Raw genomic sequence first — 54496 nt, forward strand, 5'->3', positions numbered from 1 at the left:
CGCGTGGGGTGTCGTATCTGCTGCACCGGCTTGGCTGGTCACCGCAGGTCCCCGCGCACAGAGCCGTCGAACGCGATGAGCAGGCAGTGGCCAGGTGGCGGACGGAGCAGTGGTCACGGGCAAGAGGACGGCCCAGCTCCTGGGCGCGTGGATCGTCTTCGAGGACGAGGCCGGGCAGGACCTGAAGCCCGGCAAGGGCCGCACGTGGTCAAGGCGGGGCAGGACGCCGCTGGTCAAAGTGGTGGGCAAGGGTTCAGGACGGGTCTTGATGGCCGGCATGATCTGCGTCCGGCCGGGCCGCGAGACCCGTCTGATCTACCGGACGCAGACGTACCGGGGCCGTACCGGCGAGAAGAAGGGCTTCCGGGCCCGCGAATTCGCGGACCTGTTGACCTCTGCTCGTCGGCAGCTCGGCGATGTCCCGCTGATCGTGGTCTGGGACAACGCCAGCACCCATCACGCCAAGCCCTTGCGGGAGTTCTGCGAGCGCAACAGCGACTGGCTGACCATCGTCAAGCTTCCGCCCTACGCGCCCGACCTCAACCCCGTCGAAGGCGTCTGGGCCCACCTGAAGAAGTCCCTGGCCAACCTCGCACCCCGCTCGATCGAAGACCTCACCCCGCTCGTGAAGAACCGCTTACGCAGCATCCAACGCCGCCCCGGAGTACTCGACGGCTTCATCGCCGGAACCGGACTGGCACTGGAGCCTCCGTAACGCTGTCACCCCACCGTTTCAACCTCAGCGTCAGCGTTGCCGTCAAACGCCCAGGAGCCCCCGGCCGAGTACCGACTCGGCCGGGGGCTCCCAATGCGCGTCCGAACGAACTCAGAAATCCCCGGCAACGCCCTCTCTGAGGCACCGGGGACGTCGGCGCCTACGACAGGTTGTGCCAGGCGTGCCTACAAGTTCCTCGGCACTCCGTTTCCCTTCGCCGCGTGTCAGCCACAGCGAACGTGGACAAGAGGACGCGGAAGGACTTCACGTACTCACCGGGGGGCAGATTTATAATCTTTCCCATTTGTTCGAGAATCGGTTCTCGAACAATCAACACTGCCGGGGTCATGGTCGGCTTGACGCCTGATCGCAGCAGCCCATCACGGGCGTCGTTCACTGTCGCATGGGCCTGCATGGAGTAACGAACAACCTCGTGCAGCACCGCCCTCTGCTCAACCTGCTCTAGCAAAGAGAACCAGGCCACAGCGTCCTCCAGGCTACGGAGTCCTTGGGCAACCTCGTTGATGATCCGCTCTGATGCTCGCAAGTGCTCACCTGCTCTGTGGCTCAAATACAACGTACGGCCTGCTTGGGTCCAGCTCCGCATAGTCTGGGCGGTTCGGATTGTAGTTCTGCCAGAAGTCTCTACCGCGCCCACTCCCTTCACCGTCACCCGTACCTCGCGGCAGCGAATTCTTGACGCTGTGACGAGTTCTGGACGGACCCGACAGGATGTAATCCCAGTCCGATGTCGGGTTGGGTGTTCCGTTCGCACGACTCCCGACCACAATGATTGGCTGCCCTGCTTTATCAGCGGCATTCTGAATTCGCCTGGCATCATTCGGGCTGATACCGGCTTCCGATGCCGTCCTAAGGCCAGGGCCACACAACCCACCGGAATTGTGCACCAGTACGGGCGTAGTCCCCGCCAGCACATAGTACGTGTGGAGGTCATCGACCGTGAGGATGTAAGTGCGGGCGTGCCTGGTGAAGGGGTGGTTGGCGGTGACGATGACAGTGGTGCCGTCGTCACTGAGCAGGGTCATGCCGGGGGTAAGGGATCCGGCTTCGACCCAGTCGTGCTCGGACGGAGACCAGAAGGGATGTTCGTGGGTCGCCGTGAGGTGCTCGGTGCCGTCCTTGGTGGCTATGGAGAGCTTGTTGAAGTACTTGTCACCGTCGGTGACGATGAGGCGTGTGACCTTCTTCCGTGCGGTCCTGCCGGTTTCCGGGTCGGTCGCCAACACCTTGTCGCCGACCTTGATGTCCTCGATGTCTTTCGTGCTACCGTCCGCCATCTCGACAGCAGTTCCGGCCAGGAAGCACTTGCAGCCGTATTTTCCATCACCGAATCCCAGGGCGATGAGCTCCAGCGCCTCTCGCATGGTGCCGGTGACGAACTCCTCCATACGCGCCTCATGCGCGCATTGCTCGGCATGGTGGAGACAGTACGTAGCTGCGAGCTTCTTCGCGCCGGCTACGTCGTCGGTCTTTTGTAGATAGTCGTACGCGACTTGGCAGCCAGTCCTGCCGTAGCAGGCCATCGAGAGCCTGTGGCCCTCACCTATCGGCGTGTTCCAGTAATCCCCGTTGGCTTGACCGGTGTAGGCATACAAGTAGCTGGACAGCTTTTTGGCGTCATCGGTCTGCACTCCGAGGTTGAGGAGTCTTTGCTCGGCGGACCTGGTATTCCTGTTGCTGCTGCTGCTGTTGCTGCTATTGCTGCTGCTGTTATTTCCGCCGCCGCAGTTCTTGCCGGTGGCCTGGCATCTGGGCGTCTCTCCCCAGCTGGCCGGGTCGAGTCCCGTGGGGTCGCTGAAGTTCGTCGGGTTGTTGAGGGAGTAGGTGTAGGCGTTGAGGCTTTGAGGGTCGTACGGCTTGTGCAGCGGGTCCCTGCTCAGGAAGCGGCCGGAGTCCTGGTCGTATTCGCGGGCACCCAGGTGGGTCAGGCCGGTGGTCGTGTCGTCGATGCCTACGCCCAGGTAGCCCCGTTTGTTGGGCCAGGACGAGGGCTTGGGGCCACGGAGTTCGCCGTAGGGCTTGTAGGCGCGGCGCGTTACGGGCTGGGTGTCGGACAGTTCGACTGTCGTGTTCGCCGTGCCCAGCTGGTCGGCGATCAGGACGTTGAGCTTGTGGCCGGTAGTCGAGCCGTTGGCCGTGGTGCGGACGACCGTGGGGGCGCCCGTCTGGGTGTAGGAGCGGGACGCGCGGGTGATCGTGCCGGTGGCGTTCGTCGTCAGTTCCGTCTCGCCCAGGTACAGGGTCGAGCCCGAGGACGAGTTCTCCAGCAGGCGGTTGCCGTCGGCGTCGTAGACGTACGTCGTCTTCTTGCCGTCGGCCGTGAGGGAGTCGAGCTTGTTGTCTGGCGACCAGGTCAGTTTCTGCGTCGTGTCGGACAGGTCCCGGACCGTCGTGTTGCCCGTCGCGTCGTACGTGTAAGAGCTGGCCTCGCCGGGCGGGGTCGAGCTGGTGGACGTCACCGTGTGCGGTTGGGCCGTGTACGCCGGAGTCGTGCTCGTCGCGGCCACCGTCTTGCCGTAGCCGTAGGTGAAGGTGGCGTCCGTCGTGTCGTGGTCGGTCATCGTCGCGCGGTTGCCGAGCCAGTCGTACGTGAACGACTGCTCGTAGGCGGTCGCGCCCGTGGACAGGGTGGTCGTGTCCGGGGCCGCCGCCGAGAGCGTCGATGTCAGGGCGGTGTCGGGACTTGTGGTGTCCGTGGCCGCGTCCGCGGCGTCGGTGACCGGGCCGGAGGAGGTCGCGTAGTCCGTGCGGTAGCCCCACGTCTTGCCGTTGGACGCCTTGCAGCCCGTGCCCTTGCCGCCTGGTGTGACAGCCGATGTCCAGGCGTGCACCAGTTCGCCGAGGACGTCGTACGTGAAGCACTGGGTGTCCCACGTGTCGCCCGTCGCCTCGCTCAGCCGGCGCGCGTTCGAGGTGATCGTGCCGGTCGCGTCGTAGGAGTAGTAACTGTCGGCGATGCGGTGCGGGCCTGCCGTCTCGCGGTCGGTGACGGTGCGCTGGAGGCGGCCGGTGTGCGGGTCGACGAAGTTGGTCGTCCACACGCGGTAGGGCTGGGATCCGGAGACCGTGCGCAGCGGCTCGCCGTAGGGCGAGTAGGTGACGTCGGCCGTGTACCAGGTCAGGCCCGAGGTCGATTCCGGCAGGCCGTCGGTGGTGTAGCGGGTGACGACCTTCTCCCGCGCCAGTCCGCCCGCCCCGGGCAGGGTGACCGTCTGCGGCTGCCCGTCGGCGTGTACGTGTAGGAGTAGGTGTACGTGTAGGAGTAGGTGTACGTGCCCGCCAGGCCTGTCGTCATCGAGTTGGACGGGATGACCGTCTCGCTGCCGGTGGGGTGGTATTCGGCGTCGTAGCCGGTGACGCGGGTGACGTAGTCGCCGTTGTCCGTGTGCCGGATCGAGGAGTACGGCTCGCCGATGCCTCCGGGTGCGTCGCTTCAACTCGCCTTCGGGCACCGGCCAGGTGACGCGCAAGGCCGGCGCGGCCACCAGCGTGGCCGCGACCATCGGCGACGCGAAGCCCCCTTCCGCCGGGCCCAACGTGTTGTACGTCCGGACTGTCGACAGCGCGGGCAACGTCTCGCAGCCGGCCAAGTACTTCTTCTACGTCACGCCCCGAGACCAGGCCGACGCCCCCGGCGACTTCACCGGCGACAGGATGGCGGACCTCATGGTCGTCACCGAAGCCGGCAACCTCACCATGTATCCCTCCCGGGCCAACAAGGACGACCTGGCCAGGGGAACCGGCGACCTCGACTACTCGATGCCCGGCGCCTACCGGGCCAACCCGGACAAGGACCCGGCGGGAGACGATCTGCCGCCGTACGTCGCCGCTCCGTCAGGACACTTCAAGGGTGCCCTGATCACCCACAACGGCGACATCTACGGCGGTGACGGCCTGCAGGACCTCGTCGTCCGCCTCGACGGCAGGCTCTGGGTCTACCCGGGGGACGGCTATGGTGCGGTCAACATCGACAAACGCCACGAGATCCTGCTGCCCGACGGAGCACCCGACCCCGCGGACATGACCCGGATCATCAGCGCGGGGGACGCGACCGGTGACGGCCGCACCGACTTCTTCGCCACCGTCAGGAACGGCGGCGACGATGAGCTGTGGATGCTGACCGGCTATCACGGCGCGACCATCGACCAGGCGATCCGGTTGTCCGCCTCCGCCTGGAAGGACCGCGATCTCGTCACCGCCCAGGACATCACCGGTGACGGTGTCACCGACCTCCTCTACCGCACCGACGTCAGCGGGAGACTTCTGCTGCGCAAGGGCATCGCCGCATCCAGCGGTGGAGTCAATCCCGACTCGCTCGCTTCCGCAGCCAACTCCGCAGGCGGGGTCGACATCGAATACGGCGCATCGGGCTGGGACAGCGACAACATTCCGCTGTTGATCGGTACGCCCAGCGTCAACGGAGACTCGGTCCCCGACATCTGGGCTGTTCGCTCCGACGGATCTGTCCGGTTCTACACAGGCAGCAAGACCGCCCTCACCGGTTCGGGAACAGAGGTCATCGCCGCAAAGGACTACTGGAAGACCCGGATCGCCATCGGGTGAGGTGGCAATGCCATGCCCGCCCCGGTCCCGCGGGAGCTGCGCGGACCGGGGCGGGCCGCGTCGATGGCTGCCTCCTCACCGCCACCTCTTCCTCCGCTCCGGGGGCACATACGAAGTCGTCGCGCTGTCCGCGCCGGTGCCAACATGGTCGAGTCGCGGCGAAAGGAGCGCATCGGTTGTCCGGACGGCCGGCTCGACCCGCTCACCGCGTCGCTGCCCGCACTCCTTGAAATGGCCCAGCTGGCCGCCCGACAGGCCGACGGCACCGCTTCCCGCTACCTGGTAAGGAACCCGCCATGCCCACCCCGCCCCCCTTCCCCCTGGAGCCCACCCCGATCCACGTGCCCGACGAGGCCCTCGCCGACCTGCGCGCGCGGCTCGCGCTGACCCGCCCACCGCTGGACGAGGGGAACGAGGACTGGTCCTACGGCGTCCCGGACGGCTATCTGCGTGAGCTGGTCGCCTACTGGCAAGACGGCTTCGACTGGCGCAAGGCCGAGGCCGCCGTCAACGCCTACGAGCAGTACCAGGTGAGCGTCGCCGGCGTCCCGGTGCACTTCATGCGCAAGGCCGGCCGCGGCCCCCGCCCGGTGCCGTTGATCCTCAGCCACGGCTGGCCGTGGACGTTCTGGCACTGGTCGAAGGTGATCGACCCGCTGGCCGACCCGGCGGCGTTCGGCGGTGACCCCGCCGACGCGTTCGACGTCATCGTGCCGTCCCTGCCCGGGTTCGGCTTCCCCGGCCCGCTCACCGGCTTTCCGGACGTCAACTTCTGGAAGGTCGCCGATCTTTGGCACATTCTGATGACCGAGACCCTCGGATATGAGAAATACGCCGCCGGGGGCTGCGACATCGGCGGGATCGTCTCCAGCCAGCTCGGCCACAAGTACGCCGACGAGCTGTACGGCATCCACATCGGCTCCGGGCTGCCGCTCGACTTCTTCAACGGCCCCCGCGCCTGGGACTTCGCCCGGAACCGGCCCCTCACCGACGACCAGCCCGCCGACGTACGGGCCCGCATCGTCGAGCTGGACCACCGCTGGGCGCCCCACCTCGCCGTACACATGCTCGACGGCGCCACCCTGGCCCACGGGCTGAGCGACTCGCCCGCCGGACTGCTCGCCTGGCTGGTGGAGCGCTGGAACGCCTGGAGCGACAACGGCGGCGACGTCGAGTCCGTCTTCACCAAGGACGATCTGCTCACCCACGCCACGATCTTCTGGGTGAACAACTCCATCGCCACGTCGATGCGTTACTACGCCAACGCCAACCGCTACCCCTGGTCCCCCGCCCACGACCGCACCCCGGTCGTGCAGGCCCCGGTCGGGCTCACCTTCGTCACGTACGAGAACCCGCCCGGCATCCACACCACCGACGAGCGCGTCCGGGCGTTCGAGACCGGTCCGCAGGCCGCCTGGTTCAACCACGTCAACGTCAACGCCCATGCGAAGGGAGGCCACTTCATCCCCTGGGAGAACCCGGACGCCTGGGTGGACGACCTGCGCCGCACCTTCCGCGGGCGCAGGCCCTGAACCACCCGCACGAGCGGACGCTCACCGTGTCCCGACGTCGTGAGCGGTGCCGGCGGCGACGGCCTGGAGTTTGTCCGGGTTGGCCACGTTGTGGATGGCGGTGATACGGCCGTCGGCGTCGAAGTCGAGGGTGACGGTGGCGATCACGCGCCCCTGCCCGCTGAACACCATGCCCGGACCGCCGTTGATCTCGACGAGTTCGGCCTTCATGTCGGCGGGCTGGACGCCCTGGTAGGTGGCGGTGCCGACGGCCGCGAACCAGGCGGCCACCTTGGCCGCGCCCACGACCGGGCGCAGGGCCTGGCGGACCTTGCCGCCGCCGTCGGTCCACAGGGTGACGTCCGGGGACAGCAGTTCCATCAGGGCGTTGACGTCACCGCCGCTCGCCGCGGCGAAGAACCGCTCGGTGGCCTGACGTTGCCGCGACCGGTCGGCGGTGAAGCGCGGCCGCCGGGCCCGCACGTGCTCGCGGGCCCGGTGCGCGGCCTGCCGCACCGCGGCTTCGGAACGCTCCACCGTCTCCGCTATCTCGGCGTGGCTGAAGTCGAAGACCTCCTTGAGGACGAACACCGCGCGTTCGAGCGGGCTCAGCGTCTCCAGCACCACCAGCAGGGCCATCGACACCGACTCGGCGTCCGTGACGGCCTCGGCGGCGTCCCCGCCGGTGAGGATGGGCTCCGGCAGCCACGGCCCCACGTAGGTCTCCCGCTTGTGCCGGGCGGAGCGCAGCCGTTCCAGCGCCAGGTTCGACACGATGCGCGTCAGGTACGCCTTGGGGTCGGCCACCTGCGAGCGGTCCGCGGCGGACCATTTGATCCAGGCGTCCTGGACCGCGTCCTCGGCGTCGGCCGCGGTGCCGAGGAGGCGGTAGGCCACGGAGAACAGCAGCCTCCGGTGCTCGTGGAAGACCTGCTGGCCGGGGTGGGTGGACGGGTGGGTCACCGGGCCTCCCGGACCCGGGTGAAGCGGCCCCCGCGGGGCCAGAACGCGCCCGAGGCGGGCATCTTCTTCATACGGCCGTAGGTCGGCCAGGGGGAGGCGGTCACCGTCTCCTTGTACCGGACGGCCATGCGTCCGGTCAGGCAGATCCGGCGCGGGCTGTCGTCGGGGCGGGTGAACTGCACCACCGCGTCGCCCCGGCCCAGGCTCACCGGCGTGTGGTAGTAGCCGAAGCGGAACGGCTTGGGCTGCTTGCCCCTGAGCACACGGTCGATCGACAGCGCGGCGTGCACCCCGGTCGGCATGCCGCCCTGGCAGGTGCCGTGCATGGTGCCGTAGGCCTGGCGGATCGCGGCCGCGTCACCGATCGCGTACACGTCCGGGTGGGACACCGAGCGCAGCGCGGCGTCCGTGACGATGCGTCCGCGCTCGTCGACGGTCAGCCCGGCGGCGGTCGCCAGCGGCGACACCCGTGTGCCGCTCGTCCACAGGACCGCGTCGGCGGCGATGCTCTCCCCGCCTGCCAGTTCGACCGCGTCGGGCAGCACCTTCACCACCTCGGCCCCGGTGCGCACGTGGACGCCCAGCCGGTCGAGCGCGGTGCGCACGTATGCCTTGGCCCTGGGGTTCATGGACGCGCCGGGCTCGGTTCGGCCCAGCAGTACGACGTTCAGCTCCGGGTGCCGCTCGGCGATCTCCGCGGCGGACTCGATGCCGGTCAGCCCGCTGCCGCAGACCACCACCGTGCCGCTGCCGAGCCGGCCCAGCCGGTCGGCCAGCAACTCGGCGTCCTGGGCACCGCTCAGGGTGTACGTGTGGTCCTCGGCACCCGGCACCGCCGACGTGTCGGCCCCACTGCCCAGCCCGTACACCAGTGAGTCGTAGTGCAGCACCCGGTCGTCGTCGATCCGCACGGTGCCGGCGTCCGCGTCCACCCCCGTCACCCAGCCGCGCACGAACCGCGCCCCCGTGCCCTCCAGCATCTCCGTGATGCTCAACTCGGCCGGCTCCCGGCCGGTCGCCGTCATGTGCAGCCGCATGCGCTCGGTGAACCGCTCCGTCGCGTTCACCACGGTCACCTGCACGCCCTCGCGCCGCCCGGTCCGGGCCGCGAGCTGGACGGCCGCGGCCATACCCGCGTATCCGGCCCCCAGGATCACCACGCGGTGCGTGTCCGCCGTGCCGGTCTCCTGCTGTGCGCTCATCGTCGCGTCCTCCTCCACTCGCTGCCGACGCACACCAGATGGAAGATGGCCGACCGACCGTGACATGACGTCGATGTGATGCGCGACACAGTCCGGATCGCGGCGGGGGGCCGGCGTCCCGTCATTCCCACCCGCGCGCGAAGGCGGTGGCGTCTAGGGTCACCCCATGAGCAACTCCACCGCCGCCGCCGTCCTCACCACCCCCGACCTGGACGAGGCCCTGCGCGTGGTGCGCACGCTGCTGGGGATGACGGACCTCACCCGCGCCGAGGTGGACTTCGAGGCGAAGATCCGGTCCCGTGAGGGTCTGGTCGAGGTGTTGCGGGTGCTGCCCGGACTGAACTGGTGGGCACGGGAGGGGGCGGAGGCGGGGTCGGCGGAGAACGGTGACGACCCGGCGGAATGTCTGCCCGTCTCCGTGCACGACTGGTGCCACCCACTGGAACTCGCCGAACCGTTCGTCCGCGCGCTGCGCCCCCAGGACTCCGCCGCCGTGCGCTGGGACCTGGACGCATGGCCCGAGGTGCCGGAGGCGGGGCTCGAATCGATCTCCCAGAAGTACGCGTACCTCACGCTGTCGGTGCACTCGAGGGACCTTTACCAGTGCGAGCCCGCCGCGGACCACACCGTTCACGTGCATGTGCGCGGGGAGCGCGACCTGGACCGCGTCCACTGGCTCGCCGCGCGGGCCGGGGGGCGGTTCGACGGGCGCACGGAACTCGCCCCGCTGTGACATCGCCTGGTCCGGGCGGGTGACCCGGGCGGTCCGGCCTCCCCGGACCGCGGCTGCGGCAACTTAATCTGATGGCATGTCAGATGAACAGTCGTACGAGCTGCTCGGATTCGACAACGTGCTCTTCCCCGTCGGGGACCTCGGCGAGGCCGTGGAGTTCTACGAGCGGGCCGGGTTCGTCGTGGGGTTCCGGTTCGACGAGGCCGGGATCGCCCTGCTCAAGGTGGGGGGCGAGACCCCCGGGATCCTGCTGCGGGTGGAGCACGGGCTGGGGCACCGGCCGCCGTCCTGGCCCTCGCCCCGGCTGTGGCTGGAGGTGCCGGACGCGCGCACGGCGGTCAGGAAGCTCGCCGACGCCGGGATCAAGCCGCTCGACGAGCCCTTCTCCGTGGCCACGGGGTGGACGGTGGAGATCGCCGACCCCTGGGGGAACGTCCTCGGTTTCACGGACTACACCAAGCGTCCGGAGCTCGGCCGGCGGCCCTGATCCGCGGACGCGGGGCGCCCGAGGCAGTCGTTAGGCTCTTGTCCGTGTCCGCGAAGAACGAAGTCAGCAAGTCCGAGCAGACCCGCGCGCTCATCCTCGAGACGGCGATGCGGCTGTTCCAGGAGCGCGGCTACGACAAGACGACCATGCGGGCCATCGCCAAGGAGGCCGGGGTCTCCGTCGGCAACGCGTACTACTACTTCGAGGGCAAGGAACACCTGATCCAGGGCTTCTACGACCGGATCGCCGCCGAGCACCGGGTGGCGGTCCGGGAGGTCCTGGAGCGGGAGACCGACCTGGAGGCGCGGCTCGCGGGGGTGCTGCGGGCCTGGCTGGACATCGCCACCCCGTACCACGAGTTCGCCGTGCAGTTCTTCAAGAACGCCGCCGACCCCGACAGCCCGCTCAGCCCCTTCTCCCCCGAGTCCGAGCACGCCCGCCTGGAGGCCGTCAGCGTCCACCGGGAGGTGCTGGCGGGTACCAGGACCAAGGTCCCGGAGGAGCTGCGGGACATCCTGCCCGAGCTGATGTGGCTCTCCCAGATGGGGCTCGTCCTGTACTGGATCTTCGACCGGACCGAGGGGCGCGAGCGCAGCTACCGGCTGGCCGAGCGGGGGGCCCGGCTCACCGCGCGGGGGGTGTACCTGGCTCGGTTCCGGGTGCTGCGGCCGCTCGTGCGTGAGGTGCACGAGCTGTTCACGGACTTCCTGCCGGGGATGACGAGGGTTCTGCCGGATCCGGCGGGGCGAGGGCGGCAGGGCGGGTGATCACTTTCGGGTGAACGGGCGCGAAGGGGACATCCGGCGCCCGGCCTGCCTACGATGATGCTCTCGACACCAGCCCCTAGGAGGCACGCGATGTCCGCTGCATCCGTCGAGCAGCCCTTCGACGACGAGCCGTTCTCGCTCACGGCCCTCGCCGACGAGATCATGGAGCGCCATCCGGGCTACCGCGTCGAGATCATCGGAGGCCACCTCCTCGTGACCCCATCCCCGGATGCCCCCCACGCCCGAGCCCTGACCGGCCTCATGATCCCGTTCATCGCAGCGGGCCTGCACGGCGGCGAAACCGAGGTGCTCCAGAACGTCGGCCTCTGGCTGCCCACCGACGCCGAGGACTACGCCATCCCCGACCTCGTGGTCGTCGACGCCGACATCGACGACCACTACGTCGAGAACAACGCGTACGACCCGGTGTGCTTCCGTCTCGTCCTGGAGGTCACCTCCGGAAACTGGAAGGACGACCTGAAGACCAAGGTCGCCGCCTACGCGGAGGCCGAGGTGCCGGTCTACGTCGTCGTCGACCGCAAGCACCAGCGTCTCCACGTACTCGCGGAACCGGCCGGGGGCACGTACCAGTACCACCGGCCGCACGCCCCCGGCGAGCTCGTCACCCTCCCCGACTCCATCGGCGCCAAGGTGACCCTCGACGTCGACCAGATCCTCATGGCCGGGCAGAAAAAGGCTAACTGACCGCGTCCACCTCCCCCTCGGCCACCTCCACGTCGTACACCAGCGGCCCGTCCCCCACGACCACCTGCCGCGCCTTCGAGCCGTACGAGCCCGCCGTCACCGCCAGCAGATAGGCCCCCGGCTCCGGCACCGACACGATGTACGAGCCGTCCGCCAGCGACGTCACCCCGTCCAGCCGGCGCCCGCCCTTCGTCAGCAGCGTCACGGAAGCATCCCCGACCGGCTCGCCGTCGGCCGTGCGGACGTAGCCGTGGACCACCGAGGCCGGGCCCTCCTCCGTGGCCGGAGCCGGCTCCGACTCCTCCTTCGGCTCCACCGCCAGATGCGGCAGCCGCCGCTCCAGCCACACCGGCAGCCACCAGTTGGACTTGCCCAGCAGATGCATCGCGGCCGGCACCAGTGCCGTACGCAGGATGAACGCGTCCAGTGCGACCGCCGCCGCCAGGCCCACGCCCGCCGTTGCCGCGCCCGAGTTGCCGCTGAGTACGAAGGCCACGAAGACACAGACCATGATGAGCGCCGCGGAGTTGATCACGCGGCTGGTCTCCGCAAGGCCGACCCGTACCGCACGCGCGTTGTCCTTGGTGTGCACCCATTCCTCGTGCATCCGGCTGACCAGGAACACCTGGTAGTCCATGGACAGGCCGAACAGCAGGGACAGCATGATGACCGGCAGGAAGGCGTTGATCGGACCGGCCCTGCCGAGGCCGAGCAGGCCGATGCCCCAGCCCCACTGGAAGATCGCGACGAGGACGCCGAAGGAGGCCGCCGCGGCGATCAGGTTCATCAGTGCGGCCGTCAGCGGCACCACCAGGGAACGGAAGGCGACCAGCAGGAGCAGGAAACCCAGGGCGATGATCGTGGCGATGAAGTACGGCAGCCGGTCGCCGGTGACGGTCGCGAAATCCTTGGATATCGCGGTGACCCCGCCGACATGCGCCTGTACCTTCGCCGCTGGGATCACCTTGTCCCGCAGGGTGTCGATCAGGTCGTCGGTCTCCTTCGACTGCGGTGACGTCGTCGGGACCACCTGCACGACCGTCACGCCGCCGCGGGCGGGCACCGCGCCGACCTGGGCGACGCCCTTGGTCGCCTGGACGTCCTTCACCAGGGTGGCCGTGTCACCGCTGGAGACGACCACCTGCAGCGGGCCGTTGAAGCCCGGCCCGAAGCCCTCGGCGAGCAGGTCGTAGGCCTTGCGGGTCGTGGTGGACGCGTCGTCGTTGCCCTGGTCCGTCGCCCCGAGGCGCAGGGACAGCACCGGCAGGGCGAGGACGGCCATGACGACCAGGGCGAGCGCGGCGATCCTGCGGGGGCGCTTCTGGACGCCCGCCGACCAGCGGGCCGAGAGACTGCTCGCCCGCTCCTGCTCCGGGCCCCGCTCGGCGAGTCGACGGCGCTGGCGGCGGCTGAGCACGCGCGGGCCGAGGAAGCCCAGCAGAGCGGGGAGCAGGGTGGTGGCCGCGAGGACGCTCAGCACGACCGTCAGCGAGGTGCCGATGACCACGCCGTCCAGGAAGCGCAGGTTCGTCACCAGCATGCCGGCGAGCGCGATGCACACCGTGCCGCCCGCGAACAGCACCGCCCGGCCGGAGGTGTTGAGGGCGGTGACCGCCGACTCCTCCGGGTCCACGCCCCGCAGGATGCCCCGCCGCTGCCGGGTGACGATGAACAGGGCGTAGTCGATGCCGACGCCGAGGCCGATCAGGGAGGACAGCAGCGGCGCCAGATCGGGGATGTCGGTGGTGTGGCTGAGCAACTGGACACCGAACAGGCCCATGCCGACGCCGAAGATCGCGATGCCGATCGGCAGCAGCATGGCGAGGAACGAGCCGAAGGCCAGGAACAGCACGACGGCCGCGGCGAGGAGACCGACCATCTCCGCCAGGCCCTGCGGCGGCTCCTCCACCCGCTGGACGGCCTGCCCGCCCAGCTCGACCTCCAGGCCCTTGCTCTTGGCACCCTGTGCGGTGTCGACGACGTCCTGGACGAGGTCCTTGGGCACGGCGTTCGCCTGCTCGGCGAACGTGATCCGGGCGTAGGCGATCCGCCCGTCCCGGCTGATCTGCGCCGCCCCCCGGTCGCCGCTGTAGGGGCCGGCGACCTCGCCGACGCCCTTCATCTTCGCGATCTTCTCCAGCGCGGGCTGGATCCGGGACTTCACGGCCGCGTCGCGCACCGATCCGCCGTCGGCCTTCCACACCACCGTGTCGGTGTCACCCGCACCGGCCGGGAAGGCCTTCTCCAAAAGGTCGTACGCGCGCTTGGAGTCCGTGTTCGGGAGGGAGAAGACGTTCGCGTAGTCCGTGCCCGCCGTCGACGCCGCGAATCCCAGGCCGAACAGCGCCCCCACCCACAACAACAGGACCACCAGCCGATGCCGGTAGCACCATCGTGCCCATGCCGTCACGCTCAACGCTCCTTGATTCGTCCGTACTTCACCGGTCGGTCCCCCGGGTCCTGGCACCAGCATCGGCAACCCCGCACGCGCGGGACACGCGGCGCGGTCGACTCTCAAGGAACTCCAAAGCGCGATCCGGACACGTGGTCGACGACCTCACCCGATACTGGGGGCATGACCGCTCCAGGAACCGTGCTGGTCGTGGAGGACGAGGAGAGCATCGCGGACGTCCTCGCCATCGCCCTGCGCTACCACCGCTTCGAGGTGATGACCGCGGGCACCGTCCGCGAGGCCCGCACGCTCGCCGGGCGCACCCGGCCGGACGCCGCCCTGCTCGACGTCATGCTTCCGGACGGGGACGGCCGTGCCCTGGGCCGTGAACTGCGCGCCCGGCAGCCTGATCTGGCGCTGGTGTTCCTCACCGCGCGTGACGCGCCGGCCGAGATCGTCGGCGCCCTCGGCTTCGGCGACGACTACATCACCAAGCCGTTCGACATCGACGTGGTCGTCGCCCGGATCGGCGCGGTGCTGCGCCGCACCCGCCCCTCCGACGTGATCCCCGAGCGCCCGCCGCTCAGATACGGCGACCTGGAGCTGGACGAGACGGCGTACTCCGTGCACCGCGCGGGCCGCACGGTGGAACTGACCCCGACCGAGTACGCGCTGCTGCGGTTCCTGGTCCGCAACGGCGGGCGGATCGTACCGAAGGAACAACTGCTGCGCCACGTCTGGCAGTACGAGCACGCCCCGTCCGAATCCACCGTCGTGGAGACCTACATAAGTTATCTGCGGCGCAAGCTCGAGCCCCTGGGGCCGCCGGTCATCACCACCCGCCGCGGTGTCGGATACGGGCTGGCGTGAGGCACCACCGCAGGCACGGCGTGCACTCGCTGCGCGGGAAGCTGACCCTGGCCAACGTCGGGCTGCTCGCCGTCGGCATCGTGGTGGCCACCGCGGTGAGCCTGATGGGGATGCGGCACTACCTGGTCGGCCAGGTCGACACCGAGATGCTCAAGATGCGCCAGTCGCTGGGCGGTTCGCGGCTCACCCTGCACCAGGTCGACTCGATCGGCGGGCTGGACGTGATCCGTGACCGGATGGCGCCGACGTACGCGCAGGGGCAGCCCACGCCGGACTCGATCTTCGCCGCGGTCGACGGCCGGGGCAGGGCCCTCGCGCTCTTCGGCGTCGAGCCCACCGACGCCCAGCGCTCCCTCGCCGCCGCCGTCGACGGCCCCCGCGACCTCGCGGCCGATCGCGCCCCGCGCGACGTCACCGTGCACGGCGCCGCCTATCGCGCCACCGCCGTCCGCCTCGCCGACGGCTCCTACATCCTGCTCGCCCAGTCCACCGAGGCCCTGCACCAGGGCATAGCGAAAGCCCTCAGGCTCGACCTCGCCGTCGGCACGCTGCTGCTCGCCCTGCTGTGCTGCCTGACCATGTTCGCCGTCCGGCGCCGGCTGCGGCCGCTGGAGGACATGGTGGAGACCTCCACCGCCATCGCCGAGGGCGACCTCACCCGGCGCGTACCCTCCAGCTGTCATCCGACCCAGGAGGTCGAGCAGCTGCGGCTGGCCCTCAACTCCATGCTGCACCAGGTGGAGTCGGCGTACCGCACCCGTGAGCACACCGCGGCCCAGCTGCGCCGTTTCGTCGCCGACGCCTCGCACGAGCTGCGCACCCCGCTCGCGGCGATCCGCGGCTACCTCCAGCTCTACGACAAGGGCATGCTGAACGAGCCGGGCGAGCGGAAACGGGCCTGGGACCGGATGAACGCCGAGGCCGACCGGATGGGTCGGCTCGTCGACGAACTGCTCACCCTGGCCCGCCTCGACCAGCGGCCCGAACTGCGCCTGCGGAACGTGGACCTGAGCCGGCTGGTGCGGGAGGCCGCCGAGGACCTCAGGGTGCAGCAGCCGGACCGGCCGGTCACCGTGGCCGCCGACGGCGCGCTGCTGGTGCGCGCCGACGAGTCGGGCCTGCGGCAGGTGCTGGGCAACTTGCTGGCCAACGTCCGCACGCACACGCCGGCCGACGTGCCGGTGCGGCTGTGCGTGGGGCGTTCGCACGGGGTGGTGCGGCTGTGCGTCGCCGACGAGGGTCCGGGGCTGGCCGAGGAGGACGCGGCCCGGGTCTTCGACCGGTTCTTCCGGGCGGGCGGCGGCGCGGGCAGCGGGCTGGGCCTGGCCATCGTGCAGGGCGTGGTGCACGCGCACGGCGGCGAGGTGGCCGTGCGGACGGCGCCCGGCGAGGGGCTGGAGGTGACGGTGACCCTGCCGGAGCGCGCCCGTGCGGTCGTGGACCGCCCCACGGAGTAGCGGACCGTCAGATCCACTCCAGGCGCCACAGCCGGTACACACCGGTGCCGTCGTCGAGGTACTGGCCGCCGCCGACGTCCTCGCTGCTGACGACGTACTCCTTGCGCTGCCACAGCGGGATCAGCGGCACGTCGCGCGCCACGTCCTCCTGCAGGGAGCGGAAGTCCTGTGTGACCCGGCTGCGGTCGGCGTACTGCTGGCTGTCGATGATCAGGTTGTCGACGAGCTTGTTGCTGTAGCCGGTGTTCATCGTGGAGCCGGTGCCGACGAGTTGGGCGCCGAAGGTGTCCGGGTCGGGGTAGTCGGCGACCCAGCCGACCGCCCAGGCGTCCAGCTTGCCGGTCGCCCACCGCTTCTGGAAGTCGGTCCACTCGTAACCCTTGACGTCCACCTTGAACAGGCCGCTCGCTTCGAGCTGCTGCTTCAGCTCGGCGGCCTCCTCGGCACCGGAGCCCCGGCCCCTGCCGTAGCCGAAGGTGAAGTGCACCGGGAGGGAGACACCGGCTTCGGTGAGCAGCTGCCTCGCCTTCCTGGCGCTCGGCTCGGGGTAGGCGTCGGCGAACGACGTGGTGTGGCCGTTGAGGCCCGCCGGGACCAGCGAGTACAGCGGGTCGACGGTGCCGTCGTACACGGTCTCGGCCAGCTGTTCGCGGTTGACCAGCCAGGCCATGGCCCGCCGGACGCTGACGTCGTGCAGCGGGGAACTCCGGCGGGTGTTGAGGTAGAGGTTGCGGGTCTCCGAGCTGTCGGACTCCGTGACGCGCTGGTTCGGGTCGCTGGCGGACAGCCCGGACAGCACCTTCGGCGGCAGGTTCCGGGTGACGACGTCGATCCGCTTGTCCTTCCAGGCGGCGTCCAGTTTCGCGGAGTCGCCGTAGTAGCGCAGTTCGACGGGGCGGCCGGTGTCGTCCAGGTCGCCCTTGTAGGCGGAGTTCGGCTCCAGGGTGGCCTGCTCGCCCTTGGTGTACGAGGTCAGCCGGTACGGGCCGGTGCCGTCGACATCGTTGCCGGAGCGCAGGCTGTCCGCGGGGTACTTCTCCCGGTCGACGATCGAACCCGCCCCCGACGCCACCTTGAACGGGAAGGTGGCGTCGGGTGAGGAGAGGTGGAAGGTGACGGTGTCGCCGGCGGCGGTCACCGAGTCCAGGGTGGAGAACAGGGACGCCGGACCGACGTCCGACTTGATCTTCTTGACCCGGTCGAAGGAGTACTTCACGTCCTCCGCGGTCATCGCCCGTCCGCTCGGGAAGGTGATCCCGGCCCGGAGCTCGCACGTGTAGGTCTTCAGTCCGCTGCCCACGAAGGCGCAGCTCTTCGCCGCGTCCGGCACCGGTGTGGCGCCGCCCGGCTCGTAGGACAGCAGTGACTGGAAGACGTTGCTGAACAACGCCCACGAGCCGGCGTCGTAGGCACCGGCCGGGTCCAGTGACGTGACGGCGTCCGTCGTGCCGACCGTGATGGTCCTGTCGTCGTCCCCCTGTGACGGCAACAGTTGCCAGCCGCCGACGCCCACGGCTGCGACTACCAGAGACATCGCGAGAATCCGCATGCGAACCGATCGCATGGTGGTGCCCTCCCCAGGCCCTACCCGAGCCCTACCCAGGCCCTGCACACAAACGCCACCCCCTAGTGGCGCGGCTCACCTAATCACACGTGTTTGAGGTGGGGGAAGAGCAATCTGGCTAGATGAGAAAGAACTTACCCGGGGGTTGTTTTCCAAGTCTTGGGGGGCTTGCTGAGGAATCGTCACCGCGCCGCCGGCTCGATCACGGTGACGTCCGAGGGGGCGTCCACGCGCGTGGGCGGGCCCCCGGCGCCCGGGCCCCTGCTGACGTACAGCTGGGCGTCGCCGTAGCGCTCCAGTCCCGCCACGGTCGGGTTGGCGGCCGCCGCGACGAGGTTGCCCGGCCAGAGCTGGCCGCCGTGGGTGTGCCCGGAGAGCTGCAGGTCGACGCCGTACCGGACGGCCTCGTGGATCTGCACCGGCTGATGGGCGAGCAGCGCGCAGGTGCGGGTCTTGTCCCGGTCGCCGAGCGCCCTGGCGAAGTCGGGCCCCTGCCCCTCGCTGCCGTTATGACGTGCGGCGCAGTGCGCGAAGTCCGCGGAACCCGATGACCCCGATCACCGTCCCCAATACGAAGGAAACGACCGCCAGCGTCAGGTGCACCCAGAAGTACGCCGTCGGGTGACCGTCGTCGAAGGCGAGACCGCTGCTGTCCTTGACGAGATTCTTGACGAAAGTGACCCAGATGACCCAGCTCCACACCCCGAAGGCGAGCAGGAACCAGGACACCGGGCGGCTGAGCTTCATGGGTTCAGTATCGCGGGCGGCCGTCCGGGTCCGCGCCCGGGGTCGCGGGAGCCGGCAAGGTACGTTTCCGCTCGTGCTCACACCCCCCACGGCCGCCGGGCGGTCCCTGCTGGTCACGTCCGCCGCGCTGCTGTCCGCGTCCCTCGCCGCGCCCGCCGCCGTCGCCGCGCCGTCCCCCTCGGCCGGCCCGACGGCGACTCCCCCGGCGCACATGTCGACGGTCGGCGGCGCCCGGCTGGGCGAGCCGGGCACCCAGGCCGACCTCGGCAGCGGCGTCCCCGTGCTGCCCAAGGACGTCACCGCGCGCTCCTGGATCATCGCCGACGCCGAGTCCGGCGAGGTGCTGGCCGCGCACAACGCGCACTGGCGGCTGCCCCCGGCGAGCACGCTGAAGATGCTGTTCGCCGACACGGTGCTGCCCCGCTTCCCGAAGACCACCGAGCACAAGGTGATCGCGTCCGACCTGGCCGGCCTGGGCGCCGGCTCAAGCGTGGTCGGGATCAAGGAGAACAGCACCTACTCCGTCCGCGATCTGTGGCTCGGCGTGTTCCTCAGGTCCGGCAACGACGCCGTGCACGTGCTGTCGCGGATGAACGGCGGCATCGGGCGGACCGTCGAGGACATGCAGGCGCACGCGGACGAGCTGCAGGCCCTGGACACGCGCGTGCTCAGTCCCGACGGCTACGACAGGCCGGGACAGGTGTCGTCGGCGTACGACCTGACGCTGGTCGCCCGCTCGGGTCTGCAGAAGAAGGACTTCCGCGACTACTGCTCGACCGTGACGGCGAAGTTCGGCTCCACCGAGATCCGGAACACCAACCGGCTGCTGAGCGGCGACACGGACGTGCCCGTCTACCAGGGCATCGCCGGGGTGAAGAACGGCAACACCAGCCAGGCGGGCGCCACGTTCACCGGTGTCGCGGAACGCGGCGGCCACGTGCTGCTGGTCACCGTCATGAATCCGGAGAAGCACGAGCACAACGAGGTCTACAAGGAGGCCGCCCGGCTCTTCGACTGGGGCTTCGGGGCGGTCGGCAAGGTCAGGCCGGTGGGTGAGCTGGTGCCGCCCAAGGGCGCCGTCCCGGCCGGTGGGCGGCCCGGCGTGACGCCACCGGTCGGCCAGGCGGGCGGGAGCGGGAGCGGCGGGCCGTCGTCGAAGCCGGTGGCCGCCGCGCCTTCCGGGGGCGGTGCGCGCGGCGCCGGCATCGCCCTGGCGGTCGCCGGGGGGCTGCTGGTGCTGCTGGGCGGCGGGGCGTTCCTGGTCAACCGCCGGTGGCCACTGCCCGATCTCGTACGTCGCCGGACTCGTTCCTGAGCTCGGCCGCCTTGCTCGGCGTCGCCGTCCAGGCGGCGCAGAAGAGGACCAGTTTCGCGGTGAAGTTGATCCACAGCAGCAGGGCGACGGGGACACCGAAGGCGCCGTACATGCTCTTCGAGGCGACGCCCTGGATGTAGCCGCTGATCAGCAGTTTCAGCAGTTCGAAGCCGATCGCGCCGGTGAGCGCCGCGACGAACAGGCGGTGGCGTTGCGGCTCGACGCCGGGCAGCAGGGTCAGCACGTACAGCAGGACCAGGAAGTCGGCGAGGACGGCGACGGCGAACGCGACGACGCTGAGCAGCACGGTGCCCCAGCCGTGCTCGGCGAGCCCCAGACCGCCGGCCGCCCAGCCGACCGCCGCGGAGGCGAGGCCGGAGGTCAGGAGCGTGACCAGCAGCGCGCCGCCGAGCCCGATCAGGATCCCGGCGTCCTTGGCCTTGTGCACTATGGGGTTCTCGTCGGTGTCGGGCAGCTCCCACACCGCGCGCAGGCAGTCGCGTATCTGCCCGACCCACCCGATGCCGGTGAGCAGCAGCAGGGCGCCCGCGATGGAGCCGACCGTGCCCGCGTTCTGGACCAGGGACGTGATGTCCAGCTGGTCGGAGATGCCGGGGAACTGCTCCGCGATCTGCTTCTCCACGTGCCGCTGTCCGGCCGGGTTCAGCGTGGCGGCGCCGATCGCGGCGGACACGGTCAGCAGCGGGAACAGCGCGATGAAGCTGACGAACGTCATGGCGGCGGCCAGCCGTGTCCACTTCACCCGGTCCAGGCGCTCGTACGAGCGCCACGCGTGCGTGGTCATCAGGCGCGCGAACAGCGGTCCCACGCCGGGGAGTGTTTTCAGCCAGTCCATGATCCGACTCTGCCCTCGTCTCGGAAGACCAATGTCCGGGTACCCCAGAACCTCAGGACTGTGGCCAGTGCCATGCCGATTCCGGCGCCGGAAACGGTGTCGGCCCGCTGCGAAGTCAGGCCCAGGCCGTAGTGGCTGACGGTGAGACAGAGCAGTTGGACGAGGGCCCCGGCGAGGTTCACGGCGACGAAGACGGCGTAGGTGCGCAGCCCTCCGGGCCGGGTGCGGCGGTAGGGGCCGAGGGCGTTGCCGGCGTAGGCGACCGTGCAGCCGGCCGCGAAGGACAGGGACTTGGCGGTGATCGGGTCGCAGGCGGCGGGTCCGCGCAGGTAGCTGAAGAGCGCCAGGTCGGTGGCGTAGGCGAGGAGCCCCGCGGTGGCGAAGCCGAACAGTTCGCCCCGCCGCGGCGGGGTCACCAATTGGCCACCGCCAGACCGTACATGGCCAGCCAGGCGGCGCCGATCAGGGCCAGGGCGCGGTCGCGCAGCACCACGTCCTCCGGCTCGCCGGCGGTGCCGCGGTCGGCGAAGACGGCGTACCTGAGGACCGCGAGGATGAACGCGACCATGGACAACTGCCGCCAGGGCAGCACGCTGGTGTGCGGCACACCGCCCGCCTCCAGCGCCCACATGCAGTAGGCGAGGACGGCGACGCCGGCCGCCAGCTGCCAGACGAAGCGCAGGTAGCCGGTGGTGTACTCGGTGAGCAGCGCACGTGTCGCACCCGCCTGTCCGGCCATCTGGACGGCCTCGGAGTAACGCTTCGCCGACACCATGAACAGCGCCCCGAAGCCGGTGGTGATCAGGAACCAGCGGGACGGCGGGATGCCGAGCGCGACCCCGCCGATCACCGCCCGCATCAGGAATCCCGTGGTCACCACGGCGAGGTCGACGACCAGCAGGTGCTTGAGGGTGACGCAGTAGGCCAGTTGCAGGCCGAGGTACGCCGTCAGCAGGGCGGCGACGGCCGGGGAGGCCAGCCAGAGGGCGGCGGCGGGCCCGAGCACGGCCAGTGCGCCGCCGGTGGCGTAGGCGACGGGCACGGGGACCTGCCCGGCGGCGACCGGGCGGCGGCGCTTGACGGGGTGGGCGCGGTCGGCCTCGGCGTCGCGTGCGTCGTTGATCAGGTAGACGGCGGCGGCGCAGGCGGTGAACAGGGCGAAGACCAGTGCGACCTGGGTGAGCGCGTGCCGTGAGAAGAGCCGGCCGGCGGCGGCCGGGGCGGCGAGGACGAGGATGTTCTTGACCCACTGTTTCGGGCGCATGGCCCTCAGCAGACCGCCCAGGAGGGTGCCCCGGCGCCGGGGCGGGAGCGGGGGCTCGCCGGGCGGGCGGCGCTCAAGGAGCGCGAGGTCAGCCATCGGTGCTCCCCCTCATCCAGCGGGCTCCCGCTCGTGCCGTCAGCGCCCCCAGGGCCGCGCCCGCCGCCACGTCGGAGGGGTGGTGGACGCCGAGGACCAGCCGGGACAGGCACATGGCGGCGGCGAGCGGCGGCACCGGACGGGCGCCGAGCGCTCCGAAGGCGACGGCGGCGGCCGCGGCGGAGGCGGCGTGGGAGCTGGGGAAGGAGTGCCGGCCGGCGGTGCGCACCAGGGGTTCGACGTGCGTGGGGCGCGCGCGGCGCACGAGGCGCTTCACGGCCATGCTGGCGAGGTGCGCGCCCGCGACGAGCGCCGTGCCGCGCAGCCAGGCGCTGCGCCGCGCCCCGTCCACGGCGGCTCCGGCGAGGCCGGTCGTGAGCCACAGCGCGCCGTGCTCTCCGCTCAGGGAGAGTCCACGGGCGGCGGACGCCACCCACGGATCGGCGCCGCGGGCGTGGAGCGCGGAAAGGATCCGGTGGTCCAGGTCGTGATCCAGGTCGTGATCCAGGTCGTCCATGTGGATCCACTGTTCACGTCCGGCCCGCTTGAATTACGGCAATATTGGACGACATCCCATTAATCACCCATTTCGGGGAGGGAAGCCATGTTCCATAACTGGTCGCCCCCATAACGGGCGATACGGTCACCGGCATGTCTGGAGACACCGTTTCCGTCACCGGTTGGGGCCGCACCGCACCCACCGCCGCCCGGCTGGTCCGCCCGCGGACCTACGCGGAGGCCGCGGCCGCCGTCCGCGACTGCGGGGACCGCGGCGGTATCGCACGAGGCCTCGGACGGGCGTACGGGGACGCGGCGCAGAACGCCGGCGGGACCGTTCTCGACATGACCGGTCTCGACCGCGTCCACGCGATCGACGCCGACGACGGGACCGTACTGTGCGGCGCGGGCACCTCCCTGCACCGGCTGATGGAGGTGCTGCTGCCGCTCGGCTGGTTCGTGCCGGTGACCCCCGGCACCCGCCAGGTGACCGTCGGCGGGGCGATCGGAGCCGACATCCACGGCAAGAACCACCATGTCTCCGGCTCCTTCTCCCGCCACGTGCTGTCCCTGGAGCTGCTCACCGCCGACGGCGAGGTGCGCACCGCGCGCCCGGGGACCCCCCTGTTCGACGCGACCGCCGGCGGCATGGGCCTGACCGGGGTGATCCTGACGGCCACGCTGCGGCTGCTGCCGGTCGAGACCGCGTACATGACCGTCGACACCGAGCGCGCCGCCGACCTCGACGACCTGATGGCCCGGCTGACCGCCGGCGACCACCGCTACGACTACTCGGTCGCCTGGATCGACCTCCTCGCCCGCGGCGCCGCGACCGGCCGCGCGGTGCTCACCCGCGGCGACCACGCCCCCCTGGAGGCGCTCGAGGGCACGCGCGCGCGGCGGCGCCCGCTGTCCTTCCGCCCCCGGCGGCTCCCGGCCGCCCCCGCCCTCGTCCCGGAGGGCGTCCTCGGCCGCACCACGGTCGGGCTCTTCAACGAACTCTGGTACCGCAAGGCACCACGTGCGCGGACCGGCGAACTCCAGCGCATCCCGGCCTTCTTCCATCCCCTGGACGGCGTTCCCCACTGGAACCGGATCTACGGCCGCGCCGGCTTCCTCCAGTACCAGTTCGTCGTCGGACACGGCCAGGAGGAGGCCCTGCACCGCATCGTGCACCGCGTCTCCGCCCGCCGGTGCCCGTCCTTCCTCGCCGTCCTCAAGCGCTTCGGCGACGCCGACCCGGGCTGGCTGTCCTTCCCGGTGCCCGGCTGGACCCTCGCACTCGACGTCCCGTCCGGGCTGCCGGGCCTCGGGCCCCTCCTCGACGAGCTGGACGAGGAGGTGGCCGCCGCCGGCGGGCGGGTCTACCTGGCCAAGGACTCCCGGCTGCGCCCGGAGCTGCTCGCCGCGATGTACCCACGGCTCGACGAGTTCCGGGCGCTGCGCGCGGAGCTGGACCCGGCCGGGGTCTTCACGTCGGACCTCTCCCGCCGGCTCAACCTCTAGGAGTTGTCGTGAAGGACGCTTTCGGAATCCCCCAGTCGCTGCTCGTCCTCGGCGGTACGTCCGAGATCGCGCTGGCCACCGCACGCCGGCTGGTCACCCGCCGCACCCGCACCGTGTGGCTGGCCGGCCGCCCCTCGCCCGCCCTGGACGAGGCGGCCGCACACCTGCGCGCCCAAGGGGCCGACGCACGCACCGTCGCCTTCGACGCCCTGGACCCCGGCTCCCACGAGACGGTTCTCGGCAAGGTCTTCGCCGAGGGCGACGTCGACATGGTGCTGCTCGCCTTCGGCATCCTCGGGGACCAGGCGGTCGACGAGCGCGAGCCGGCGGGCGCCGTCCGGGTCGCGCAGACCAACTACACGGGCGCGGTCTCGGCCGGCCTGGTCGCCGCGCGGGCCCTGCAGACCCAGGGACACGGCTCCCTGGTGGTGCTCTCCTCGGTCGCCGGCGAGCGGGCCCGCCGCTCGAACTTCATCTACGGCTCCAGCAAGGCCGGTCTGGACGCCTTCGCCCAGGGCCTGGGCGACGCGCTGCACGGCACCGGCGTGCACGTCATGGTCGTACGCCCCGGCTTCGTCCGGACGCGGATGACCGCCGGTCTGGCGGAGGCCCCCCTCGCCACCACGCCGGAGGCGGTCGCCACGGCCATCGAACTGGGGCTCAGGCGCCGCACGGAGACGGTGTGGGTGCCGGGCGCCCTCCGACTGGTGATGTCGGCGCTGCGGCACGTACCGCGGACGGTGTTCCGGCGGCTGCCGATCTAGGGCCTGTCCGGCGGCGGGGCGAGGCTGGTGCTGCGACCGGAAAGGTTTGCCGGGAAGCTCGCGGCGTCCGGTGCGGTGCCTCGCAAGGCGGAGCATCACCCGCGTACTGGGTGTACTCGGGTGGTGCGACAACGCGGCGAGGTGCCGTGCCGGGCGTCGCGAGCCGGTGAACCTTTCCGGTCGCAGCGTTAGCGGTGGCTGCGGATCGTGCCGCGGTCCACGGGGGCCGCCTGCTGGGGCACCATGGTGCCGCCGCCGAAGGTGAAGTCCCGCAGCTTGCGCCACACCCCGTCGGCGCCCTGCTCGTGGAGCCCGAAGCCGGTGCAGTGCCAGGCGGCCTCGTAGTCGGCGAGTTCCTCGAAGGCCCGGTCCATCGCCGCCTCGTCGATGCCGTGCGCGACCGTGACATGCGGGTGGTACGGGAACTGCAGCTCACGGGCGACCGGCCCGGAGGTGTCGCGGATCCGCTGCTGCAGCCGGGCGCAGGCCTCGACGCCCTCCACGACCCGCACGTAGACCACCGGGGACAGCGGCCGGAAGGTGTCGGTGCCGGACAGCCGCATCGCGAACGGCCGGACGGCCGCCGCCACCTCGGTCAGGTACGCCTCGACGGCCGGCAGGTCGGTCTCCTCGACCTCCGTCGGCGGCAGCAGGGTGACATGCGTGGGGATGCCGTGAGCAGCGGCGTCGCCGAAGCCCGCGCGCCGCTCCTGGAGCAGGCTGCCGTGAGGCTCCGGAACCGCGATCGACACGCCGATCGTTACGGTCCCCACGTCGTCTCCTGTCGTCGCTCTTTGTTTCGTTCTCGTCCGGTACGTGCGCAGCCGTCCGGCTATCGACTGTACGGCCACGGGAGTCGCGTGGGCAGGCGCAGCGGAAGTGATGTGCAGCGCTCCGCCCACGGTACGTGTGTGCGGTCGTGCGCCTCAGTGCTTCGCGGGCAGGAAACCCACCCGGTCGTACGCCTGAGCGAGCGTCTCCGCCGCCACGGCACGCGCCTTCTCCGCGCCCTTGGCCAGGATCGAGTCCAGCGTCTCCGGGTCGTCCAGGTACTGCTGGGTGCGCTCCCGGAACGGCGTCACGAACTCGACCATCACATCGGCGAGGTCCGTCTTCAGCGCGCCGTACATCTTGCCCTCGTAGTCCCGCTCGAGCTCGGCGATCGACCTGCCGGTGAGCGTGGAGTAGATGGTGAGGAGGTTCGACACCCCCGGCTTGTCCGCCACGTCGTAGCGGATCACCGTGTCCGTGTCGGTGACGGCGCTCCTGACCTTCTTCGCGCTGGCCTTCGGCTCGTCCAGGAGACTGATGACGCCCTTCGGCGTGGCCGCCGACTTGCTCATCTTGACGGTCGGGTCCTGGAGGTCGTAGATCTTCGCCGTCTCCTTGAGGATGTACGGCCTCGGGACGGTGAAGGTCTCGCCGAACCGGCCGTTGAAGCGCTCGGCGAGGTCACGGGTGAGCTCGACGTGCTGGCGCTGGTCCTCGCCGACGGGGACCTCGTGGGCCTGGTACAGCAGGATGTCCGCGACCTGCAGGACCGGGTACGTGAACAGGCCGACGGATGCGCGGTCGGCGCCCTGCCGGGCGGCCTTGTCCTTGAACTGGGTCATGCGGGACGCCTCGCCGAAGCCGGTGAGGCAGTTCATGACCCAGGCGAGCTGGGCGTGCTCGGGGACATGGCTCTGGACGAACAGGGTGCAGCGGTCCGGGTCGAGCCCGGCCGCCAGCAGCTGGGCGGCGGCCAGCCGGGTGTTCGCACGCAGGTCCGCGGGGTCCTGCGGGACCGTGATCGCGTGCAGGTCGACGACCATGTAGAACGCGTCGTGGCTCTCCTGCAGGGCCACCCACTGGCGCACGGCGCCGAGGTAGTTGCCGAGGTGGAACGAGCCTGCGGTGGGCTGGATTCCGGAGAGCACGCGCAAAGGATGCTGCATGGCGGAGCCATTCCCCTGGGGGTGGGGGTGGGCGACGGGCGGGCGGTCAGTGGCCATGCTCACCATTCTCTCAGGTTCCGGGGCCCGATCCGGAACTGGTCCGGAACAGAAGGGACTCGACCTGTCCGCGGTGGTGTAACAAGGGGGTGGCATGCGCGGGGCACCGGCGGCGTACCCGGGGGGGGACGATGGCAAGGCACGGGCACGGGCGCGGCGGGCGCCGGCGGGTGCGGACGGCATGGCCGGCGGCAACGGCGTGCGCGCTCGTCCTGACCGGGGCGTCCGGGGCGCGGGCGGCGGACCGCCCCGACGTGGCGATGATCGTCCCGAACGGCGCGGGCGGCACGACGACGAGCCTGCGCTCCGGGGATCCCGGCTTCGCCCGGCTGTGGAAGTTGCTGCAGCCGACGTACACGGGGACCGAGCCGGTGCCCACGGCCTGGTCCCAGGGGCGGTATCCGGCCGTGCGGCTCACCGTGGTGTGGGGCCTGACCGGGGTCGGCGGATGGCCGCAGACCCACCGGGCGCCGGGCGGGGACGTGGCCGTCGAGCGGCAGGACCAGCTGATCCTGGCGCGGGACGGCACGCCCTGGGTGCGCACCGATCCGGCACCTCAGACGCAGGACGACGACGTCCGGTGGCACCGGGCGCCGCGGGCGCTCTACGACCGGCTGGCCGGGGACGGCTTCATGCCCGAGGGCCACGACGCGTCCGGTGGCGGGCACCGGTCCGGTGATCCCCTGTGGTGGGCGGCCGGAGGGCTCGCCGCCGGGTTCGCGGGCGGCTTCCTGGCGCGCCGCACGGCGGCCCGGCGGGAGGCCGGACCGCCGCGGGAGGAGCCACGGCAGGAGCTGATCGATCTCTGAGCTCCGGGGGAGGCCGGTCAGCCCAGGTCGATCTCCGGGTACAGCGGGAAGCCCGACACGAGGTCCGTCGCCCGCTGGGAGATCTCGTCCGCCACCTTCGGGTCCAGGACGTGGGAGGCCTTGGAGGGGGCGCCCGACTTGGTGGTGCCGGGCTCGGTGGTGGTCAGGACACGGTCGATGAGGCCGGCGACCTCGTCCATCTCGGCCGTGCCCAGACCGCGGGTGGTCAGCGCGGGGGTGCCGATGCGGATGCCGGAGGTGTACCAGGCGCCGTTGGGGTCGGCGGGGATGGCGTTGCGGTTGGTGACGATGCCCGAGTCGAGGAGGGCCGCCTCGGCCTGGCGGCCGGTGAGGCCGTAGGAGCCGGCGACGTCGATCAGGTTGAGGTGGTTGTCGGTGCCGCCGGTGACGAGGGTGGCGCCACGGCGGATCAGGCCCTCGGCGAGTGCGCGGGAGTTGTCCACGATGCGCTGGGCGTAGTCCTGGAAGGCGGGCTGCCGGGCCTCGGCGAGGGCGACGGCCTTCGCGGCCATGACGTGCGGGAGCGGGCCGCCCAGCACCATCGGGCAGCCGCGGTCGACCTGGTCCTTGAGGGAGTCGTCGCACAGGACCATGCCGCCGCGCGGGCCGCGCAGGGACTTGTGGGTCGTGGTCGTCACGATCTGGGCGTGCGGGACCGGGTCGAAGTCGCCGGTGAGGACCTTGCCCGCGACCAGGCCCGCGAAGTGGGCCATGTCGACCATGAGCGTGGCGCCGACCTCGTCGGCGATCTCACGCATGGTCCGGAAGTTCACCAGGCGGGGGTAGGCCGAGTAGCCCGCGACGATGATCAGGGGCTTGAACTCGCGCGCCTGGGCGCGCAGGGCGTCGTAGTCGATCAGGCCGGTCGCGGGGTCCGTGCCGTAGGAGCGCTGGTCGAACATCTTGCCGGAGATGTTCGGGCGGAAGCCGTGGGTGAGGTGGCCGCCGGCGTCCAGGGACATGCCGAGCATGCGCTGGTTGCCGAAGGCCTGGCGCAGCTCGGCCCAGTCGGCCTCGGTGAGGTCGTTGACCTGGCGGGCGCCGGTCTTCTCCAGGAACGGCACCTCCACGCGGTCGGCGAGTACGGCCCAGAAGGCGACGAGGTTGGCGTCGATGCCGGAGTGCGGCTGGACGTAGGCGTGGCGGGCGCCGAAGAGCTCACGGGCGTGCTCGGCGGCCAGCGACTCCACCGTGTCGACGTTGCGGCAGCCCGCGTAGAAGCGGCGGCCGACGGTGCCCTCGGCGTACTTGTCGCTGAACCAGTTGCCCATGGCCAGCAGCGTGGCCGGGGAGGCGTAGTTCTCGGAGGCGATCAGCTTGAGCATCTCGCGCTGGTCGGCGACCTCCTGGCCGATGGCGTCGGCGACCCGGGGCTCGACGGCGCGGACCACGTCGAGGGCGGCGCGGAAGGCGGTGGACTCGGTGGAGAGGGGCTGCTGCTCTGGCATGTCGGCCTCCGGACGGCGTTTTCGTACGGCGTTCGCGTTCACGGTTCGGCCCAGGCGCACGGCACTCGTTTCCGACGGGACCGCTCCCCGATGGTCCATCCCATCCAAGCGCGCCAGTCACGGCCCGGCGATCAGCCTACCGGGCGGTCCGGGTGGTACCGGTACCGCGTCCACCATGCGAGCGTGGCGTCAGCCTGTGGGCATGCCGGTCTGGGCGCGCTCCAGTGCGGAGCGAAGCTTGGCGAGGGTCTGCGCGACGGCCGGCATCGAGGGGTCGTCGAGGGTGTCCGCGAGCAGTTCGGCCAGGCGCTCGGTGAAGGTGCCCTCCGCCGCGTCGACCAGTTCCCGGCCGTCGTCGGTCAGCGCCAGCAGCGATGACCGGCGGTCCGACGGATTGGGGTGCCGCGCGACCCATCCGTGTCTCTCCAGACGGTCGACGCCCTTGCTGGTCGCCCCGATGCCGACGGCGAACGCGGCGGCGAGGTCCGCAACCCGGGACCCGGGGTGGTCGCGGAGGTGGCGCAGGAACTCGAACTGCGACGTGACGATGCCGTGCCGTTCGCGCAGAGGGTCGTTGAGGGCGTTGTAGAGCCGCGTCTCGCAGCGGACGAGGTCGGAGAAGAAGCCCGGGAGGTCGGTGCCGCCATCGGTTGATTTATATGTCACGGCATATAGTGTACCGGCATCTACTTACGATGGGAGCATGGGATGAGCAGGGAACAGCGCGCGGCGATCGACGCGATGCTGCGGCAGCCCCGGTCCGAGGAGTCCCGGTCCGACGAGCCCCGGTCGGTCGAGGAGATGCGGGCCTGGTTCAGGGCGATGATGGCCGAGATGATCGTCCCCGAGGGAATACGCACCACGGCGACGGCGCTGGGCCCCCGCCCCGCGCTGCTCGTCGAGCCGGTCGGCGGTCCCCGCGCAGGAACGATCCTGTACTTCCATGGCGGCGCCTACGTCTTCGGTTCGCCCCACACCGCGCTGTCGCTGACGGGCAATCTGGTGGCCAGGACGGGGTTCAGGGCCTTGTCGCTGGACTACCGGCTCGCGCCGGAGCACCCGTACCCGGCCGCGATCGAGGACGCGCTGAGCGCCTACCGCGCCCTCCTCGACGGCGGCGAGGACCCTTCGGCCATCGCGTTCGCCGGCGACTCCGCCGGGGGTGGTCTCACCGTCACCACCTGCCTCGCCGCCCGGGACGCGGGCCTGCCGATGCCCGCGGCGATCGTGGCGTTCTCCCCCGCACTCGACGCCACCCGGACCGGGGAGAGCATGGACACCAAGGCAGGCCTCGACCCGTACTTCACGCGCGAGAGCCTGGGACACACCGGGGCCATGTACCTCGCGGGGCAGGACCCGCACCATCCGATGCTGAGCCCCGCCGTACTCGCCGACCTGACCGGCCTCCCGCCGATGCTGCTGCAGGCGGGCACCAACGAACTGCTCCTGGACGACTCCACTCGTATGGCCGCGCGGGCGAGGGCCTTCGGCGTGGACGCCGTCCTCGACGTCACCGCGGACGTGCCCCACGTGTTCCAGGCGTTCGCCGGCGTCCTCGAGGAGGCGGACGAGGCACTGGACCGGGCGGCCCTCTTCCTGGGCCAGCGCGTCCGGACCACGGGTCCTTCTACGGGATCACATGGGGCACGAAGCGTGCGTACTCGTCCGTGATCAGGCCCGAGGACTCCCGGATGCCCAGCCCCGCCGGCTCGTTCCCGACCACCCAGGCGCCGAGGACGACGCGGTTGCCGTCGAAGTCCGGCAGGGGCGCCAGCCGCTGGTAGCAGCAGGCCTCCTCGCGCACCACCGCCTCGGCGCCCGGTTCGTGGACCGTCACTCCCTCGCCCTCGCGGCCGAGCAGGGGCTTGGCGACGTAACCGGTGGTCGTGGCGAGGTCGCGCGGACCGTCCAGATAGGCGGGGAGGAGGTGGGGGTGGCCGGGGTGGAGCTCCCAGAGGATCGCCAGCAGGGCCTTGTTGCTCAGCAGCATCTTCCAGGCGGGCTCGATCCACAGGGTGCTGCCGGTGCCGCCGCCGTTGTCGAGGGTGTCCAGGACGTGTCCGGCGAAGGCGTCGGTGGTGAGCCACTCCCACGGGTACAGCTTGAAGACGGCGCGGATGAAGCGGAGGTCGTTGTCGACGAAGCGGCCGGACAGGGTGTCCCAGCCGATCTCCTCCATGGAGATCCAGTCGGTGTCCAGGCCGGCCTGCTCCGCGGTCTCCTTCAGGTAGGCGACCGTCATCAGGTCCTCGCCGAGTTCGTCGGCCGAGGAGTGCGCGAAGTGCAGCGGGCTGCCGGGCGGGAGGAGCGCGGACTGCTTCCGCCAGGCGGCGACGAGGCGTTCGTGCAGGCTGTTCCACTGGTCGGCGCCGGGGAAGCGGTCCTCCATCCAGAACCACTGCGCCGATGCGGCCTCCACCAGCGAGGTGGGGGTGTCGGCGTTGTACTCCAGCAGCTTGGCCGGGCCGGTGCCGTCGTAGCGCAGGTCGAAGCGGCCGTAGACGGAGGGCAGTTCGGCGCGGCGGTGCCAGGCCTCGGCGACCGCGTGCGCCACCCGGGGGTCGGTGATGCCGAGGTCGGCGAAGCGGCCTGCCGTGACAATGTGGTCGGCCGCCGCCAGGCACATGCCGTGCAGCTCCTCGACCACCTCCTCCAGGGCCTCGACCTCGTCGAGGGTGAAGGCGTAGTAGGCGCTCTCGTCCCAGTACGGGCGCAGGGAGCCGTCGGGGTACCGGGTGAGGGGGTAGATCAGGCCCTGTTCCTCGACGGTGCGCTGCCAGCCGGGGCGGGGGGCGATGGTGTGGCGTTCCATGCGGGGTCCGGGTCCGGATCGGCCTCAGCCGCCGGAGCCGCCCTTGCCGCCGCCGAAGCCGCCGCGGTGGACTCCGGAGCGGTGGTTGTCGTCGTCCGAGCCGCCCGACCCCTTGCCGGACTTGGTGAAGGAGCCGCCGTCGACCCAGCCGCTCTTCTTCTTGCCGCCGTAGTACCAGGTGCCGTTGACGGCGGTCTTGGTGCTGCCGGACTTGCAGTTCTTGTCGGACACGACCTTGTAGCCCTTGGCCACGTTGTAGCTGCCGCGGTCCACGCAGCGCTTGTCGGGGTCGGAGGAGCAGGCGGTGAGGGCGGCTGCCAGGACGCCCACGCCGCCGAGGACGACCGCGGTGGAGCGGAGTTGGCTTCGCGTGTTCGCCATGTTTCGTGTTCTCCCCGTTTATGTCCGGTACCGCAGCAAGCCTAGAGATCGGTGAGAGCGCGTTGGAGCCCGGGGGCCTGTTTTGGTCACTCCCCTACAGTCACTCCGTGCTCTTCGGAATGGTGTGCGCGCTCGGCGCGGCGGTCTGCTTCGGTACGGCGACGGTGTGGCAGGCGGTGGCCGCGCGGGCGGCGGCCACCGGTGGACGTGGCGGGGACGCGGCGCTGCTGCTGCGGGCGCTGGGGCAGTGGCGGTACGCGGCCGGGCTGGCGCTGGACGGGCTCGGGTTCGTGCTGCAGGTCGTGGCGCTGCGGTCGGTGCCGATCTACGCCGTGGGCGCGGCGCTCGCCGCCAGCCTGGCGGTGACCGCGGTGGTCGCGGCGCGACTGCTGCGGGTGCGGCTGAGCGGGGTCGAGTGGGCGGCGGTCGCGGTGGTGTGCGCGGGGCTGGCGATGCTGGGACTGGCCTCGGGGACGGAGGGTGACCGGAGCGGGCCGGCGGCGCTGAAGTGGGTGCTGCTCGGGACCGCCTCGGGGGTGCTGCTGCTGGGCCTGGCCGGCGGGCGGCTGCCCGAGCGGGGGCGGGCGCTGCTGCTCGGCCTGGGGGCGGGGTTCGGGTTCGGGGTGGTGGAGGTGGCGGTGCGGCTGGTCGGCTCCCCGCGGCCGGCCGACCTGGTCGCCGATCCGGCGGCGTACGCCCTGCTGCTGGGCGGGGGCGCCGCGTTCCTGCTGCTGACCTCGGCGCTGCAGCGGGGCTCGGTGACGGTCGCCACCGCCGGGATGGTCGTCGGGGAGACACTCGGTCCGGCGGCCGTGGGCGTGGTGTGGCTCGGCGACCGGACCCGGGAGGGGCTGGCGTGGCTGGCCGTGCTGGGGTTCCTCGTCGCGGTGGCGGGCGCGCTGGCACTGGCCCGGTTCGGGGAGGCGCCGGCCGAGGCGGCCTGACGCGCGGCCGCGGCCTCGGCAATTTCCGCTGGTAAATCGGCCGGTCGGCCACTGATTTCCGGCGCTTTTTATCCTTTACCTTTTCCAGCCTTTGCGGCAAGCGCTTGCATAAGGTTACGAACCGGACACGCAAAAAAGTCCGTTGAATCTTGAACACCGCACAGTTTCTTCACGTACTCGACGGTGTGACCAGTAATCCCGTCACCGTCACCGTGGCCTATCACGTGACGCCGGGCCGTGAGGCCGACTTCCACTCCTTGGGGTGGGCCATGCTCGGCGCGAGTTCACGGCAGCCGGGCTTCATGGGAGGAGGTGTCCTTGTCGACCAGGAGGCCGAGTGGCATGTCGTCTATCGCTTCGCCAGCGAGGACGCGGCTCTGGGCTGGGAGATCTCCCGCGACCGGAAGCAGTGGGACGCCCGCGCGACGGGGGTCGCGCGGGAGACCGGCCGCCAGAGCGTACGGGGTGCGAAGGCATGGTTCGACGCCCAGGCCCCCCGGCCCGTGTCACCGGCCCCCGCACCCGCGCCGCCGGCCGCACCGGTCCCCCCGGCGAAATGGAAACTCTGGTTCGTGAACATGAGTGCGGTTTTTCCACCGGTACTCCTGTTCAATCTGATCGTGCTCCCCTATCTCGGCGGCCTCAATCCGATCGTTCGTACGCTCCTGTTGTGCCTGTGTGTGACGGCTCTCGTCACCTGGATTCTCATGCCGCGACTTCAGCGTTTCCTCAAGAAATGGCTGTATCCGCCGCTCCAGGCGCTCCGTGGACGGCACAAACGACGGACCGCGTAGACCCGGGAACGACCCAAGGGAGGTGGGCGGGTGAAGACCCTGCTCATCGACAATTTCGACTCGTACACGTACAACCTGTTCCAGCTGATCGCCGAGGTGAACGGCGAGGAGCCGGTGGTGATCCGCAATGACGCCCCGGCCGGCTCGGTACCGGACCTCGCGGAGTTCGACAACGTGGTGGTGTCACCGGGTCCGGGACATCCTGCCGAGTCCCGCGACTTCGGCATCAGCTCACGGTTGATCGCGGAGTCGAGGCTTCCCGTGCTCGGCGTCTGTCTGGGCCACCAGGGCATAGCCCTCGGGGAGAGCGGCCGGGTGCTGCCCGCCCCGGAGCCCCGGCACGGGCACCTGACCGCGGTCCGGCACGACGGACAGGACCTGTTCCGGGGTCTGCCGCAGAACTTCACCGCGGTCCGCTACCACTCGCTGTCCGTGCACGAACCGCTGCCCGAGACCCTCGAGGCCACGGCCTGGGCCGAGGACGGTGTGCTGATGGGGCTGCGGCACCGCAGCCGGCCCCTGTGGGGGGTGCAGTTCCACCCGGAGTCCGTCCTCACCGACTACGGCCACCGCATGCTGGTGAACTTCCGCAACCTCACGGCCGAACTCGCCCGCAAACCCCGCACCAAGAACACCGCGGTCACCCCGATCTCCCGCACCTCGCCGGGCCCGTCGGTCACGACCATCCCCCAGCCCCGGCGCGTCGGCCGCCCGGTCCACCGTCTGCACACCCGGCGCATCGCCACCGCCGTGGACGCCGAGGCCGCCTTCACCCGGATGTACGCCGACTCCCCGCGGGCGTTCTGGCTGGACAGTTCCCTGGTCGAGCCGGGGCGCTCCCGCTTCTCCTTCTTCGGCGACGACAGCGGCCCGCTCTCCGAGTTCGTGCGGTACGACGTCGCGTCCGGCCGCTGCGAGATCGAGCGGGCCGGACGGCCGCCGCGCAAGGTCACGGCGAGCGTCTTCGACTACCTCAGGCGGCAGTTGACGAACCGGCAGGTGGACGCCACCGGGCTGCCCTTCGACTTCACCTGCGGCTACGTCGGCTACTTCGGCTACGAGACGAAGGCCGACTGCGGATCGCCGAACCGCCACCGGGCGACGACCCCGGACGCCTGCTGGCTGTTCGCCGACCGGCTGATCGTGGTCGACCACGAGGAGGGGTTCACCTACGCCGTCTGCCTGGCGGAGGACACCCCGCAGGCCACCCTGGAGGCCGCGGACTGGCTGCAGAGCGCGGTGGCCCACCTCACCTTCGTGGCCCCGGACTCCGACGCACGGGCACTGCCCGGCCCCACCGCCCCGGATCTCACCGCCGCCGAGCCGTGGCTGGTCCGCGACCGGACGACGTACCTCGCGGACATCGAGGCCTGCCAGGACGAACTGCGCAAGGGCACCAGTTACGAGGTCTGCCTGACCAACACGGCCCGGCTGCCCGCGCCGTCCGACGCCTACGACTTCTACCGGGCGCTGCGCCGCGTCAACCCGGCGCCGTACGCGGCGTTCCTCAGGTTCGGCGACCTCGACGTGGCCGGCTCCTCGCCCGAGCGGTTCCTGCGCGTCACCCGGGACGGGACCGCCGAGGCCAAGCCCATCAAGGGCACCGCGCCGCGCGGCGGCACCCCGGCGGAGGACGCCCGGCTGCGGGACGCGCTCGCGACGGACGCCAAGACCCGCGCCGAGAACCTGATGATCGTCGACCTGCTCCGCAACGACCTGGGCCAGGTCTGCCGCACCGGGACGGTCCGGGTCTCCCGGCTCATGGCCACCGAGACGTACGCCACCGTCCACCAGCTCGTCTCCACCGTCGAGGGACGGCTGCGCGAGGGCACGCACGCCGTGGACTGCGTCCGCGCCTGCTTCCCCGGCGGGTCGATGACCGGTGCGCCCAAGCTGCGCACGATGGAGATCATCGACTCCCTGGAGACCGAGGCCCGCGGCGTCTACTCCGGTGCCCTCGGCTACCTGGGGTGCAGCGGCGGCGCGGACCTCAGCATCGTGATTCGCACCGCCGTCCTCGCGGACGGTCTGCTGCACCTGGGGGCCGGCGGGGCCATCGTCCTCGACTCCGACCCGGTCGCCGAGTACGACGAGATGCTGCTCAAGACGGCGGCCCAGATGCGGGCCCTGCGGGCCATGCGGGAACAGCCGGCGGCGGTCGCGCCCCGGGAGGCGGTACGGGTGACGACCCTCCAGGACATGGGAGCGGCCACCGCACCGGCGGACGCCCGCCGGGAACCCGCCCCGCGCGTCCGCCCCCGCCGTGAGCCCGCCGCCCTCCCGGCCGTCGTAGAGGAGCCCGCCCGATGACCGCTCCCACCCTGCGGCCCTTCCGCGGCCCGGTCGCGCCCGACGCCGACGCGCCCGGCAACCTCGCGGCACAGCTCGCCGCGCTGGCCGAGCGGCGCGGATGGACCGGGCGGACCGCCTTCCACCAGGGGCACCGGATCTGGACCCACGGCGAGGTGCACGCCCTCGCGGCCCGTGCGGCGAGCGTCCTCGCCGGTGCGGGCGTGCGGCCCGGCGACCGGGTGCTGCTGGCGCTGCCCGACGGCATCGCCTGGGTGACGGCGTTCCTGGCCACCGCCCGCCTGGGCGCCGTGGCCGTGCTGGTCAACCCCGAACTCCCGGCGGCCGAGCACACGTTCATGGCCGAGGACTCGGCCGCCGTGCTGTGTGTGACCGGGACCGGCCTCGAGGGCCGGTTCGGCGGCCGGCCCCGGCTCGGCGCCGACCGGCTGCTGGCGCTCAGCCCCACCGCCGAGCCGGCCGACGCCCACCCGGTCGGCGCGCACACCCCGCTGTACGTCCAGTACACCTCCGGCACCACGGGCCGCCCCAAGGGGGCGGTGCACGTGCACGCCGATCCGAAGACGTACCACGACCTCATCGGCCGGCGGCTGCTGCGGATCACCGAGGACGACGTCACGCTGTCGGTGTCCAAGCTCTACTTCGCCTACGGGTTCGGCAACGCCTTCGTCTTCCCGCTGTTCTCCGGCTCGTCCGCCGTGCTGGTGGACGGGCGTCCGACCCCGGCCGCCGTGGACGGACTCGTGGCCCGGCACCGGGTGACCCTGCTGTACTCCGTGCCGTCCGCGTACGCCGCGCTGGTCGCCGACCGGGGCAACGGCCACGAGGCCTGCTTCGCCTCGGTACGGGCCGCGGTCTCGGCCGGCGAGGGGCTGCCCGAGGGCCTCGGCCGGCAGGTGACCGAGCTGCTCGGCGCTCCGGTGCTGGAGCAGATCGGCTCCACCGAGGCCGGGCACGCCTTCTGCGCCAACGGCCTCGGCCACAACCACCCGGGCACCGTGGGCCGCCCGGTACCCGGCTTCGAGGTGGAGCTGCGCGACAGCGCCGGGCGCCCGGTGCCGGACGGCGCGGAGGGCGAACTCTGGGTGCGCGGGCCGACGATCACGCCCGGCTACCTGAACCGGCCCGAGGAGACGGCGCGCACCCTGACCGGCGGCTGGCTGGCCACCCACGACCGGGCACGCCGCGAACCGGACGGCACCTTCCGGCACCTCGGCCGCACCGACGACATGGAGATGGTCGGCGGCATCACCGTCTCCCCGCTGGAGGTGGAGGCCGTGCTGCGCACCCATCCGGCGGTACGGGAGGTCGCGGTGGTGGCGGTCGCCGACGGATCCGGCGCCGGCCGGCTGCGGGCCTTCGTGGTGTCTGCCGCGGCACCGCAGCCGGGCCTGCAGGAGGACCTGATCCGGCTGGCCCGGGAGCGTCTGGCCGCCTTCAAGGTCCCCAGAAGCGTCAGCTTCGTCCCCTCGCTCCCGCGCACGTCCACCGGAAAGCTCCGCCGCCACCTGGTCCGGCGGGGCGCGTGGTGAGCGTGGCGGACGTGGTGACCATGGCAGAAAGGAACGGCCGCATGGCCCGACAGCCCCTGCTCGCCGACCGCGCGTTCTGTCTGGGCCCCGTCTTCCGGGACGCCGCCGACCGCCACGGTGCCGTCTTCGTCACCCTGGACCGGCCGCTGGACGTCAGCCCCGAGCTCGGCGTCGACCTCACCTACCGGGCGCTGGCCGACGTGGTCGAGGAGCTGTCCGGCCGGCTGTGGGAGGCCGGGGTACGGCCCTCGGAGCAAGTGGCCCTCCACAAGTCGGACAACGTCGACATCGTGCTGCTGACCTGCGCGGTCTCCCGGATCGGCGCCGTTCCCGTACTGCTCTCGCCGGGTCTGGCCGGCCCGGTCGTCGGACAGCTGCTCCAGCGGCTGCGGCGCCCCTGGCTGATCACCGACCGGGCGAAGCTGGAGGGCCCGCTCGGGGAGATCGGCCTCGCCCCGCTGGTACGGCGGACGCTGTCCGTGGACGACGCGCCCGGCGCCGAACCGCTGCGGAAGTACGCCGGTGCCCGGCCGCCCGCGCCGGTACGGCTCCACCCCCGCGAGCCGTCCCTCATCACGCACAGCTCCGGCACCACCGGCGTTCCCAAGCTCGCCGTGCACTGCGCGAACACGATGTGGAACCGGCTGGTCCCGCAGAAGGCGATGGGCTGGCCCACCCGCGGTGAGACCGCCGCGCTGCACATGTCCTTCGTGCACTCGCGCTTCTACCACCTGCTCGGCGTGCTGCTGCGCTTCGGCAGCCCGCTGGTGCTGATCACCGACCCGGACCCGGCCGCGGTGGGACCGCTGCTGGCCCGGCACCGGCCCGGGATCGTCGAGACCCACCCCAACACGTTCGTGCTGTGGGAGGAGCTGGCCGACGCGCCGGGGGCGCCGCTGTCCAGGGTGCGGTCGTACGGCTCGACGTTCGACGCCATCCATCCGCGGACCGTACGGCGGCTGCTGGACGCCTCCAGACGCCGTACGCCCTGGCTGATCCAGCTGTACGGGCAGAGCGAGACGGGCCCCGTCGCCTTCCAGTGGTTCACCCGGCGCAGCGCGGCCCGCGCGGACGGCCGCCGGGTCGGCACCGGGATACCCGGCTTCACCCGGGTCCGCGTCACCGCCCCCGACGGCAGCCGGGCCAGGCCCGGGGTGCCCGGCCGGATCGAGGCCCGCACGCGGGGCCGCATCCTCACCTACCTCGGCGCCCGGGAGCAGTACGAGCGCCAACTGGACGGGGAATGGTGGCAGATGGGCGACGTGGGCTTCCGGACCCGGCTGGGCGCCCTGCACCTGATGGACCGTGAGGTCGATCGGATCGACTCCGTGCACAGCAATCTGGAGGTCGAGGACACGCTGATGGACCGCCTGGAGGAGCTGCGTGAGGTGGTCATCGTGCCGGGCGCGGGCCGGGAGCCGGTGCCGGTGGTGTGTGTCCGGGGTGAGCGGCCACTGGATCCGGAACGCTGGCGGGAGGCCACGGCCGACCTGCCCGCGATGGCCGAGCCCCGGCAGTGGCGGTTCGAGGAGCTGCCGATGACCGCCACGTGGAAGGTGAAGCGGGTGGAGATCAGCCGCATGCTGGCCGAGAGAGCCACGGCGTGATCCCGGTCGTCGTGGTGGGCGCCGGTCCGGTGGGCCTGTCGGCGGCGCTCGCGCTGCGCGCCCACGATCTGCCGGTCGTGCTGCTGGAAGCGGACCCGGAGGGCCGCCGGCGTCCCGGCAGCCGCGCGCTGTTCGTGCACCGGGAGACGCTGCGGCTGCTCGACGGGATGCGTCCGGGGCTGGCCGCCGAGATCAGCGGGTACGGGCGCACCTGGCACACCCGGCGGACCCTGTACCGCGGCCGTGAGGTCTACTCGCGCACCTTCCCGCCGCCGTCCGGTCTGCCGCCCTTCACCAGCCTGCGCCAGGTCGACACCGAACGGTTCCTGCTCGACGCCTGCCGGGCGGCCGGGGTGGAGTTCGTCTGGGACGCGGAGGTGACGGGTGTGCGGACCGGTCCCGGGGAGGCCGTGCTGACCACCCGGGACGGGCGGGTCTTCGGCGCCCGTCACGTCATCGCCGCGGACGGGGCGCGCTCGGCGGTCCGGGCGGCGCTGGGCATCCGTATGGAGGGCTCGCACGGGGACGGTTTCCACGTCGTCGTGGACGTGGCCGACGTGCCGGGCGCCGAGCTGCCGCTGGAGCGGGTCTTCCACTACGAGCATCCGGGGCTCGGCCGGCGCAGCGTGATGCGGGTGCCGTTCACCGGCGGCTTCCAGGTAGACCTGCAGTGCCGGGACGACGACGCGTGGGAGGAGTACGGCACCGAGGAGGCGGTGCGGCGGTGGCTGCCCGCGGTGGTCGGTGAGGGGTACGCGGAGCGGATCCTGTGGGTGTCGACGTACCGCTTCCTGCGCAAGGTCGCGGCCTCCTTCACCGATCCGCACGGGCGTGTGCTGCTCGTCGGCGAGGCGGCGCACCTCTTCCCGCCGTTCGGGGCGCGGGGTATGAACAGTGGGATCGCCGACGCGGCAGCGGCGGCTGAGGCTGTCGCGGCCGAGGCGGCTGAGGCTGTCGCGGCCGGGGCGGCTGAGGCTGTCGCTGCCGGGGCGGAGGTCGGCGCGGCGGGGGCGGTGGCGGCCTTCGCCGAGGTTCGGCGGGCGGCGGGGCTGTTCAACAGCGCGGCCGCCGGTGCGGCCCTGGAGCATCTGCGGCCGCACCGGCGGGTCGTCCGGGTCAAGCAGCGTGCGGCGGCTGCCCTCGCGCCGGTGCTGCCCTGGTGCGGATCGTGGCTGGAGCACGCACCGTACGGGCCGCGGCACGGGGCACCGGCGGTCGGCGGCAAGTACTGAGGAGGCGAGCGGCTGTGACAGGACCGGCGACCTTGGAAGGTCTTCTGACGTGGACGCCCCGCGGTGGGCTGACGGCCGGGCCGGTGGACGGCGGGCGGCTGCTCGTCGCGGACTCCTGGCTGGTGCGTGACGGCCGGGTGCGCGGTTTCAGCCGGCACCGGGAGCGCTTCCTGCGGGCCTGTGGCGAGTGCGACGGGCCGTCGCTGCGCCGGCTCCTGGAGTTCTGGCAGGACATGACGGCCGCGCTGCCGCGCACGGGCGAGTGGTTTCCCAGAGTCGAACTCACCGCGGAGTCGGGAGAGTTGCGGCTGCTGCTGCGTCACGCTCCGCCCCTCGGCACGGAGATACGGGTGTGGGCGGCGGGGCAGTGCGACCCGCGGACGCTTCCCCGCCGCAAGGGCCCGGACCTGGATGTCCTGGCCCGTGTCCGGCGGCGGGCGGCCGCCGCGGACGCCGAGGAGGCGGTGCTGGTCACGCCGTCCGGTGTGGTGCTGGAGTCGGCCACCGCCAGCGTGCTGTGGTGGGAGGACGGCACGTTGTGCCTGCCCACGCCGCGGCTGCCCGTGCTGCCCGGTGTGACCGTCGGCCTCATCCAGGAACGGGCCCTGCGCTCCGGCATCCGGGTCGCCCACCGCGAGCGGACGCTGACCGAACTGGACGGCCGTGAGGTGTGGCTGGTCAACGCGCTGCACGGCATCCGGCCCGTGACCGGGTGGACGGGCGGGACCGACGGGAGCGACGTGCCGATGCGCGCGGCCGAGCCGGTGCGCGCGCCGGAATGGCGGGAATGGCTGGACGGCCTCATGGAGCCGCTGCCGGGCGACTGACTTTCCGCTGCCCCGGCCAGGAAAAACAACGCCGGATCGAAAAGTATTCGACCCGGCGTGTTTTTCGCTGCCCTGCTTCAGTTGTTCCGTTCAGTGTTTCTGCGGGACGGGCTGATAAGCCCCCGGAATCATCCGTGTCGCGATCGCGATCCGGTTGTAGGCGTTGATGACGGTGGCCGCCCAGATCAGTGCCGCGATCTGGTTCTCGTCGAAGACCGCGGCCGCCTCGGCGTAGACCGCGTCGGGTACGTGCCCGTCGTGCACCAGGGTCACGGCCTCGGTCAACGCCAGTGCGGCGCGCTCGCGTCCGTTGAAAAAGGGTGTCTCGCGCCATGCGTTCAGGGCGTAGATCCGCTGCTCGGTCTCACCCTTGGCGCGGGCGTCCTTGGTGTGCATGTCGAGGCAGAAGGCGCACCCGTTGATCTGGGAGGCGCGAATCCGGACCAGTTCCAGGATTTCCGGTTCGACCTTCGCGTCCTGGGCGGCGGAAACGGCGGCGCCATGCAGTGCGCCCATGGCCGCGGACACGTCGGGGGTGATTTTCTTCAGGGCCACGCGGGATACGGAATCGCTAGTGCTCATGAGGTGACTCTAATACTCCCGCACACCGAAATGAATTCCGGACCGGAAAACACGCCCGATCATTCCCGATCATTCGGACAGCACGGCGCACAACGCGTCCAGCGCTCCGGACCACGCGTGGTCCGGGGGTGTCCCGTAGCCCACGACCAGCGCGTCGGGCTGCTCACCGGTCGCCTCCGGGTGCCGGTAGCGGCGCAGGCCGTGCACCGCGAGTGAGTGCCAGGCCGCCGCCCGCAGTGCCGCCTGTTCGGTGCCGGGCGGGAGCCGCAGCACCACGTGCAGGCCCGCGGCGATGCCGGTGGCGCGGACCGCGGGGGCCCGCCCGGCGAGTTCGGCCACCAGGGCGTCGCGGCGGCGCCGGTAGCGCAGCCGGGAGGAGCGGACGTGGCGGTCGTAGGCACCGGAGTCGAGGAACTCGGCGAGGGTCAGCTGGTCCAGTACCCCGCAGGTGTCGATGCGGCCCTTGGCCGCCACGGCCGGGGCCACCAGTTCCGGCGGCAGCACCATCCAGGCCAGCCGAAGGCCGGGGGCCAGGGACTTGCTGGCGGTGCCCACGTAGACGACGTGGTCGGGGTCGAGCCCCTGCAGGGCGCCGACCGGCTGGCGGTCGTAGCGGAACTCCCCGTCGTAGTCGTCCTCCAGGACCAGCCCGCCGGTGCGCCGCGCCCACTCCACGACGGCCGCCCGCCGGTCGGGGTGCAGGGCCGCGCCCATCGGGAACTGGTGGGCGGGGGTGAGCAGTACGGCCTCGGCGGACCCCGGTGCGCGGGTGTCGGTGCCCAGTTCGTCGTACGGCAGTGGCAGTGTGGCCAGTCCCGCGTCGGTCAGCAGCTTCCAGTGGGTGTCGAGGCCGTACGACTCGACCGCCACGGTCCGTACCCCGCGGGCGCGCAGTACCGTGCCGAGGATCCGCAGCCCGTGCGAGAAGCCGGCGCAGACGACGATGGCGTCCGGATCGGCGCGTACGCCCCGGGAGCGGGCGAGGTAGCCGGCGAGGGCGGTGCGCAGTTCGGGGCGGCCCCGGGGGTCGCCGTAGTCGAGGGCGTCGCTGGGTGCGGCGGTCAGGGCGCGGCGGGCGGCCCTGAGCCACTCGGCGCGGGGGAAGGCGGCGACGTCGGGGGCGCCGGGAAGGAGGCTGTAGGCCGAGCGGTGGCGGCCGCGGCGGAGGGGCGCCGTCGCCGCTGGTGGGGCCACCGCGAGCTCGGACACCCGCGTGCCCGAACCCTGCCGGGCGGTGAGCCAGCCCTCGGCGACCAGGTCGCCGTAGGCGTCGGCGACGGTGTTGCGGGCGATGCCCAGGTCGGCGGCGAGGGTGCGCGAGGAGGGCAGCCGGGTGCCGGGGGCGAGGCGGCCGGTGCGGACGGCGTCCCGCAGGGCGTCGGTGAGACCCCGGCGCAGACCGTGTGAGCGGGCCGGTTCCAGGTGCAGGTCGATGCCCGCAGTGGCCCAGGTTTTCGCCATGGAAATGGACCATACTCCTGGGCTGCCCCGCTCCTAGGGTCGAGGACATGAGCACAGAGGAAACCGTCGAGTACGCCCGCGAACACCCGCCCCGCCTCCGCTGGGCCCAGCACGCCCCCGAGGTCTACAAGGCGATGGTCCGGCTGGAGACCGCCGCCAGGAAGGGCCTGGACCCGAAGCTGTACGAGCTGGTGAAGATCCGCGCCTCGCAGCTCAACCACTGCGCGTTCTGCCTCGACATGCACACCAAGGACGCCCTCGCGGCCGGCGAGAGCGTCGAACGGATCGTGCAGCTCAGCGCCTGGCAGGAGTCGCGGCACTTCTACACGGAGAAGGAGCTCGCGGCGATCGAGCTGACCGAGGCCGTCACGGTCCTCACGGACGGGTTCGTGCCGGACGAGGTGTACGAGCGGGCCGCCGAGCGGTTCGAGGAGGCCGAGCTGGCGCAGCTGATCGCCGCGATCACGGTGATCAACGCGTGGAACCGGTTCGGGGTCACCACCCGCATGACCCCGGGCCACTGCGAGCCGGGACAGTTCGAGTGAGCCGTACACAGCTGCTGGACCGCGAGGTCGCGACGGCCATGTCGGCGCTGAGCGCGGCGGCGAAGAAGGGGCTCGGCGACCCGGTCCTCGCCGAGCTGGTCATGATCCGCGCCTCGCAGCTCAACCACTGCGCGTTCTGCCTCGACATGCACCTGCAGGTGGCCCGGAAGAACGGGGAGTCGGAGGACCGCGTCCAACTGCTGAACGCCTGGGAGGAGGCCGAGGGCCTCTACAGCGAGCGGGAGCGTTCGGCGCTGGCCCTGACGGAGGCGGTCACCGTCCTCACGGAGGGCTTCGTACCGGACGAGGTGTACGAGAGGGCGGCCAAGCACTTCGGCGAGTCCGAACTCGCCCACCTCATCGGCCTGATCAGCGCCATCAACGGCTGGAACCGGCTCATGGTGAGCCGCCGCGTCCCGCCGGGAGGTTACCGGCCATGAGAAAAGTGGACGTCTTGCGGTCCCTGCACCGGCGACGCGCCCCCGGCGACCCTCTCGTGCTCCCAGGCCCCTGGGACGCGGCCGGTGCGCGGGTGTTCACCGAGGCCGGGTTCCCGGCGCTGGCCACACCGAGCGCCGGGATCGCCGCCTCCCTCGGGTACGCGGACGGGGCCGTCCCGGCCGGCGAGATGTTCGCCGCGGTGGCGCGCATCGCCCGTGCCGTGGACGTGCCGGTGTCGGCGGACGTCGAGGACGGCTACGGGCTGCCGCCGAAGGAGCTGGTGGAGCGGCTGCTGGAGGCGGGCGCCGTGGGGTGCAACCTCGAGGACTCCCACCGGGGTGTCCTCGAGGACCCGCACGAGCACGCCGACCGGCTGGCCGAGGTGCGGTCGGCCGCGGCCGGCGAGCTGTTCGTCAACGCCCGGATCGACACGTTCGCGCGCGGGGTCACCGATCCCGCACAGGCGATCCAGCGGGCCGCGCTCTACGTCGCCGCGGGAGCCGAGTGCGTGTACCCGATCTTCGCCCCGGCGTCCGTGCTGCCGCTGCTGCGGTCCGGCATCCAGGGGCCGATCAACATGATGGCCCGGCTGGACGGCGAGGGCCCCTCGCCCGCCGAACTCGGCGGACTCGGGGCCACCCGCGTCACGTTCGGGCCCGGACTCCAGCGGCGGTCCGTGCAGGCGCTGCGGGAGATCGCGGACGGGTTGCGGTAGGGCTCAGGACAGCCACGCCTTCCACCTGGAGGGGTGGCTGTCGACCCACTTCTTCGCCGCGTCCTCGGGTGTCATCTTCTGGTCGGCGATCATCAGGGAGACCTCGTTCTGGTCCTCCGTGGTCCACTTGAACTTCTTCAGGAAGGCGGCCGCCTTGCCGCCCGACTTCGCGAAGTCCGCGTTGAGGTACTTCTGCAGCGGGGTGTGCGGGTAGGCGCAGGCGACCTTCGCCGCGTCCGCGTCGCAGCCCTCCTTGTACGGCGGCAGCTTCACCTCGGTCATCGGGACCTTCTTGAACACCCACTGCGGCTCGTACCAGTAGGTGAGGAAGGGCTTCTTCTCCTTGGCGAACTGCTTCATCTGGGTGATCTGGGCCGCCTCGGAACCGGCGAAGACGACCTGGTAGTCCAGCTTCAGGTTCTTCACCAGTGCCTTGTCGTTGGTGACGTAGGACGGTGAGCCGTCCATGAGCTGGCCCTTGCCGCCGCTCTCCGGGGTGCGGAAGAGGGAGGCGTACTTGTTCAGGTTCTTCCAGTTGGTGATGTCCGGGTGCTGCTTGACCAGGTAGGTCGGTACGAACCAGCCGATGTGCCCGGTCACCCCCAGGCCGCCGCCGCGCGCGATGGTCTTCTTGTCGTCGACGTACCGCTTCTCCTGGTCGGGGTGGCCCCAGTCCTCCAGGATGGCGTCGACCCGGCCCTGGCTGAGCGCGTCCCAGGCGGGGACCTCGTCGACCTGGACGGTGTCCACGCGGTAGCCGAGCTTGTGCTCCAGCAGGTACTGGGCGACGGCCACGTTGGACTGGGCGCCGACCCAGGACTGCACGGACAGGGTGACCGTCTTGGACCCCTGGGCGTTGGCGAACGGCGAGGCCTGCTTGGTCATGTCGGCGGCGCCGCAGCCGGTCAGCAGCGACAGGGCCGCGGCCGAGGAGACGGCCAGGGCCGTCCTGCGGTGGATCCTCATGTCACGCTCCCTTCGTCGCGCGGCGTTCGGTGGGCTGGGTCACCCGGTCCAGGACCAGGCCGAGGCAGACGATCGCCGCACCGGCTACCAGACCGGTCGCCAGGTCGCCCTGGGCGAGACCGAAGGCCACGTTGTAGCCGAGGGCGCCGCCGCCGACCAGGCCGCCGATGATGACGACGGCGAGGACCAGGACGACGCCCTGGTTGACGGCGAGCAGCAGCGACCGGCGGGCGAGCGGGAGCTGCACCTGCCACAGCTGCTGGCGGCCGGTGGCGCCGAGCGAGCGGGCCGACTCCAGCGCGGCCGGGTCGACCTGGCGCAGGCCCTGCGCGGTGATCCGGACGACGGCCGGGAGGGCGTAGACCACGGCCGCGGCGACGGCCGGGGCGCGGCCGACGCCGAACAGGGCGACGACCGGGATCAGGTACACGAACTGCGGCATGGTCTGGAACACGTCCAGGACGGGGCGCAGCGCCTGTTCGAAGCGGTCGCTGCGGGCGGCGGCGATTCCGGTGGCGAAGCCGAGCACGAGGGTGACGGCGACGGCCGCGAGGACCTGCGAGAGGGTGTCGAGGGACGGCTCCCACACGCCGAGCACGCCGATCGCGGCCATCGCGAGGACGGCGGTCAGCGCGGTGCGCCAGGTGCCGATCACCCAGGCCAGCGCGGCGACGATCAGCAGCACCGACCACCAGGGCAGCCACTGCAGGCCGCTGCGGAGGGGGTCGAGGACCCAGGTGGTGAAGTGTCCGGCCCAGTCGGCGGTGCCCCCGACGTAGGGCACGCCGGAGTAGAGGTGGGCGGTCATCCAGTCGACGGCGCGGTTGACCGGTGCGGCGATGTCGAAGGTCCAGGCGTCGGGCCAGTCGATGCGGCCCAGGAGCCGGGCGGCCAGCGCGACGGCCACGGTGGCGGCCAGCGCGTAGACCCAGGCCATGGCGCGCGGGCGGCTGGTGCCGTCCCCGGCGGCCGCGCAGGTGACCCGGTCCAGGACGACGGCCAGCAGCACGATGGGGATGCCGGCCGCCAGGGCCGCGCCGACGTCGACGGAGGCGAGTGCCTGGTAGACGCGGTCACCGAGGCCGCCGGCGCCGATGACGGAGGCGATGACGGCCATGGACAGCGCCATCATGATCGTCTGGTTGAGGCCGAGGAGGAGGTCCTTGCGGGCCAGCGGGATGCGCGCGGTCAGCAGCCGCTGCCGGCCGGTGGCGCCGAGGGAGTCCACCGCCTCCAGCACCTCGGGGTCGGCGCCGCGCAGGCCGAGCGCGGTGAGCCGGGCCATGGGCGGGGCCGCGTAGACGACGGTGGCGAGGACGGCCGCGGGGACGCCGATGCCGAAGACCAGGACGACCGGGAGCAGGTAGGCGAAGGCCGGGAGCACCTGCATGGTGTCCAGGACCGGGCGCAGGGCGCGGTTCAGCCGGTCGGAGAGCCCGGCGCCCAGGCCGAGCACGAAGCCGACGGCCACGGAGAGCAGGACGGCGGCCACCATCAGCGCGAGGGTCTGCATGGTCGGCACCCACATGCCGAGCACCCCGCAGGCGAGGAACGCGACGGCCGTGCCGAGCGCCAGCCGGAGGCCGGCCACCCGCCAGGCGACGAGCGCGCCGAACGCCGTGACTCCGGCCCAGCCGGCGGCGAGCAGGGTGAGGTACACGGCACGTACGGAGAGCACGACCGCGTTGCTGATGTAGCCGAAGAAGTACAGGAACAGCGGGTGGCTGTCCCGGTTGTTGATGACCCAGTCGCTGGCGTCGGCGAGCGGCTTGGACACGTTGACGGTGAGCGCGTGCGGCCATGCGGCGCTCGGCCAGCGGGCGGCGGCGAGGGGGACGAGGACCGCCGCGGCCAGGGCGAGCAGGAGGAGCTTGTGGGTCGCGCGGTGTTTCAGGATGCCGGGGAGTGCCAGACGCGGGGCGCTCGTGGTGAGGGTCGCCATCACACGACCTCCGCGCCGGTACCGGCGGGCGGCGTCTCACGTCGGCGCTGGGGGAGGGCCCGCCGGACGGATGCCGCCTCCGCGGCGGTGCTGCTGTCCGCGGCCACGCCGTTGCCGGCCACGACCCCGAGCAGTGCCTCCGAGTCCACCACGCCGATGCACCGGCCCTGGTCCACCACGCACGCCGGCCTGCCGTCCGCCGCGACGACCTTGATCGCGTCGGCGACGACCGTGTCCGGCCGGAGCGCGCCCGGGTGGTCCGGGCCGCCGCAGTCGCCGGGGCGCATGGCCTTGCGGACGGTCAGCACCTGTTCGCGGGGGACGTCCCGGACGAACTCGCGGACGTAGTCGTCGGCCGGGGAGCCGACGATCTCCTCCGGGGTGCCGAGCTGCACCACGCGGCCGTCGCGCATGAGGGCGATGCGGTCGCCGAGCTTGAGTGCCTCATTGAGGTCGTGGGTGATGAAGACCATCGTGCGGCCCTCCTCGTGGTGCAGCCGGATCACCTCCTCCTGCATGTCGCGGCGGATCAGCGGGTCGAGGGCGCTGAACGGCTCGTCGAAGAGCAGCACCTCGGGGTCCACGGCGAGGGCGCGGGCGAGTCCGACGCGCTGGCGCTGACCGCCGGAGAGCTGGGAGGGGCGGCGCTTCTCCATGCCCTTCAGGCCGACCTTGTCGACGACCTCCTTGGCCCGTGCGCGGCGCTCGGAGCGGCCGACGCCCTGGATCTCCAGGCCGTAGGCGACGTTGTCGAGGACGGTGCGGTGCGGGAGCAGGCCGAAGTGCTGGAAGACCATGGCGGCGCGGTGGCGGCGCAGTTCGCGCAGCCGGGCGCGGTCCATGGAGCGGACGTCCTCGCCGTCGATGGCGATGGTGCCCGCGGTGGGTTCGATCAGCCGGGTGAGACAGCGCACCAGCGTGGACTTGCCGGAGCCGGACAGGCCCATGACGACGAAGACCTCGCCCTTGCGGACGTCGAAGGAGACGTCGCGGACGGCGGCCGTGCAGCCGGTGCGGGAGCGCAGTTCGGCGGGCGGGAGGTCGGTCAGCTCTGGGTCGGCGGGGACACGGTCGGCCTTCGGGCCGAACACCTTCCACAGGCCGTCCACGGCGAAGACGGGGGCGGTGTCCTCGGTGTCGGCGGTCGGCGGCTTGCGGGTGGCGGGCGTGATGGTCATCGCAGACCACCTCCGATCAGGTCGACGGCTTTCTCACCGACCATCAGCACCCCGATCATGGGGTTGACGGCGGTCATGGTCGGGAACACGGACGCGTCGGCAATGCGGATGCCGTCGAGGCCGCGGATCCTCAGCTCCGGGTCGACGACGGCCTGGTCGTCGTCGACGGCGCCCATCTTGCAGGTGCCTGCCGGGTGGTAGACGGTGTGCGCGACCTTGCGCGCGTACTCGCTGATCTCGGCGTCACCGGTGACGTCCGGGCCGGGGCAGACCTCGCGCTTCAGCCAGCCCGCGAGGGGTTCGGTCCTGGCGATCTCACGGGCGATGCGGATGCCGTCGACGAGGGTGCGGGCGTCGTAGTCGTCCTCGTCGGTGAAGTAGCGGAAGTCCAGGGCGGGTTTGACCGACGGGTCGGCGCTGGTCAGGTAGAGCCGGCCGCGGCTCTTCGGCTTGGGGATGTTCGGGGTCATCGAGACGCCGTACTGCGGGCGTTCGTAGCCCAGTCGTTCCGGATTGTCCGTGAAGGGGACCTGGTAGAAGTGGAACATCAGGTCGGGGCCCGCGTGTTCGGGGTCGCGGCGCACGAACAGGCCCGCGTCGGAGTCCATCGCGGAGTTCTCCGGGATCGGTCCGTTCGTCTCCCAGACGATCACCGACTCGGGGTGGTCCAGCAGGTTCTCGCCGACGCCGGGCAGGTCGAGCGCGACCGGTATGCCGAGCCGCTCCAGGTCGGCCTTGGGGCCGATGCCGGAGTGCAGCAGCAGACGGGGCGAGTCGACCGCGCCAGCGCACAGCAGGACCTCGGTACGGGCGCGTACGAGGATCTCCTCGCCGTCCTTGGTGCGCACGTGCACGCCCTCGGCGCGGGTGCCGTTCAGCTCCAGCTTGTAGGCCCAGGTCTCCAGCAGGATCGTCAGGTTGGGCCGCTCGTCCATCACCGGGTGCAGGTAGGCCACCGAGGCGCTGGAACGCTTGTTGTTCTCGGGGTGGTAGGCGAGGTCGAAGAATCCGACGCCCTCGGTGAAAGGCTTGCGGTTGAACCCTTCGACCCTGGGTACTCCGAGTGCGGACTGGGCGGCGTCGACGAAGTCGCGGGCGATGGCGTTCCGGTCCTTCTCGTCGACCGGGACGATGTTGTTGAGGAGACGTGCGTAGTAGGCCTCCATGGGGACGGCGCCCCAGCCCTTGGCGCCGGCTGCCTCCCACTCGTCCCAGTCGGAGGGCAGGGGTTTGAAGGCGATGAGGGTGTTGTGGGAGGAGCAGCCGCCGAGGACGCGGGCACGGCTGTGCCGGATGTGGGAGTTGCCGCGTGGCTGCTCGGTGGTGGGGTAGTCGTAGTCGAGTTCGCCGCCGAGCAGGCCCATCCAGCGGCGCAGGGTGAGGACGTCGTCGCGGCCTACGTCGCTGGGGCCGCCCTCGATGACGGCGACGGTGACGTCCGGGTTCTCGGTGAGGCGGGAGGCGATGACGGAGCCTGCCGTGCCGCCGCCGATCACGACGTAGTCGTAGACGTGTGGACTGTCGGACATGGGGGTGCTCACTCCTGGTGGGACGCTCGGGGGGAGTCGGGGACGGGGGATCAGGGGTGGGTGCGGTCGCGGCGGCCGGGTGGGTCGCGGGGTCCGGCCGGTCGCGGCGGGAGGAGAAAGCGGCAGGTCAGCCCGCGAACCAGCGCACCGGTTCGGGTGCCAGGTTCTGGTAGATGTGCTTGGTCTCGCGGTACTCGGCGAGTCCGGCGGGGCCGAGTTCGCGTCCCACGCCGCTCTTGCCGAAGCCGCCCCACTCCGCCTGCGGCAGGTAGGGGTGGAAGTCGTTGATCCAGACGGTGCCGTGCCGCAGCCGTCCGGCGACGCGCCGGGCGCGGCCCGCGTCGGCGGTCCAGACGGCGCCCGCGAGGCCGTATTCGGTGTCGTTGGCGAGGAAGACGGCCTCGTCCTCGGTGCGGAAGGTCTCGACGGTGAGGACCGGGCCGAAGACCTCCTCCCGGACCACCTTCATCTCGCGGTGGCAGCGGTCGAGGACGGTCGGCTCGTAGAAGTAGCCGGACTCGGGCCGGATGTCGCTGGGCCGGGGCCGCTTGCCGCCGGAGCGCAGCACCGCGCCCTCGGAGAGGGCGGATTCGACGTACGCCTCGACCTTGTCGCGCTGCTGCTCGGAGACGAGGGGGCCGCACTCCACGCCGTCCTCGGTGCCCCGGCCGAGGCGGATCTTCTCGGCGCGGCGGACGAGTTCGGCGACGAAGCGGTCCCGGACGGACTCCTCGACGATGAGCCGGCCGCCCGCCGAGCAGACCTGGCCGCTGTGGATGAAGGCGGCGTTGAGTGCCTGGTCGACGGCGGTGTCGAAGCCCTCGTCGGTGGCGCAGGCGTCGGCGAAGACGACGTTGGGGTTCTTGCCGCCGAGTTCGAGGGCGACCTTCTTGACGGTGGGGGCGGCGGCCTGGGCCACCTTGGTGCCGCTGACCAGACCGCCGGTGAAGGAGACCAGGTCGACGTCGGGGTGGTCGGCGAGGCGGGCGCCGACGGTGTGGCCGGGACCGGTGACGATGTTGGCCACGCCGGCCGGGAGTCCGGCCTCCACCAGCAGCTCGATCAGGGCGACCGTGGTCAGGGGGGTTATCTCGCTGGGCTTGATCACGAAGGTGTTGCCCGCGGCGAGCGCCGGGGCGACCTTCCAGCTCGCCTGGAGGAGGGGGTAGTTCCAGGGGGTGATCAGCGCGCAGACCCCGACGGGCTCGTGCACGACGACGCTGTGGATGTCGGACGAGCCGGCGTCGACGACCCGGCCGGGGGCCTCGGCGGCCACCAGGTCGGCGAAGTAGCGGAAGGCGTCGGCGACGCAGTCGATGTCGACGCGGCCCTCCTCGACGGTCTTGCCCGCGTCCCGGCTCTCCAGCAGGCCGAGTTCCTCGCGGTCGCGCACCAGCAGGTCGGCCACCCGGCGCAGCAGGGCGGCGCGCTCGGCGGCCGGCGTGCGCGGCCACTCCCCCTCGTCGAACGCGCGGCGGGCCGCGGCCACCGCCGCTTCGGCGTCCTTCTCGTCACCCTCCGCGACCACGGCGAAGGGTGACGCGTCCGCGGGGTCGAGGATCTCGCGGGTCGCGCCGGAGACCGCTTCCAGCCATTCGCCGCCGACGTGGATGGTCGCCCGCGCCTGTTGTACGGCTCTCTTCGCCATGTTCGCTGTTGCCTTCCGTTCCTGTTCAGCTCCCGTGTGTCACACAGGTGTCACTCTCGGGGACCGTGTCCGCCTGCCCGGACCTTCGGATTGCATGCGCAATCGGTGGCCGAAAGTGCGCCGCGTCACTCGAGGTGTGGGCAAACCGGGACAAAAGGAAGATCAGGAACGGTGTTGGCGGGTCTCAGAGGCCGGCCGGCGGGTCCTCCCCCACCCGTCCGTCGACCGACTCACGGATCAGGTCGGCGTGACCGAGGTGACGGGGGTACTCCTCGATCATGTCGGTCGGCGGACGGCGCAGCAGGGGCAACTCACCGCTACGGTTCGTGTACGCGGCCACCTGACCGGCGCCCCCCTCGGCGACCGCCTTCCGGACGTGCGCCGGGGACCGCACCACCGCGTCCCGCCTCCTCGATGGCCCTCGGGGGGCTGCTCAAGCGTCTGGCCCTGGCCGAGGACGAGTACCTCGCTCCAGCGATCCGATGAGGGTGTCGATCTCGTTGCCCGCGAGCCGCCCGGAGCCGTCACCGGCGCCGCGGAAGCCCCTCGAACTCACGTACAACCCTTGCGTGTTGCCGGAGGTCTCCGATCACGACGCCCGGCCCCGGGATCCGCTGCGACCGTTCACTTGGAGAAACCTTGCGCAAGCGCACCAGCCTGCTCACCGCCGCGCTCCTCACGTCCGGCCTGGCCCCCGTGGCGCTCAGCGGGCCGGCGACGGCGGCCACCGCGAAGTACGCGGGCGACTTCAACGGTGACGGCTACCGGGACGTCGCGATCGCGGCTCCCTTCGCCACGGCCGGCGGCAAGGCGGAGGCCGGGCAGGTGGCCGTGGTCTACGGCACGGCGAGCGGACTGAACCCGTCCAGGCACCAGTTGATCAGCCAGAACACGGCGGGCATCCCGGGCGAGGCGGAGAAGGACGACCAGTTCGGCGACCGGATCGCCACCGCCGACCTCAACCGCGACGGTTACAGCGATCTGGTCGTCGGCGCGCAGCACGAGAAGTCCGGCGACGCCGAGGACGCCGGCACGGTCGTCATCGTCTGGGGTTCCGGTAACGGCCTGTCCGGCGGCACGACGGTGAAGAACCCGCAGACCCTGTACGGCAGTTACTTCGGTTCGAGCATCGCGGCGGCGGACTTCACCGGTGACGGGAAGCCCGACCTGGCGATCTCCGCACAGAGCGACTCGGGCGGTTCCCCGTGGCGCGTCAGGCTGATTCGCGGCCCGTTCACCAAGTCGGGCTCCACGGGCAGGGTTTCCTCGTACTCCCCGGGCGTCGACAGACCCGCCCTCACCGCGGGCCGGGTCGGCGACGACAGCAGGGCCGACCTGGTGGTCACCGGTCGGAAGCCCAACAGCGATCACCTCGCCGGCGCCTTCTACTACAAGGGCACGGCCGACGGCATCAGCAAGGCGGCGACCCTGCGCCCCGCCGAGACGGCGGCGATCGGCGACCTGGACAAGGACGGGCACGGAGACATCGTTCTGGGCACCCCGGAGGATCCGGCCGACGAGCCCTCGGCCGCCACCGGCGGCAAGATCGATGTCGTCTACGGCACCCCTTCCGGCCCCAGCGCCACCCGCCGCGTCTCGCTCACCCAGAACACCGCGGGCGTCCCCGACTCCTCCGAGGCCGGCGACGCCTTCGGGCAGGCCCTGGCGATCGGCGACTTCGACAAGGACGGGTACGGCGACCTCGCGGTCGGCGCGCCGGGCGAGAGCTTCGGGGACGACTCCGACTACCGACCCTCGGCGGGGGCGATCACCCTGCTCCGG

At 71.4% G+C, this 54496-nt stretch carries 48 protein-coding genes, 4 pseudogenes and 1 riboswitch; of the genes and pseudogenes, 26 read left to right on the plus strand and 26 right to left on the minus strand.

Annotated elements, in window-relative coordinates; all coding sequences use genetic code 11:
- Positions 1-8: 8 nt before the first annotated feature.
- Positions 9-59: pseudogene (locus ACWC21_RS31270) on the plus strand (hypothetical protein); the annotation flags it as partial.
- Between the two features lie 35 nt (positions 60-94).
- Positions 95-715: an IS630 family transposase gene (locus ACWC21_RS31275; RefSeq protein WP_450886659.1), complete on the plus strand. Its 621-nt coding sequence runs from the start codon at positions 95-97 to the stop codon at positions 713-715.
- 160 nt (positions 716-875) lie between these two features.
- Here ACWC21_RS31275 and ACWC21_RS31280 read toward each other — a convergent pair whose 3' ends face one another.
- Together ACWC21_RS31280 and ACWC21_RS31285 are read right to left on the minus strand one after the other, a co-directional pair.
- Positions 876-1322 carry a DUF5958 family protein gene (locus ACWC21_RS31280; protein WP_450886660.1) on the minus strand — a complete coding sequence of 149 codons (447 nt, stop codon included), beginning with the start codon at positions 1320-1322 and terminating at the stop codon, positions 876-878.
- Positions 1267-4239 (minus strand): polymorphic toxin-type HINT domain-containing protein, encoded by a 2973-nt coding sequence (locus tag ACWC21_RS31285; RefSeq protein ID WP_450886662.1) that lies wholly within the window; start codon positions 4237-4239, stop codon positions 1267-1269. The genes ACWC21_RS31280 and ACWC21_RS31285 overlap by 56 nt, the downstream gene beginning before the upstream one ends.
- Between ACWC21_RS31285 and ACWC21_RS31290 the strand changes: the two are divergent.
- Together ACWC21_RS31290 and ACWC21_RS31295 are read left to right on the plus strand one after the other, a co-directional pair.
- A pseudogene (locus tag ACWC21_RS31290) lies at positions 4169-5299 on the plus strand (DNRLRE domain-containing protein); the annotation flags it as partial. The gene ACWC21_RS31285 and the pseudogene ACWC21_RS31290 overlap by 71 nt on opposite strands.
- 296 nt (positions 5300-5595) lie before the next feature.
- Positions 5596-6222 (plus strand): annotated as a pseudogene (locus ACWC21_RS31295) (epoxide hydrolase family protein); the annotation flags it as partial.
- Positions 6223-6852: 630 nt separating this feature from the next.
- Here the strand turns inward: ACWC21_RS31295 and ACWC21_RS31300 are convergent.
- Complete coding sequence (locus ACWC21_RS31300) at positions 6853-7773, minus strand: RNA polymerase sigma-70 factor (RefSeq protein WP_450886664.1); 921 nt, start codon at positions 7771-7773, stop codon at positions 6853-6855.
- Positions 7770-8975, minus strand: a complete 1206-nt coding sequence (locus ACWC21_RS31305; RefSeq protein WP_450886665.1) for an NAD(P)/FAD-dependent oxidoreductase — start codon at positions 8973-8975, stop codon at positions 7770-7772. The genes ACWC21_RS31300 and ACWC21_RS31305 overlap by 4 nt, the downstream gene beginning before the upstream one ends.
- Before the next feature lie 166 nt (positions 8976-9141).
- Here ACWC21_RS31305 and ACWC21_RS31310 point away from each other — a divergent pair, with 166 nt between their 5' ends.
- The 4 genes from ACWC21_RS31310 to ACWC21_RS31325 all read left to right on the plus strand — a co-directional run bounded on the left by ACWC21_RS31310 (position 9142) and on the right by ACWC21_RS31325 (position 11667).
- Positions 9142-9708 carry a hypothetical protein gene (locus ACWC21_RS31310; RefSeq protein ID WP_450886667.1) on the plus strand — a complete coding sequence of 189 codons (567 nt, stop codon included), beginning with the start codon at positions 9142-9144 and terminating at the stop codon, positions 9706-9708.
- A gap of 76 nt (positions 9709-9784) precedes the next feature.
- Entirely contained in the window at positions 9785-10195 is a 411-nt protein-coding gene (locus tag ACWC21_RS31315; RefSeq protein WP_450886669.1) for a VOC family protein, read from the plus strand.
- Between the two features lie 44 nt (positions 10196-10239).
- Positions 10240-10962, plus strand: a complete 723-nt coding sequence (locus ACWC21_RS31320; protein ID WP_450886671.1) for a TetR family transcriptional regulator — start codon at positions 10240-10242, stop codon at positions 10960-10962.
- Between the two features lie 90 nt (positions 10963-11052).
- Positions 11053-11667 carry a Uma2 family endonuclease gene (locus ACWC21_RS31325; RefSeq protein WP_450886673.1) on the plus strand — a complete coding sequence of 205 codons (615 nt, stop codon included), beginning with the start codon at positions 11053-11055 and terminating at the stop codon, positions 11665-11667.
- Here ACWC21_RS31325 and ACWC21_RS31330 read toward each other — a convergent pair.
- Positions 11660-14077 (minus strand): MMPL family transporter, encoded by a 2418-nt coding sequence (locus tag ACWC21_RS31330; protein ID WP_450886675.1) that lies wholly within the window; start codon positions 14075-14077, stop codon positions 11660-11662. The two genes, ACWC21_RS31325 and ACWC21_RS31330, sit on opposite strands and share 8 nt — an antisense overlap.
- A gap of 165 nt (positions 14078-14242) precedes the next feature.
- Here ACWC21_RS31330 and ACWC21_RS31335 point away from each other — a divergent pair, with 165 nt between their 5' ends.
- On the plus strand, positions 14243-14929 hold the full coding sequence (locus tag ACWC21_RS31335) for a response regulator transcription factor (RefSeq protein ID WP_450886677.1): 687 nt from the start codon (positions 14243-14245) through the stop codon (positions 14927-14929).
- The gene (locus tag ACWC21_RS31340; protein ID WP_450886679.1) at positions 14926-16386 is read left to right on the plus strand and encodes a sensor histidine kinase; all 1461 of its coding nucleotides are present in this window, start codon (positions 14926-14928) and stop codon (positions 16384-16386) included. Before ACWC21_RS31335 ends, ACWC21_RS31340 begins: the two co-directional genes overlap by 4 nt.
- Before the next feature lie 7 nt (positions 16387-16393).
- Here ACWC21_RS31340 and ACWC21_RS31345 read toward each other — a convergent pair whose 3' ends face one another.
- From ACWC21_RS31345 to ACWC21_RS31355, 3 genes and pseudogenes are all read right to left on the minus strand, one after another.
- On the minus strand, positions 16394-17950 hold the full coding sequence (locus tag ACWC21_RS31345; protein ID WP_450886680.1) for an ABC transporter substrate-binding protein: 1557 nt from the start codon (positions 17948-17950) through the stop codon (positions 16394-16396).
- Between the two features lie 182 nt (positions 17951-18132).
- A pseudogene (locus ACWC21_RS31350) lies at positions 18133-18453 on the minus strand (metallophosphoesterase); the annotation flags it as partial.
- Positions 18454-18457: 4 nt separating this feature from the next.
- Positions 18458-18697, minus strand: a complete 240-nt coding sequence (locus tag ACWC21_RS31355; RefSeq protein ID WP_450886681.1) for an SCO4848 family membrane protein — start codon at positions 18695-18697, stop codon at positions 18458-18460.
- A 73-nt stretch (positions 18698-18770) separates the two neighbouring features.
- On the opposite strand from ACWC21_RS31355, the gene ACWC21_RS31360 reads away from it, so the two are divergent.
- Positions 18771-20012, plus strand: a complete 1242-nt coding sequence (locus ACWC21_RS31360) for a D-alanyl-D-alanine carboxypeptidase family protein (protein ID WP_450886682.1) — start codon at positions 18771-18773, stop codon at positions 20010-20012.
- Here ACWC21_RS31360 and ACWC21_RS31365 read toward each other — a convergent pair.
- The 4 genes from ACWC21_RS31365 to ACWC21_RS31380 are packed head-to-tail and all read right to left on the minus strand — an operon-like array spanning position 19960 to position 22745.
- Positions 19960-20868 (minus strand): YihY/virulence factor BrkB family protein, encoded by a 909-nt coding sequence (locus tag ACWC21_RS31365; RefSeq protein ID WP_450886684.1) that lies wholly within the window; start codon positions 20866-20868, stop codon positions 19960-19962. The two genes, ACWC21_RS31360 and ACWC21_RS31365, sit on opposite strands and share 53 nt — an antisense overlap.
- Positions 20856-21287: a GtrA family protein gene (locus ACWC21_RS31370; protein ID WP_450886686.1), complete on the minus strand. Its 432-nt coding sequence runs from the start codon at positions 21285-21287 to the stop codon at positions 20856-20858. Before ACWC21_RS31370 ends, ACWC21_RS31365 begins: the two co-directional genes overlap by 13 nt.
- On the minus strand, positions 21281-22228 hold the full coding sequence (locus ACWC21_RS31375) for a decaprenyl-phosphate phosphoribosyltransferase (RefSeq protein ID WP_450886688.1): 948 nt from the start codon (positions 22226-22228) through the stop codon (positions 21281-21283). Before ACWC21_RS31375 ends, ACWC21_RS31370 begins: the two co-directional genes overlap by 7 nt.
- A complete protein-coding gene (locus tag ACWC21_RS31380; RefSeq protein WP_450886690.1) occupies positions 22221-22745 on the minus strand; it encodes a phosphatase PAP2 family protein in 525 nt (174 codons plus the stop codon). The genes ACWC21_RS31375 and ACWC21_RS31380 overlap by 8 nt, the downstream gene beginning before the upstream one ends.
- 134 nt (positions 22746-22879) lie before the next feature.
- Between ACWC21_RS31380 and ACWC21_RS31385 the strand changes: the two genes are divergently transcribed.
- Together ACWC21_RS31385 and ACWC21_RS31390 are read left to right on the plus strand one after the other, a co-directional pair.
- On the plus strand, positions 22880-24232 hold the full coding sequence (locus ACWC21_RS31385) for an FAD-binding protein (RefSeq protein WP_450886692.1): 1353 nt from the start codon (positions 22880-22882) through the stop codon (positions 24230-24232).
- Positions 24233-24240: 8 nt separating this feature from the next.
- Positions 24241-24996 (plus strand): decaprenylphospho-beta-D-erythro-pentofuranosid-2-ulose 2-reductase, encoded by a 756-nt coding sequence (locus tag ACWC21_RS31390; protein WP_450886693.1) that lies wholly within the window; start codon positions 24241-24243, stop codon positions 24994-24996.
- A 188-nt stretch (positions 24997-25184) separates the two neighbouring features.
- On the opposite strand, the gene ACWC21_RS31395 is transcribed toward ACWC21_RS31390, so the two are convergent.
- Positions 25185-25769 carry a 2'-5' RNA ligase family protein gene (locus tag ACWC21_RS31395; RefSeq protein ID WP_450886694.1) on the minus strand — a complete coding sequence of 195 codons (585 nt, stop codon included), beginning with the start codon at positions 25767-25769 and terminating at the stop codon, positions 25185-25187.
- A gap of 153 nt (positions 25770-25922) precedes the next feature.
- On the minus strand, positions 25923-26933 hold the full coding sequence (gene trpS / locus ACWC21_RS31400) for a tryptophan--tRNA ligase (RefSeq protein ID WP_450886781.1): 1011 nt from the start codon (positions 26931-26933) through the stop codon (positions 25923-25925).
- A 188-nt stretch (positions 26934-27121) separates the two neighbouring features.
- Between trpS and ACWC21_RS31405 the strand changes: the two genes are divergently transcribed.
- Positions 27122-27799 (plus strand): hypothetical protein, encoded by a 678-nt coding sequence (locus ACWC21_RS31405; protein ID WP_450886695.1) that lies wholly within the window; start codon positions 27122-27124, stop codon positions 27797-27799.
- Between the two features lie 17 nt (positions 27800-27816).
- On the opposite strand, the gene ACWC21_RS31410 is transcribed toward ACWC21_RS31405, so the two are convergent.
- Both ACWC21_RS31410 and ACWC21_RS31415 read right to left on the minus strand, forming a co-directional pair.
- The gene (locus ACWC21_RS31410; protein ID WP_450886696.1) at positions 27817-29268 is read right to left on the minus strand and encodes a glycine hydroxymethyltransferase; all 1452 of its coding nucleotides are present in this window, start codon (positions 29266-29268) and stop codon (positions 27817-27819) included.
- Between the two features lie 41 nt (positions 29269-29309).
- A riboswitch (ZMP/ZTP riboswitch) is annotated at positions 29310-29399 on the minus strand.
- A gap of 58 nt (positions 29400-29457) precedes the next feature.
- The gene (locus tag ACWC21_RS31415) at positions 29458-29934 is read right to left on the minus strand and encodes a MarR family winged helix-turn-helix transcriptional regulator (RefSeq protein ID WP_450886698.1); all 477 of its coding nucleotides are present in this window, start codon (positions 29932-29934) and stop codon (positions 29458-29460) included.
- Between the two features lie 42 nt (positions 29935-29976).
- On the opposite strand from ACWC21_RS31415, the gene ACWC21_RS31420 reads away from it, so the two are divergent.
- A complete protein-coding gene (locus ACWC21_RS31420) occupies positions 29977-30939 on the plus strand; it encodes an alpha/beta hydrolase (RefSeq protein WP_450886699.1) in 963 nt (320 codons plus the stop codon).
- Here ACWC21_RS31420 and ACWC21_RS31425 read toward each other — a convergent pair.
- Both ACWC21_RS31425 and ACWC21_RS31430 read right to left on the minus strand, forming a co-directional pair.
- Positions 30896-32080: a glutathionylspermidine synthase family protein gene (locus ACWC21_RS31425; RefSeq protein ID WP_450886700.1), complete on the minus strand. Its 1185-nt coding sequence runs from the start codon at positions 32078-32080 to the stop codon at positions 30896-30898. The genes ACWC21_RS31420 and ACWC21_RS31425 overlap by 44 nt on opposite strands.
- Before the next feature lie 24 nt (positions 32081-32104).
- Entirely contained in the window at positions 32105-32461 is a 357-nt protein-coding gene (locus ACWC21_RS31430; protein ID WP_450886702.1) for a hypothetical protein, read from the minus strand.
- 119 nt (positions 32462-32580) lie between these two features.
- Between ACWC21_RS31430 and ACWC21_RS31435 the strand changes: the two genes are divergently transcribed.
- From ACWC21_RS31435 to ACWC21_RS31465, 7 genes are all read left to right on the plus strand, one after another.
- Complete coding sequence (locus tag ACWC21_RS31435; protein ID WP_450886783.1) at positions 32581-33405, plus strand: hypothetical protein; 825 nt, start codon at positions 32581-32583, stop codon at positions 33403-33405.
- A gap of 185 nt (positions 33406-33590) precedes the next feature.
- The gene (locus ACWC21_RS31440; protein WP_450886703.1) at positions 33591-34199 is read left to right on the plus strand and encodes an antibiotic biosynthesis monooxygenase; all 609 of its coding nucleotides are present in this window, start codon (positions 33591-33593) and stop codon (positions 34197-34199) included.
- 30 nt (positions 34200-34229) lie between these two features.
- Entirely contained in the window at positions 34230-36509 is a 2280-nt protein-coding gene (pabB, locus tag ACWC21_RS31445; RefSeq protein ID WP_450886705.1) for an aminodeoxychorismate synthase component I, read from the plus strand.
- The gene (locus ACWC21_RS31450) at positions 36506-38041 is read left to right on the plus strand and encodes an AMP-binding protein (RefSeq protein ID WP_450886707.1); all 1536 of its coding nucleotides are present in this window, start codon (positions 36506-36508) and stop codon (positions 38039-38041) included. The genes pabB and ACWC21_RS31450 overlap by 4 nt, the downstream gene beginning before the upstream one ends.
- A gap of 41 nt (positions 38042-38082) precedes the next feature.
- Complete coding sequence (locus tag ACWC21_RS31455; RefSeq protein ID WP_450886708.1) at positions 38083-39648, plus strand: class I adenylate-forming enzyme family protein; 1566 nt, start codon at positions 38083-38085, stop codon at positions 39646-39648.
- The gene (locus tag ACWC21_RS31460) at positions 39645-40880 is read left to right on the plus strand and encodes an FAD-dependent monooxygenase (protein ID WP_450886710.1); all 1236 of its coding nucleotides are present in this window, start codon (positions 39645-39647) and stop codon (positions 40878-40880) included. The genes ACWC21_RS31455 and ACWC21_RS31460 overlap by 4 nt, the downstream gene beginning before the upstream one ends.
- A 14-nt stretch (positions 40881-40894) precedes the next feature.
- Positions 40895-41707, plus strand: a complete 813-nt coding sequence (locus tag ACWC21_RS31465; RefSeq protein WP_450886712.1) for an aminotransferase class IV — start codon at positions 40895-40897, stop codon at positions 41705-41707.
- A gap of 90 nt (positions 41708-41797) precedes the next feature.
- On the opposite strand, the gene ACWC21_RS31470 is transcribed toward ACWC21_RS31465, so the two are convergent.
- Complete coding sequence (locus tag ACWC21_RS31470; protein ID WP_450886714.1) at positions 41798-42289, minus strand: carboxymuconolactone decarboxylase family protein; 492 nt, start codon at positions 42287-42289, stop codon at positions 41798-41800.
- Positions 42290-42358: 69 nt separating this feature from the next.
- The gene (gene pdxR / locus ACWC21_RS31475; RefSeq protein ID WP_450886715.1) at positions 42359-43750 is read right to left on the minus strand and encodes a MocR-like pyridoxine biosynthesis transcription factor PdxR; all 1392 of its coding nucleotides are present in this window, start codon (positions 43748-43750) and stop codon (positions 42359-42361) included.
- A 47-nt stretch (positions 43751-43797) separates the two neighbouring features.
- Here pdxR and ACWC21_RS31480 point away from each other — a divergent pair, with 47 nt between their 5' ends.
- Genes ACWC21_RS31480 through ACWC21_RS31490 form a run of 3 tightly spaced genes read left to right on the plus strand, consistent with a single transcriptional unit; the run spans position 43798 to position 45451 of the window.
- Entirely contained in the window at positions 43798-44295 is a 498-nt protein-coding gene (locus ACWC21_RS31480) for a carboxymuconolactone decarboxylase family protein (RefSeq protein WP_450886717.1), read from the plus strand.
- Complete coding sequence (locus tag ACWC21_RS31485) at positions 44292-44735, plus strand: carboxymuconolactone decarboxylase family protein (RefSeq protein ID WP_450886718.1); 444 nt, start codon at positions 44292-44294, stop codon at positions 44733-44735. Before ACWC21_RS31480 ends, ACWC21_RS31485 begins: the two co-directional genes overlap by 4 nt.
- Entirely contained in the window at positions 44732-45451 is a 720-nt protein-coding gene (locus ACWC21_RS31490; RefSeq protein ID WP_450886719.1) for an isocitrate lyase/PEP mutase family protein, read from the plus strand. Before ACWC21_RS31485 ends, ACWC21_RS31490 begins: the two co-directional genes overlap by 4 nt.
- Before the next feature lie 3 nt (positions 45452-45454).
- Here ACWC21_RS31490 and ACWC21_RS31495 read toward each other — a convergent pair whose 3' ends face one another.
- The 6 genes from ACWC21_RS31495 to ACWC21_RS31520 form a co-directional block, all read right to left on the minus strand.
- Positions 45455-46417, minus strand: a complete 963-nt coding sequence (locus tag ACWC21_RS31495) for an ABC transporter substrate-binding protein (protein WP_450886721.1) — start codon at positions 46415-46417, stop codon at positions 45455-45457.
- A gap of 1 nt (position 46418) precedes the next feature.
- Positions 46419-48359, minus strand: a complete 1941-nt coding sequence (locus tag ACWC21_RS31500; protein WP_450886723.1) for an ABC transporter permease — start codon at positions 48357-48359, stop codon at positions 46419-46421.
- The gene (locus ACWC21_RS31505) at positions 48359-49537 is read right to left on the minus strand and encodes a quaternary amine ABC transporter ATP-binding protein (RefSeq protein ID WP_450886725.1); all 1179 of its coding nucleotides are present in this window, start codon (positions 49535-49537) and stop codon (positions 48359-48361) included. The genes ACWC21_RS31500 and ACWC21_RS31505 overlap by 1 nt, the downstream gene beginning before the upstream one ends.
- On the minus strand, positions 49534-51066 hold the full coding sequence (locus ACWC21_RS31510) for a GMC family oxidoreductase (RefSeq protein ID WP_450886726.1): 1533 nt from the start codon (positions 51064-51066) through the stop codon (positions 49534-49536). Before ACWC21_RS31510 ends, ACWC21_RS31505 begins: the two co-directional genes overlap by 4 nt.
- 127 nt (positions 51067-51193) lie before the next feature.
- Entirely contained in the window at positions 51194-52714 is a 1521-nt protein-coding gene (locus tag ACWC21_RS31515) for an aldehyde dehydrogenase family protein (protein ID WP_450886728.1), read from the minus strand.
- Positions 52715-52898: 184 nt separating this feature from the next.
- The gene (locus ACWC21_RS31520; RefSeq protein WP_450886729.1) at positions 52899-53111 is read right to left on the minus strand and encodes a mycothiol transferase; all 213 of its coding nucleotides are present in this window, start codon (positions 53109-53111) and stop codon (positions 52899-52901) included.
- Between the two features lie 242 nt (positions 53112-53353).
- Here ACWC21_RS31520 and ACWC21_RS31525 point away from each other — a divergent pair.
- A partial coding sequence (locus ACWC21_RS31525) for an FG-GAP-like repeat-containing protein (RefSeq protein WP_450886731.1) occupies positions 53354-54496 on the plus strand: 1143 nt, incomplete at its 3' end.

Source organism: Streptomyces sp. NPDC001348 (assembly GCF_053597535.1).

Excerpts from the sequence above, each read along its gene's own strand:
- ACWC21_RS31280 (WP_450886660.1), bottom strand. The coding sequence starts at position 1,322 with ATGCGGAGCTGGACCCAAGCAGGCCGTACGTTGTATTTGAGCCACAGA.
- ACWC21_RS31285 (WP_450886662.1), bottom strand. The coding sequence starts at position 4,239 with ATGGTCGCGGCCACGCTGGTGGCCGCGCCGGCCTTGCGCGTCACCTGG.
- ACWC21_RS31305 (WP_450886665.1), bottom strand. The coding sequence starts at position 8,975 with ATGAGCGCACAGCAGGAGACCGGCACGGCGGACACGCACCGCGTGGTG.
- ACWC21_RS31310 (WP_450886667.1), top strand. The coding sequence starts at position 9,142 with ATGAGCAACTCCACCGCCGCCGCCGTCCTCACCACCCCCGACCTGGAC.
- ACWC21_RS31315 (WP_450886669.1), top strand. The coding sequence starts at position 9,785 with ATGTCAGATGAACAGTCGTACGAGCTGCTCGGATTCGACAACGTGCTC.
- ACWC21_RS31325 (WP_450886673.1), top strand. The coding sequence starts at position 11,053 with ATGTCCGCTGCATCCGTCGAGCAGCCCTTCGACGACGAGCCGTTCTCG.
- ACWC21_RS31335 (WP_450886677.1), top strand. The coding sequence starts at position 14,243 with ATGACCGCTCCAGGAACCGTGCTGGTCGTGGAGGACGAGGAGAGCATC.
- ACWC21_RS31345 (WP_450886680.1), bottom strand. The coding sequence starts at position 17,950 with ATGCGATCGGTTCGCATGCGGATTCTCGCGATGTCTCTGGTAGTCGCA.
- ACWC21_RS31355 (WP_450886681.1), bottom strand. The coding sequence starts at position 18,697 with ATGAAGCTCAGCCGCCCGGTGTCCTGGTTCCTGCTCGCCTTCGGGGTG.
- ACWC21_RS31365 (WP_450886684.1), bottom strand. The coding sequence starts at position 20,868 with ATGGACTGGCTGAAAACACTCCCCGGCGTGGGACCGCTGTTCGCGCGC.
- ACWC21_RS31375 (WP_450886688.1), bottom strand. The coding sequence starts at position 22,228 with ATGGCTGACCTCGCGCTCCTTGAGCGCCGCCCGCCCGGCGAGCCCCCG.
- ACWC21_RS31380 (WP_450886690.1), bottom strand. The coding sequence starts at position 22,745 with ATGGACGACCTGGATCACGACCTGGATCACGACCTGGACCACCGGATC.
- ACWC21_RS31385 (WP_450886692.1), top strand. The coding sequence starts at position 22,880 with ATGTCTGGAGACACCGTTTCCGTCACCGGTTGGGGCCGCACCGCACCC.
- trpS (WP_450886781.1), bottom strand. The coding sequence starts at position 26,933 with ATGCAGCATCCTTTGCGCGTGCTCTCCGGAATCCAGCCCACCGCAGGC.
- ACWC21_RS31405 (WP_450886695.1), top strand. The coding sequence starts at position 27,122 with ATGGCAAGGCACGGGCACGGGCGCGGCGGGCGCCGGCGGGTGCGGACG.
- ACWC21_RS31410 (WP_450886696.1), bottom strand. The coding sequence starts at position 29,268 with ATGCCAGAGCAGCAGCCCCTCTCCACCGAGTCCACCGCCTTCCGCGCC.
- ACWC21_RS31420 (WP_450886699.1), top strand. The coding sequence starts at position 29,977 with ATGAGCAGGGAACAGCGCGCGGCGATCGACGCGATGCTGCGGCAGCCC.
- ACWC21_RS31425 (WP_450886700.1), bottom strand. The coding sequence starts at position 32,080 with ATGGAACGCCACACCATCGCCCCCCGCCCCGGCTGGCAGCGCACCGTC.
- ACWC21_RS31430 (WP_450886702.1), bottom strand. The coding sequence starts at position 32,461 with ATGGCGAACACGCGAAGCCAACTCCGCTCCACCGCGGTCGTCCTCGGC.
- ACWC21_RS31435 (WP_450886783.1), top strand. The coding sequence starts at position 32,581 with ATGGTGTGCGCGCTCGGCGCGGCGGTCTGCTTCGGTACGGCGACGGTG.
- ACWC21_RS31450 (WP_450886707.1), top strand. The coding sequence starts at position 36,506 with ATGACCGCTCCCACCCTGCGGCCCTTCCGCGGCCCGGTCGCGCCCGAC.
- ACWC21_RS31455 (WP_450886708.1), top strand. The coding sequence starts at position 38,083 with ATGGCCCGACAGCCCCTGCTCGCCGACCGCGCGTTCTGTCTGGGCCCC.
- ACWC21_RS31470 (WP_450886714.1), bottom strand. The coding sequence starts at position 42,289 with ATGAGCACTAGCGATTCCGTATCCCGCGTGGCCCTGAAGAAAATCACC.
- pdxR (WP_450886715.1), bottom strand. The coding sequence starts at position 43,750 with ATGGCGAAAACCTGGGCCACTGCGGGCATCGACCTGCACCTGGAACCG.
- ACWC21_RS31480 (WP_450886717.1), top strand. The coding sequence starts at position 43,798 with ATGAGCACAGAGGAAACCGTCGAGTACGCCCGCGAACACCCGCCCCGC.
- ACWC21_RS31490 (WP_450886719.1), top strand. The coding sequence starts at position 44,732 with ATGAGAAAAGTGGACGTCTTGCGGTCCCTGCACCGGCGACGCGCCCCC.
- ACWC21_RS31495 (WP_450886721.1), bottom strand. The coding sequence starts at position 46,417 with ATGAGGATCCACCGCAGGACGGCCCTGGCCGTCTCCTCGGCCGCGGCC.
- ACWC21_RS31500 (WP_450886723.1), bottom strand. The coding sequence starts at position 48,359 with ATGGCGACCCTCACCACGAGCGCCCCGCGTCTGGCACTCCCCGGCATC.
- ACWC21_RS31505 (WP_450886725.1), bottom strand. The coding sequence starts at position 49,537 with ATGACCATCACGCCCGCCACCCGCAAGCCGCCGACCGCCGACACCGAG.
- ACWC21_RS31510 (WP_450886726.1), bottom strand. The coding sequence starts at position 51,066 with ATGTCCGACAGTCCACACGTCTACGACTACGTCGTGATCGGCGGCGGC.
- ACWC21_RS31515 (WP_450886728.1), bottom strand. The coding sequence starts at position 52,714 with ATGGCGAAGAGAGCCGTACAACAGGCGCGGGCGACCATCCACGTCGGC.